General features: G+C 60.7%; 51 protein-coding genes and 1 pseudogene. 22 read left to right on the top strand and 30 right to left on the bottom strand.

The window, feature by feature from the left end; translation table 11 throughout:
- Positions 1-3: 3 nt before the first annotated feature.
- The 4 genes from SPHV1_RS19175 to SPHV1_RS19160 form a co-directional block, all read right to left on the bottom strand.
- Positions 4-507 (bottom strand): DUF736 domain-containing protein, encoded by a 504-nt coding sequence (locus SPHV1_RS19175; RefSeq protein WP_054947607.1) that lies wholly within the window; start codon positions 505-507, stop codon positions 4-6.
- A 213-nt stretch (positions 508-720) separates the two neighbouring features.
- The gene (locus tag SPHV1_RS19170; protein ID WP_054947606.1) at positions 721-1041 is read right to left on the bottom strand and encodes a hypothetical protein; all 321 of its coding nucleotides are present in this window, start codon (positions 1039-1041) and stop codon (positions 721-723) included.
- On the bottom strand, positions 1038-1238 hold the full coding sequence (locus SPHV1_RS19165) for a hypothetical protein (protein WP_054947605.1): 201 nt from the start codon (positions 1236-1238) through the stop codon (positions 1038-1040). Before SPHV1_RS19165 ends, SPHV1_RS19170 begins: the two co-directional genes overlap by 4 nt.
- Positions 1238-1594 (bottom strand): DUF3768 domain-containing protein, encoded by a 357-nt coding sequence (locus SPHV1_RS19160; protein WP_054947604.1) that lies wholly within the window; start codon positions 1592-1594, stop codon positions 1238-1240. Before SPHV1_RS19160 ends, SPHV1_RS19165 begins: the two co-directional genes overlap by 1 nt.
- Positions 1595-1895: 301 nt before the next feature.
- On the opposite strand from SPHV1_RS19160, the gene SPHV1_RS25110 reads away from it, so the two are divergent.
- Positions 1896-2099, top strand: coding sequence for a hypothetical protein (locus SPHV1_RS25110; RefSeq protein ID WP_139384082.1), 204 nt, complete (start codon positions 1896-1898; stop codon positions 2097-2099).
- Between the two features lie 230 nt (positions 2100-2329).
- Here the strand turns inward: SPHV1_RS25110 and SPHV1_RS19155 are convergent, their stop codons facing one another.
- From SPHV1_RS19155 to SPHV1_RS19145, 3 genes and pseudogenes are all read right to left on the bottom strand, one after another.
- The gene (locus tag SPHV1_RS19155; protein ID WP_054947603.1) at positions 2330-2629 is read right to left on the bottom strand and encodes a type II toxin-antitoxin system RelE/ParE family toxin; all 300 of its coding nucleotides are present in this window, start codon (positions 2627-2629) and stop codon (positions 2330-2332) included.
- Positions 2626-2886 (bottom strand): CopG family ribbon-helix-helix protein, encoded by a 261-nt coding sequence (locus tag SPHV1_RS19150; protein ID WP_054947602.1) that lies wholly within the window; start codon positions 2884-2886, stop codon positions 2626-2628. The genes SPHV1_RS19155 and SPHV1_RS19150 overlap by 4 nt, the downstream gene beginning before the upstream one ends.
- A 211-nt stretch (positions 2887-3097) precedes the next feature.
- Positions 3098-3463, bottom strand: a pseudogene (locus SPHV1_RS19145) (integrase core domain-containing protein); the annotation flags it as partial.
- A gap of 39 nt (positions 3464-3502) precedes the next feature.
- Between SPHV1_RS19145 and SPHV1_RS24570 the strand changes: the two are divergent.
- Positions 3503-3733: a TolC family protein gene (locus SPHV1_RS24570; protein WP_231634755.1), complete on the top strand. Its 231-nt coding sequence runs from the start codon at positions 3503-3505 to the stop codon at positions 3731-3733.
- 255 nt (positions 3734-3988) lie between these two features.
- On the opposite strand, the gene SPHV1_RS19140 is transcribed toward SPHV1_RS24570, so the two are convergent.
- From SPHV1_RS19140 to SPHV1_RS19120, 5 genes are all read right to left on the bottom strand, one after another.
- Positions 3989-5323: a family 1 glycosylhydrolase gene (locus SPHV1_RS19140; protein ID WP_054947601.1), complete on the bottom strand. Its 1335-nt coding sequence runs from the start codon at positions 5321-5323 to the stop codon at positions 3989-3991.
- Between the two features lie 2 nt (positions 5324-5325).
- Positions 5326-6261, bottom strand: coding sequence for an alpha/beta hydrolase (locus SPHV1_RS19135; protein ID WP_054947600.1), 936 nt, complete (start codon positions 6259-6261; stop codon positions 5326-5328).
- Between the two features lie 91 nt (positions 6262-6352).
- Positions 6353-8719: a TonB-dependent receptor gene (locus tag SPHV1_RS19130; RefSeq protein ID WP_054947599.1), complete on the bottom strand. Its 2367-nt coding sequence runs from the start codon at positions 8717-8719 to the stop codon at positions 6353-6355.
- A gap of 78 nt (positions 8720-8797) precedes the next feature.
- Positions 8798-9202 carry a DUF6379 domain-containing protein gene (locus SPHV1_RS19125; RefSeq protein ID WP_054947598.1) on the bottom strand — a complete coding sequence of 135 codons (405 nt, stop codon included), beginning with the start codon at positions 9200-9202 and terminating at the stop codon, positions 8798-8800.
- Positions 9195-10112, bottom strand: a complete 918-nt coding sequence (locus SPHV1_RS19120; RefSeq protein ID WP_054947597.1) for a sugar phosphate isomerase/epimerase — start codon at positions 10110-10112, stop codon at positions 9195-9197. Before SPHV1_RS19120 ends, SPHV1_RS19125 begins: the two co-directional genes overlap by 8 nt.
- Before the next feature lie 121 nt (positions 10113-10233).
- Here SPHV1_RS19120 and SPHV1_RS19115 point away from each other — a divergent pair, with 121 nt between their 5' ends.
- Positions 10234-10899 carry a TetR/AcrR family transcriptional regulator gene (locus tag SPHV1_RS19115; RefSeq protein WP_231634754.1) on the top strand — a complete coding sequence of 222 codons (666 nt, stop codon included), beginning with the start codon at positions 10234-10236 and terminating at the stop codon, positions 10897-10899.
- A 170-nt stretch (positions 10900-11069) separates the two neighbouring features.
- Here the strand turns inward: SPHV1_RS19115 and SPHV1_RS19110 are convergent, their stop codons facing one another.
- From SPHV1_RS19110 to SPHV1_RS19080, 5 genes are all read right to left on the bottom strand, one after another.
- Positions 11070-11867 carry an exonuclease domain-containing protein gene (locus SPHV1_RS19110; RefSeq protein WP_197277752.1) on the bottom strand — a complete coding sequence of 266 codons (798 nt, stop codon included), beginning with the start codon at positions 11865-11867 and terminating at the stop codon, positions 11070-11072.
- Between the two features lie 1572 nt (positions 11868-13439).
- Positions 13440-14567 carry an MFS transporter gene (locus tag SPHV1_RS19095; RefSeq protein ID WP_197277751.1) on the bottom strand — a complete coding sequence of 376 codons (1128 nt, stop codon included), beginning with the start codon at positions 14565-14567 and terminating at the stop codon, positions 13440-13442.
- Between the two features lie 103 nt (positions 14568-14670).
- A complete protein-coding gene (locus SPHV1_RS19090; protein WP_054947593.1) occupies positions 14671-15072 on the bottom strand; it encodes a DUF6379 domain-containing protein in 402 nt (133 codons plus the stop codon).
- The gene (locus tag SPHV1_RS19085; RefSeq protein ID WP_054947592.1) at positions 15065-15976 is read right to left on the bottom strand and encodes a sugar phosphate isomerase/epimerase; all 912 of its coding nucleotides are present in this window, start codon (positions 15974-15976) and stop codon (positions 15065-15067) included. Before SPHV1_RS19085 ends, SPHV1_RS19090 begins: the two co-directional genes overlap by 8 nt.
- Positions 15973-17208 carry an NAD(P)/FAD-dependent oxidoreductase gene (locus SPHV1_RS19080; RefSeq protein WP_054947591.1) on the bottom strand — a complete coding sequence of 412 codons (1236 nt, stop codon included), beginning with the start codon at positions 17206-17208 and terminating at the stop codon, positions 15973-15975. Before SPHV1_RS19080 ends, SPHV1_RS19085 begins: the two co-directional genes overlap by 4 nt.
- Before the next feature lie 149 nt (positions 17209-17357).
- On the opposite strand from SPHV1_RS19080, the gene SPHV1_RS19075 reads away from it, so the two are divergent.
- Positions 17358-17963, top strand: coding sequence for a TetR/AcrR family transcriptional regulator (locus tag SPHV1_RS19075; RefSeq protein ID WP_054947590.1), 606 nt, complete (start codon positions 17358-17360; stop codon positions 17961-17963).
- 261 nt (positions 17964-18224) lie between these two features.
- Here the strand turns inward: SPHV1_RS19075 and SPHV1_RS19065 are convergent, their stop codons facing one another.
- Complete coding sequence (locus SPHV1_RS19065; protein WP_054947588.1) at positions 18225-18707, bottom strand: MarR family winged helix-turn-helix transcriptional regulator; 483 nt, start codon at positions 18705-18707, stop codon at positions 18225-18227.
- 157 nt (positions 18708-18864) lie between these two features.
- Between SPHV1_RS19065 and SPHV1_RS19060 the strand changes: the two genes are divergently transcribed.
- On the top strand, positions 18865-20256 hold the full coding sequence (locus SPHV1_RS19060) for an NAD(P)/FAD-dependent oxidoreductase (RefSeq protein ID WP_082431071.1): 1392 nt from the start codon (positions 18865-18867) through the stop codon (positions 20254-20256).
- A 185-nt stretch (positions 20257-20441) separates the two neighbouring features.
- Here the strand turns inward: SPHV1_RS19060 and SPHV1_RS19055 are convergent, their stop codons facing one another.
- The 3 genes from SPHV1_RS19055 to SPHV1_RS19045 are packed head-to-tail and all read right to left on the bottom strand — an operon-like array spanning position 20442 to position 23559.
- Positions 20442-20762 (bottom strand): Zn-ribbon domain-containing OB-fold protein, encoded by a 321-nt coding sequence (locus SPHV1_RS19055; protein WP_082431070.1) that lies wholly within the window; start codon positions 20760-20762, stop codon positions 20442-20444.
- Positions 20759-21934: a thiolase family protein gene (locus tag SPHV1_RS19050; RefSeq protein ID WP_054947585.1), complete on the bottom strand. Its 1176-nt coding sequence runs from the start codon at positions 21932-21934 to the stop codon at positions 20759-20761. The genes SPHV1_RS19055 and SPHV1_RS19050 overlap by 4 nt, the downstream gene beginning before the upstream one ends.
- Positions 21931-23559, bottom strand: a complete 1629-nt coding sequence (locus SPHV1_RS19045; RefSeq protein ID WP_054947584.1) for an ATP-dependent acyl-CoA ligase — start codon at positions 23557-23559, stop codon at positions 21931-21933. The genes SPHV1_RS19050 and SPHV1_RS19045 overlap by 4 nt, the downstream gene beginning before the upstream one ends.
- A 419-nt stretch (positions 23560-23978) precedes the next feature.
- Here SPHV1_RS19045 and SPHV1_RS19040 point away from each other — a divergent pair, with 419 nt between their 5' ends.
- From SPHV1_RS19040 to SPHV1_RS19000, 9 genes are all read left to right on the top strand, one after another.
- Positions 23979-25079: an NAD(P)/FAD-dependent oxidoreductase gene (locus SPHV1_RS19040; RefSeq protein WP_054947583.1), complete on the top strand. Its 1101-nt coding sequence runs from the start codon at positions 23979-23981 to the stop codon at positions 25077-25079.
- Between the two features lie 241 nt (positions 25080-25320).
- The gene (locus tag SPHV1_RS19035; RefSeq protein WP_054947582.1) at positions 25321-25566 is read left to right on the top strand and encodes a hypothetical protein; all 246 of its coding nucleotides are present in this window, start codon (positions 25321-25323) and stop codon (positions 25564-25566) included.
- 95 nt (positions 25567-25661) lie between these two features.
- Positions 25662-26108: a thioredoxin TrxC gene (gene trxC, locus SPHV1_RS19030; protein WP_054947581.1), complete on the top strand. Its 447-nt coding sequence runs from the start codon at positions 25662-25664 to the stop codon at positions 26106-26108.
- Positions 26109-26240: 132 nt separating this feature from the next.
- A complete protein-coding gene (locus tag SPHV1_RS19025; protein WP_054947580.1) occupies positions 26241-27542 on the top strand; it encodes a sugar MFS transporter in 1302 nt (433 codons plus the stop codon).
- A 115-nt stretch (positions 27543-27657) separates the two neighbouring features.
- The gene (locus tag SPHV1_RS19020) at positions 27658-28398 is read left to right on the top strand and encodes a DUF2334 domain-containing protein (protein ID WP_054947579.1); all 741 of its coding nucleotides are present in this window, start codon (positions 27658-27660) and stop codon (positions 28396-28398) included.
- 181 nt (positions 28399-28579) lie between these two features.
- A complete protein-coding gene (locus SPHV1_RS19015; RefSeq protein ID WP_054947578.1) occupies positions 28580-29770 on the top strand; it encodes a glycosyltransferase in 1191 nt (396 codons plus the stop codon).
- 23 nt (positions 29771-29793) lie between these two features.
- Positions 29794-30720 (top strand): hypothetical protein, encoded by a 927-nt coding sequence (locus SPHV1_RS19010; RefSeq protein WP_054947577.1) that lies wholly within the window; start codon positions 29794-29796, stop codon positions 30718-30720.
- A gap of 23 nt (positions 30721-30743) precedes the next feature.
- On the top strand, positions 30744-31235 hold the full coding sequence (locus tag SPHV1_RS19005) for a DUF2141 domain-containing protein (RefSeq protein ID WP_156367395.1): 492 nt from the start codon (positions 30744-30746) through the stop codon (positions 31233-31235).
- A gap of 16 nt (positions 31236-31251) precedes the next feature.
- Positions 31252-32403 carry a glycosyltransferase gene (locus tag SPHV1_RS19000; protein WP_054947614.1) on the top strand — a complete coding sequence of 384 codons (1152 nt, stop codon included), beginning with the start codon at positions 31252-31254 and terminating at the stop codon, positions 32401-32403.
- A 7-nt stretch (positions 32404-32410) separates the two neighbouring features.
- On the opposite strand, the gene SPHV1_RS18995 is transcribed toward SPHV1_RS19000, so the two are convergent.
- Positions 32411-32872 carry an Lrp/AsnC family transcriptional regulator gene (locus tag SPHV1_RS18995; RefSeq protein ID WP_054947575.1) on the bottom strand — a complete coding sequence of 154 codons (462 nt, stop codon included), beginning with the start codon at positions 32870-32872 and terminating at the stop codon, positions 32411-32413.
- A 128-nt stretch (positions 32873-33000) separates the two neighbouring features.
- Between SPHV1_RS18995 and SPHV1_RS18990 the strand changes: the two genes are divergently transcribed.
- The 3 genes from SPHV1_RS18990 (at position 33001) to SPHV1_RS18980 (ending at position 37381) form a co-directional block, all read left to right on the top strand.
- Positions 33001-34053, top strand: coding sequence for a Glu/Leu/Phe/Val dehydrogenase dimerization domain-containing protein (locus SPHV1_RS18990; RefSeq protein ID WP_054947574.1), 1053 nt, complete (start codon positions 33001-33003; stop codon positions 34051-34053).
- 883 nt (positions 34054-34936) lie between these two features.
- Positions 34937-36979 carry a TonB-dependent receptor gene (locus SPHV1_RS18985; protein ID WP_197277750.1) on the top strand — a complete coding sequence of 681 codons (2043 nt, stop codon included), beginning with the start codon at positions 34937-34939 and terminating at the stop codon, positions 36977-36979.
- A gap of 69 nt (positions 36980-37048) precedes the next feature.
- Positions 37049-37381 (top strand): cupin domain-containing protein, encoded by a 333-nt coding sequence (locus tag SPHV1_RS18980; protein ID WP_054947572.1) that lies wholly within the window; start codon positions 37049-37051, stop codon positions 37379-37381.
- Positions 37382-37749: 368 nt separating this feature from the next.
- Here SPHV1_RS18980 and SPHV1_RS18975 read toward each other — a convergent pair whose 3' ends face one another.
- Together SPHV1_RS18975 and SPHV1_RS18970 are read right to left on the bottom strand one after the other, a co-directional pair.
- On the bottom strand, positions 37750-38313 hold the full coding sequence (locus SPHV1_RS18975; protein WP_054947571.1) for a hypothetical protein: 564 nt from the start codon (positions 38311-38313) through the stop codon (positions 37750-37752).
- A 222-nt stretch (positions 38314-38535) separates the two neighbouring features.
- On the bottom strand, positions 38536-38736 hold the full coding sequence (locus SPHV1_RS18970) for a hypothetical protein (RefSeq protein WP_231634753.1): 201 nt from the start codon (positions 38734-38736) through the stop codon (positions 38536-38538).
- 311 nt (positions 38737-39047) lie between these two features.
- Between SPHV1_RS18970 and SPHV1_RS18965 the strand changes: the two genes are divergently transcribed.
- From SPHV1_RS18965 to SPHV1_RS18955, 3 genes are all read left to right on the top strand, one after another.
- On the top strand, positions 39048-42380 hold the full coding sequence (locus SPHV1_RS18965; RefSeq protein ID WP_231634752.1) for a hypothetical protein: 3333 nt from the start codon (positions 39048-39050) through the stop codon (positions 42378-42380).
- 2 nt (positions 42381-42382) lie between these two features.
- Positions 42383-43309 (top strand): mechanosensitive ion channel family protein, encoded by a 927-nt coding sequence (locus tag SPHV1_RS18960; protein WP_054947570.1) that lies wholly within the window; start codon positions 42383-42385, stop codon positions 43307-43309.
- A gap of 308 nt (positions 43310-43617) precedes the next feature.
- Positions 43618-43887, top strand: coding sequence for a hypothetical protein (locus tag SPHV1_RS18955; RefSeq protein ID WP_231634751.1), 270 nt, complete (start codon positions 43618-43620; stop codon positions 43885-43887).
- A gap of 169 nt (positions 43888-44056) precedes the next feature.
- Here SPHV1_RS18955 and SPHV1_RS18950 read toward each other — a convergent pair whose 3' ends face one another.
- The 6 genes from SPHV1_RS18950 to istA form a co-directional block, all read right to left on the bottom strand.
- Positions 44057-46543, bottom strand: coding sequence for a glycoside hydrolase family 9 protein (locus tag SPHV1_RS18950; RefSeq protein ID WP_054947568.1), 2487 nt, complete (start codon positions 46541-46543; stop codon positions 44057-44059).
- Positions 46544-46653: 110 nt separating this feature from the next.
- Positions 46654-47610: an alpha/beta hydrolase gene (locus SPHV1_RS18945; protein ID WP_139383998.1), complete on the bottom strand. Its 957-nt coding sequence runs from the start codon at positions 47608-47610 to the stop codon at positions 46654-46656.
- 313 nt (positions 47611-47923) lie between these two features.
- Positions 47924-48316, bottom strand: a complete 393-nt coding sequence (locus tag SPHV1_RS18940) for a TraR/DksA family transcriptional regulator (protein WP_082431068.1) — start codon at positions 48314-48316, stop codon at positions 47924-47926.
- Positions 48317-48356: 40 nt separating this feature from the next.
- Positions 48357-49916, bottom strand: a complete 1560-nt coding sequence (locus tag SPHV1_RS18935; RefSeq protein ID WP_231634750.1) for a transposase — start codon at positions 49914-49916, stop codon at positions 48357-48359.
- A gap of 90 nt (positions 49917-50006) precedes the next feature.
- On the bottom strand, positions 50007-50864 hold the full coding sequence (istB, locus tag SPHV1_RS18930; RefSeq protein ID WP_054947566.1) for an IS21-like element helper ATPase IstB: 858 nt from the start codon (positions 50862-50864) through the stop codon (positions 50007-50009).
- Entirely contained in the window at positions 50861-52324 is a 1464-nt protein-coding gene (gene istA, locus SPHV1_RS18925; RefSeq protein ID WP_231634749.1) for an IS21 family transposase, read from the bottom strand. The genes istB and istA overlap by 4 nt, the downstream gene beginning before the upstream one ends.
- Positions 52325-52996: 672 nt before the next feature.
- Here istA and SPHV1_RS18920 point away from each other — a divergent pair.
- Positions 52997-55291 (top strand): TonB-dependent receptor, encoded by a 2295-nt coding sequence (locus SPHV1_RS18920; protein ID WP_197277749.1) that lies wholly within the window; start codon positions 52997-52999, stop codon positions 55289-55291.
- The gene (locus SPHV1_RS18915; RefSeq protein WP_054947563.1) at positions 55291-57009 is read left to right on the top strand and encodes a glycoside hydrolase family 3 protein; all 1719 of its coding nucleotides are present in this window, start codon (positions 55291-55293) and stop codon (positions 57007-57009) included. Before SPHV1_RS18920 ends, SPHV1_RS18915 begins: the two co-directional genes overlap by 1 nt.
- Positions 57010-57078: the final 69 nt, after the last annotated feature.

The raw sequence follows: 57078 nt of genomic DNA, 5'->3' as shown, positions 1-57078 counted from the left end.
TGCTTAGGCCGGGAGGTCCTCCTTCGGAGCGGCGGCCTTGCGGCGCGAGGACGGTGCCGGAGCGGTGCTGTCACCAAGGCCGTCGCCGACCGGTTCACCGGTCCCGTCGACGGGTTCGTCGGCGCCGGCGAGAGGCATCGGCGGCAGGGCCTCGTTGCCCAGAGCCGGCGCAGCCCGGCGCGTCTGCGGTCGGCGCCAGCTGACGTTGTAGGAGCCGTCCTGCTGGCGGAACAGGGCAACGTCCAGGGGACGTTCCATGGTGTGGTCGTCCAGGCGGCCCGAGAGGAACACTTCGCCGCTGCCGGTTGCCGTGTATTCCCACAGGGCGCCGACCTTCACCCAGGTCCGGCGGTCGGGCGAGAGGCCCATGACGTCGAAGCTGGGCGCGCGTTCATTGTTCGAGTTGACTTCGCGAAGGGCGATCAGGGCGCTGAAGCCCAGGGTGGCGATACGCCCGATGTGGATGCCGTCTTCGTTCGCCTTTAGGGCGCCGATGTTCGTGCTCATGCTACTTCTCCAGATGTGTCCGAACCCACTGCCCGGACCACCAGTCCCCTTCCCCCTCCTCCCCCGGGCCGTTTCAGGCCCGGCACCGCGCCCGCGCGCGATCCGCTCGGCCCCGAAGGGGCGAGCGTCAGGGCAGAGACTGGAGGGGTCAGGAAGAGGCGGCACGCAGCCGGATCACGCACATGGCGTAGGTCTGAAGCCGTTTGTTGCGGATCAGCGCCGAGGCGCGCGCGAGATGAAGTTCTTCGCGGCGATCTGAGCAGGACCGTCTCCGTCTGCGAGTGTCTGGAGGCGGTCAATCTCGAGGCGCTTGGCGAGGTCATCGGGTGCATCGCAGTACGGTTCGATCAATCGCAGGGCATCTGCGGGGTTTGGGAGTTCCTGGAAGACGGTGCCTTGCTTGATGAACGCGATTTCCTCGTCGTCTTCCACCCTGTGGACCTGGACAAAGTACGTCTGCAGTGGGCGATCCCATCCGATCGATGCCAAGCTGGCGCCGGATCCGCGTCTCGTTTGCAGTTCGTAGCGGCTCATATCGCGGCTCCTTCGTGGATCGGCCTGCGGTCACAATGACGACGGGCACCTTCGGCGCTGCTGATGGCGGAATTGATCTTCAGGGAGGCCTTGGCGCAGCCGGCCTCCCTGAGCAGTTTGCGGGCCTGCCGCATCAACTGCAAGGCGTTGTCGATGCGGCGCTTGGTCGCAAGGGTTGCGGGCCTGGTCGGTCGCATCACATGTCCTGCGGCGACATGATGGTCATGACGCGGCGGGTGACCGAGGCGTCAGCCGGATCGTCAGATCCATATTCAAGGGCGAGATCGTAGTAGTCGATCTTGAAGCAAGCCCGCTTTCCGTCGACTTCGAAGAAGGCGAGGTCTCGTTCGGGGCTGTCGCTGCTGAACGTGCAGTTCCGGACGGCGCGCAGGACCTTGGCCTGGGCGATGATCTGGCTGCGCGGCGTGCCATCGCTGACCTGCGCCAGGAGGTTGGCGGTGATGACAATCCTGGCCTGGCAGTCGAGGCCTTGCCGTACGCGATCGTTCAGCTTGGCGATGGTTTCGGTGGTGCTGAGGGAAGGTGCGAGCATGTCCGGCTCCTTTTGGTTGCTGCACCTCGCCCCCTCCCCCTTCGCTTTTCCGGCCGTGGACAGGTTCAGTTCGGCGCCAGGTCGACGCTGCATGCTCCCATTATGTTCCCGCCTGCTATACAGGCGGATCGTCTGTTCATTCGAATCCGGTTTGAAGTGCTTTGCTGCGCTGCGCCTTCACGATGTGTCGGTTGAATGTTCGCCTTGCGAACTCATGTCCCTGGCGGTCAGGGTCCCTGCCGGTTTCCCCTCGCCGGCGGGCGACGACATCGAGGAACCGATTGATCTGGGCTAATGGCTCGTGGAAAGTCCCGCTGCCAGATATGTCATGCGTGTCGAGGGCTACTCGATGTCGGGGACAGGCATCGGCGATGGCGACGATGCATTGCCTTCGCACCGCCCGACGCGTCTGGCGGCCTCGATCGCCCAGGCCGACCATATGGCGCACATGGCGGCGGTACTCATCGACCATGACGCCATCGCCCGTAAGTCGGACGATCCCTAAGCCTACTACGATCTCGGAGATTTCTATTGCTCCAATCCATTTTGGAGCGCGTGCCCGCACCAGATGGCGTGTGCTGGATACGATTTCAACGTGCCCAAGGCTAGTGATCTGGCGCAAGCACGGGAAAGCAAGGCCTCGATCCGCCGTTAATTAAAAGAAGGTCCGCTGAGTGCGGCTGAGCGCTTGATCGTAGAAGGCGACGCGAAGAAAATTAACCGGTTCATCTTCCGTCATTCTGGCCAATCGCCAGGAAGCCAGTCGCGTGAGGTATGGATGACATGGAGTATCGTCAGCACCGTATCATCGTCGCTCAGCGCATAGGCGACGATGTAAGGAAGCCGATTGACGGATTTCTCGTAGGTGCCGCGGACACGGCCAGGGTGGCCGGTCGCAAACTCGCCCAACGCATCGCCGGTCTCGCGTATCCGTTTCGCGACCCGTCGCGCGGCAGCCACGTTGTCTCTTGCAATATGGACGACTTGCTTTTCCAGATCATCGAGCGCGTCGTGAGACCACTGCACATACCTCATGCAGCATTGTTGCTTGCGGCCGTGATCGCGGCGTCAATCCGGTCCATCGCTTCCTTGTGCGGCGTCACTCTGGCCGCCTCCATGTCGGCAAGCCCCCGCTGGATGCCCTCGATAATCTGCAATTCGCGATTCACATAAGCCTCGACGGCTTCGGCGGCGAGATAGGACTTCGTGCGGCGCGTATTCTGTGCGAGGCGGCCGAGCTTCTCCTTGAGATCGGAGGTCACCCGGATCGTCATCGTCGTACTGGCACCCATTTCACGCTCCTTTGACTAGTTGTGTACATCGTAACACAACTGCCCGCCTGTGTCTTCTAGTCAGCCTGTGAACCTGGAGTGGTCGAAAAGCAGCGCAGCCATGGGCTCGCGGCAGGGCGGATGACGGTGTTCTTCCGTGTCCGTCGTCGAAACATTTGGCGCAAATTTGGTGGCGCGGTAACGGAGAGCGGGCCTCGTCTTGGGTTGGCTTTTAGGCGGCAAGCTTGCGGTGCTGCAAGCGGCGATGTTCGATGGTCTGTTTCTTGATGGCGGCTCGCTGGGCGAGGATCTGCCGGTCGCGGCTGAAGTAGGCATCAGCAGGCGTCACATTACCCAGGCTCTCGTGGTAGCGCTGGTGGTTATAGTGCTCGATGAACGCCTCGATCTGTGCTTCGAGATCGCCGGGCAGGTAGTAATTTTCCAGCAGGATGCGGTTCTTCAAGGTCTGATGCCAGCGTTCGATTTTACCCTGGGTCTGGGGATGGAAGGGGGCGCCGCGCACATGGCTCATGGACTGCGCCTCGATTTAGGCGGTCAGTTCGCCCGCGACATAGCTGGGCCCATTGTCCGAGAGTATCAATCGCTGCTGGCGCTGGCACAGGAGACCGCTGGCTAGTTGGTCGAAACAATGGAAAGGGAACGCACTCTGGCAGAGCAACTGGCCAGCGCCGAGCGGCGTCGCTTCGACCTTGGCTCCAGCGACTTCTTCCTTGTAAATCAACGCGAGGAAAGCGCGACCAATGCGGAGATAAAGCTGATCGAAGCCCGAGCAAGGATCGCAGCCGACCGGGCAGAGCTCGCCGCGGCAACAGCCGACGCAAGTGCGCTTCGCCTGGACCTGCAGTAGCAGATCCAGTGAAAGGTCGTAGAGCAATGGTGCCCCGTAGAGGGGGTGGACTATACATGAAGCGGGCACCGTGATCTTCCGGCAGGTTCTTGAACGCTGCAGGACTTCTCATACCGACCGATGACAGAACCAGCAGGTGCACGATCATGCCCAAACGGACAGACGCGCCCACGCAGCTTTTCAAGGGTGGCGACAGCCACTGTTCACTTGGCGATGGGTCGCGCTCGCAGTCGGTAGTGCCAATTCAATGCCAGATCACGACAGGCTGTTGCTCTGCGCAATCGCCCCCAGCACAGCTGCGCTAGGCTTTGCAGTGCGCTCAAAGGTTTCACGATCGAAGGAATGCAGACCAAAACGGTGGTGATATCCAAAGCCCCATTCGAAGTTGTCGATCAGAGACCAGTGGAAGTAGCCGCGCACCGGAACACCGGAATCCATGACACGCTTGAGTTCGGTAAGTGCGGCAGGAATCAGCCACTGACGCAGCCCATCGTCGTCTGAGTTGACGCCGTGCTCGGTCACGTAGACCGGCAACTTGGTGGCTTCCCAAGCATAGCTTACCGCACCTGCGAGCGAGCCCGCCCAGACCTCCGCCCCCCCGGCATTAAGGCGGGCATCGGCCGGAGGCGGCAAAGCGCCCTTGTCGTTCCAGACTTTGCGTTCGTAGTTTTGCACGCCGATAAAGTCGCAGGTCCGGGCGGCGAGACGCAGCCATTCACCATAATACCGCTCGCGGATCGTATCGCGCATCGAGTGCTTGCCGATGGCCTGGTCATCAAGGATCGCAAGGCTTACGCCGACATCAAGATCGCTGCGCACCGCCTTGATCGCAGCCGTGCCCCGGCGATGGGCTTCCATCATGTTGGCACGATAGGTCTTGGGGTCCTTCACATAGAGCGTGACTCCCGGCGTATAGAGCGGCACTCCGAGCTGCTTCGCCGCCATCTCCTGCGTAGCGCGATCCCCGGCAAGGAGCTCCGGCGGCAGGATCTCACCAATCACGCCGGCAAGATTGGGCTCGTTCAAAGTTGTCGCCAGGGCAATGCCCTCGGCCAGATGTCGAGCGGCACGTTCGCAGAATCGCGCGAACAGCGCAGGAGATTCAGGATTGTGCCAGCCCCCTTTCGCCGCAAACCAGCGCGGCGTGGTGAAGTGGTTGAAGGTGACAACGGGGTTGAGCCCGCGCGCGCGGCAACCGTCGATCATCGCCTTGTAATGATCGAGCATGGCGTTGGAAAAATACCCCTCATCCGGTTCGATCCGTGCCCATTCAAGACTGAAGCGATAGGAATTCAGGCCCATGCCTTTCACGAGATCGAGATCGACCGGCCACAGTTCGAGGCTGTTGGCGGCATCGCCTGACCGATCGGCAAAGATCGTACCGGGCACATTTTCGATCACCCACAAGTCGGCGTTGAGGTTGTTGCCCTCCACTTGGTGTGCAGCCGTGGCGGCACCCCACAGGAAGCCCTGCGGGAAGTGGGGATCGACCGGTCGCGGCTTTGCGGCACGAGCCAGCGCAGTGCCGTCAATCGCCGCGGTCGCGCCGAGTGCGGCTGCTGATGCGATGAGGCTGCGACGATCGATCATATTCACTTATCCTTGTTCTGCATTGTGAGCAGCCCTTGTGTCCGCATCCAGAGGTACATCAGGTCCAACCAACTTTCTTCAGGTGAGCCCACAGGGCCAGCACCGAATCCATGGCCGCCCGATGAGAACAGATGAAACTCAATCGACTTCCCCTTGGCACGATAGCTTTCCAGCAAGGGCAGACCCGTCTGGCGAGCGAGAAGGAAGTCATCGGCCGCAATGGCAACAAACATCGGTGGGGCATCGGCCGGGACGACCATCGGCCCCATGTTCGGGTAAATAGGTGCAACGAAATCAGGCTTGTCGGCCGCGCCCTTCTCGACGACGCTGCGGGACAGGAAACCACCGGCGGAAAATCCCATAAAACCCACACGACTGGGAACGATGCCGTATTCTGCCGCATGGTGGCGCACGTAGCGCAGCGCGGCCAGTCCATCGGCCAGCGCCTGGGCCGGCGTGTCCGACGGCGGAGAAAGAACGCTCTTCTGTCCGGAAATCATCTTGTCGAGTTCGCTCACGAAGAGCTTCTGATCCGGTGGCGTCGGCAAAGTGCGATATTTCAGGACAAAGGCAGTCACGCCATGATTGGCGAACCAGCGGGCGACCTCCCAGCCCTCCTTGTCCATCTCCAGGCCGAGGAATGCACCGCCGGGCGCGATAATCACGCTTGCAGGAGAAGGCTTGCCAACCGGCCGGAACGCGGTCAGCGTCGGCTGTGTCACGTTGCGAACGGCATAGCGGCCGGTTTCGTTCAGATGCCAGATCTCGCGATCAACTTTCTCGGCCGTTGGCAGGACAACGGTATTGGGCTGCGCAGGAGCCGCAACCGTTTCAGTCGGAATGCCGGACTGCGCCTGGACGCCAGACAAAGGGGCCAGAACGGCCAGGCAAGCGCCAGTCAGTGCCAGCCGGATTTTGCGGTAACGAATCAGACGCATCCTTTTCTTCATCAACAACGGATTGGCGTTGCACAAATCGAGAGCCGCAGGGGCCACCGCAGCTCGGCGGCCCCTGCTCCGTTCACAGGCGTCAGAAATTGACCCCGGCGCGCACTCCGATGGTTCGGACCGAATCAAAGCTGAAGCGCTGATTGAGCGTCAGCACTGGATCGGCAGTTCCAACCGGGTTGGCGTCGCCGCCATCCGAACCGATCGAGATCGGGCGGACCTCATTTGTGCAGTTCTTGCAGAACAGGCTGATGGTCCAGTTGTTGGCCTTCAGGCCCGCGCGCAGGTCAATCGTATCCCAGGTGGGGATAGTAAATGCCGCGCCGATGCCCCCCGACTGCGGCGAACGGTGATAGTAGCCGACCCCGAACTGCGCTTCGAGGGAATCCGAGATCGGAGCGGCATACTCCGCGCCAAGCGCTGCGGTGAAGCGCGATGAAAGCGGCAACCGGTATCCCTTGGCGTTGAACGTACCGACGAAGTCAGGCAGCGACGAATTGATGTCGGCCTTGCAGCCGTCCGTCGTCTGCGTCGGGAAGCACTGGGCGCCCGGATAGTCATTGAACCTGGCATCGACGTAAGCCGCCGAACCGGAGAGGGTCAGTCCGTCGAAAGGATGTGCCTGGAACGAGAAGTCAACGCCCTTGGTCGTGGCAGTGGCCGCGTTGCTCAGCACGAACGTGCGAAGCGACTGGACGAAGGCCTGAACCTGCAGGTCGTAGAATTTGGTGTAGAAGCCCGACAGGCTGAACGTCACGGCGCCATCAAGCGCCTTGCCCTTGACGCCCAGCTCGCCCCCGCGCGAAATCTCCGGCCGCACCGCCAGCTCGGCATTCGGCGCGGGTGACGTATTCGAGAAGCCCGGTCCCTTGAAGCCTTCGCCATAAAATCCATAGACCATGAGGTCAGGCGTCGCTTGCCAGTCAACGCCAACCTTGTAGCTGAGATCGGTGGCGTCTGTGCTTTCGTTAGATACGTTCTGGGGCACGCCCAGAGTCACGAAGTACTGACCGAAGTTCTCCTGCAGCGCGATCCGCGCCTTTTCATAAGTCAGGCGCGCGCCGGCAGTCAGCTTGACCGTATCTGTCACCTGGTAGCTCAGCTGGCCGAAGCCGGCATAGCTGTTCTGCTTCAGTCGGTAGTCATAGTCCTGCCCGAGGAAGGAAGTGTTGCTGACGCCGCACGCCGGCGGCGGACCGGCCGTAACCGTTGCGCCGATACAGAACGGGAAGCCTATCGCCACGAAATCCGGCACGCCGTTGTTACCGCCGCGGAAGCCATCGGCCGTGGAGCTGGAGTGGAAGTAATACAGGCCGAACTGGCCCGAAAGTGGATTGCCGCTGGGCAACGCAAGGCGCAACTCCTGAGAGTACTGATCATACTTCTGGTCGGAACTGTTGTAGCTGAAGAAGTTGAAGGGCGTCTGATCGGAATCGAACTGATAGTTACTCTTCGCCTCCTTCCACGCGCTGATGCTGCTCAGTTCCATGCCATTCGGGAATGTGAGACTAATATTGGCCTGGATTCCACCGGTCCCGCTGTCGCGATAATTGGGTGCTTCTGCTGCGAAGTTAAGGTTATCCTCACCTGCGACAAGACCGCGGGCCGGATATTGGCTGCCGGACCCGAATTCGCGGAAGGTAATGTCGTAGCGGCCAGTAATGCCACGCTGGAGGTTGTAGTCCCCGATGACGTAGATCGAAAGGTTGTCAGTCGGCTCGAACAGCAACTTGGCGCGAAGGCCCACATTTTTCAGACCGAGGTCATTACGCACGGCGGGATTTACGTTCGAGACGGTAATCGGGTCCTGATCGCTGTAGATCGCGTTGAAGCGCAGGGCGGCCCTGTCCCCCATCGGCAAATTCAGTGTCGAGCGCAACTGATAGCCGGTGCCGTTGTCGCCCGGACGTTCGCGTTGCACCAGTTCGCCATCGGCGCTGAACGACATCTCGCCCAGTTTCGGCTTGTTGGTGGTTATGTTGACGAGACCGGCCGAGGCGTTCTTGCCGAAAAGCAGCCCCTGCGGCCCATTCAGCACTTCTACGCGTGCAACGTCATAGAACGCGTTCGACGCAAACTCGCGATTACCCAGCACCACGTCGTCGACCACTTGCGAGACGCTTGCTTCGACCGTGTTGGCAAAAGTAGCGGTACCGACGCCGCGTACCGAGAATGTGTTATCCTGCGCGACCTGCAGACTGGGGGCAAGCTTCGTCACGGCGGAGAGATCGTTTGCGCCGCGCTGGATAAGCTGGTCCGAACTCACGACGGTCACGCTGACCGGAACCTTGAGCACGTTCTCACTACGGCGCTGGGCAGTAACGATGATGTCGCCGATCGCACCTTCCTCAGGCCGCTGTTCTTGCGCGAATGCGGGCATGGATGAATACAGCGCAATGGCGGCAATAGACGCCGACTGCACGAGCCGTATCTTCTTGACTGACTTCATAAATCTCTCCTCCTCTGAACATTTCCGCGGATGTCTTCTTCTTGCCTGGCCGGTCCGCGCATCCGGCAGTCCCCTCAATCAGGGCATGATAATCGTTGCATGGCGTTCGTTGCGGACAATCACCGGCTGGAACTCCGGCGGGAAATAAGGGTGTCGATATCGGATGGCACTACCGACCAGATGTACGCCTCGCGCCAGGCCACCGGGCTTTGGCACGACGACAGTAAAGTAGTCGCCCACATAGAGCCGGGTCTCTGTCGCGTCGTCAAGCTCAGCATGCGTGTATTCATGCTCGCCCAGCCGGAATAGATTGTTCTCGGCCGGGTAGAGTATGCCATCGACGGTAATGTCGACACCTTCAATCAGGCTGAGACGCGAGGACCGGTAGTTGGCCTGGCGGATGCGCACCTCGAAGCCGGCCCTTGCATTCTCTGGGCCAAAGTTGCGAAAGCCCGTGCTCTGGATATGGGAGCGTTCAAGCATGTGCCGTCTCCGCGTTGGCAGCGTCATATTCATCTTCCAGCATGCGGATCAGCGCATGCTGACGGCGGACCTGCTCGATCGCGACCCACGGATCGCGCGCGCCCTCGTATTCGCTGGACAGATAACCGGAGTAGCCGAGCTTCTTCAGCATCGGCACTATGCGCTCCCACGGAATCTGGTGGTCGTGCAGGTTCTCGTCAATATCGTGAAACTTCGCCTGGATAAAGGGCACGTACTGAATCACGTCCTCAAGGTGTTCGACCGGCACCTTGATGCCGTTGAGAAAACTCAGGGCGCCCTTCTTGATCTCCTCCGTCTCGCCGCCACCCCATTTGTGGATCGGACGGTCCTGAAAGATGCCAGTGTCGATCATCAAACCGAAGTTCTTCGTGCCGGTACGTTCAATGAAATTCACATAGGCTTCAGTAACCGGATGGCGGATCGGCGTTGGCGAATGAATTTCGGGCAGTATCACCAGATCAAGCTGAGCAGCGAGATCGAGGTTGCGCTCCACCGCGCCCTCCCAGATCGGATCGGGTGTCAGCTCGTGGTCGATCACACCGAATTTCGGGCGGATGAACCTGAAACCCAGTTTGTGTGCCAGCCGCAGGTCTTGCTCAATCTGGGCAGCGCCCTCCTCGACGCTCATGTTGCGGCCGATCTGGATACGCGTATCGACCCAGCAGGCGAAATTGGTCGGCTCAAGCTTGTAACGGTCGAGCTGGGCGAACCAGTGGTCCATCCACGCTGCCGGCGGCTCAGGATATAGCGGCACGGTTGTCTCGCCCAGAATCTCGACACCCGTCGAGCCGGTGTCCGCGACATGCTCAAACGCGTCATCCAGCGTCATCACCGTCCCGAAGTCATCAGTGTAGCTGTAAAGCGAAACACCGTAGCGGAAGCTTGCCACCACTCTCTCCCTCTCGCACAGACTCAATTGATCGATGCTTAATATGACCCCTTATTAAGCGCTGCTCGATTTCGTGGCAAGCAACGAATTAAGTGGCGCTTAATAAGCTGGTGACACACTTGTGGAAGCGGAGAAAAGGTCACATAGGTGTGGCATGGGAACAAAGGCCTTTAACCGTGAAAGGCGCGGAAAACCGTCACATCGTGAAGACCTGCGGGCGGAGCTTCTGGCCGCGGCAGTATCTTATGTGATCCGCGAAGGACATGAAGGCCTGTCCATGCGCAGACTGGCCGAAGAGGTCGGAGTCTCCTCTGCGGCACCCTATCATCACTTCCCGGATCGCCGAGCTCTGCTCACCGCTGTTGCACTGGAAGGCTACCGGCAGATGTTCGATGAAACCGCTGTCGGCGATTCCGATCTCAAGCCAACCGATAAGGGCGAGGACACCACCCTGTTCAAGACTTTCATGGGGTTCATCAGATTTGCGCGCGGGAACCCCAACCTCTTCACGCTAATGTACGAGAGCGAGCTTGTACGGCCGACGCTTTCACCCGAACTGGCCCAAGCGCAGGACTTAGGCTTCCAGTCACTTCGCCGCGAAGTCGCCCGCCGTGCACTGCATCTTTCCGAAGAGGAACGCGCCGTTCGCATTGCCACGATTTGGAGCGCGATCTTCGGCTTCGCACTTCAATCGAATCGCGCGATGCTCCGTGCGCATCCGTTGGAGCCGGCGCCGGATGACCTGGCACCGCAAGTTGTCCGACAGGCGCTACGCCTGCTTGCCTGATTTGCGGTTATATATTTGTAACGATGTGAATTAAGCAGCCATCCATTCGAGTTGCCCTCCACGGCCATCGAAGGCCCCTTTGCAGCAACTCAAGGTCCGTGTGACGGTCAAGCATGGCAAACGGAACCGGTCACCGGATCAGGATATGCGGAGCATCCTATACTGCACGCTCAAAGCCGGGCGCGCAATTCCGCTTCGGTGACGATCTCGATTTCGCCGCCAGCGTCGCGCAGTTTTTCAGCCTTGCGTTGCTCTGCCTGCGCCGCCTCCCAGCAACCGAAAGGCTGGTGGGTGCTTACGACAAGCATCGTCGTGGTCGAGCTGACCCTTGAAACCACGCGTGCGCCGTGTGCCGCCAAAAGCTCGGCCAAGGCCCCATCCCGCCGTTCGCCCAGGATTGCGATGCGATGGCCTTTCAGGGGGCCAGTGTCGGCGGCGCGCGGAGCTTTACCGGGTTTTGCGGGCTTCGCCAGCCAGCCTTGCAAGTCGATACCAGTATCCTCGATCGCTCTGACGATCACTTCGCCCGCAGCCCGCGCATCGCTGAGCGCATCGTGATGGCGGTGGTGGATTTTCAGATGTTGGGCGAGCGTGTTGAGGCGGTGATTGGGAAGCTGCGGCCACGCCCGCTTGGCCACGCGAACACTGTCCAGCCAGGTCGTTTCGATATAGGGTAGGTTGCCGATCTGGCAGGCTGCAGCAAGGGCGCCCTTGTCGAACCCTGAATGTGCAACCGTGACCCGACCGGTCAGATGCTCAACAACGATGCCATGAATACCGCTGAAGGTTGGCTTGCCTGCAACATGCACCGGCGAAATGCCATGTATGCCAATGTTGAATGGGGAGAATTCATCTTGCGGATCGATAAGCGTTTCGTAAGCGAAAACCTCTTGTCCGTCCCGAAAGCCGACAATGCCGATCTGGCAGATGCTGCCGACCCGCGCACAGGATGTCTCGACGTCGACCACGACGAAGTCCGGATTTTCGCCGATCGACGCATCGTCCGAAGCAAAGGGATCGTTTGGTTCAGAAAGCTTCATGGCGATCCCATAGCAGCTCGGCCTTCACGGCGCGATGGTGCCCGATGCAATGGACGAGACATGCAAAACCTCACACGGCCCCCCACCGAAGCGAGAGAATCTGCAAAGCCCTCGATATGGCCGGAATGATGACAGCGTGCCAACATTGCCTCAATCGCAAGACAAGTTATGATGCCCGATATGCAAGATCGACAGGATCACTTCGCCTACTGTGTCCAGCTTCTTGGTGGGACAACAGCTTTTTGCAGACGCCTCAGGATAGATGAGCGCGCCGTCCGGCGGTTCGTCAATGGCGAGCGGCCAATCAGCGACGGTCTTCTGCGAGACACCGCGAAGGCATTAAGCGAGCTTGCCACACAAGCCAACGCGGCTGCAGAAACGATCTGTGCCAATTTGCCTTCTGAACCCGGCAGTGCCTGATCGGCGCAACCTGAATTGATCATTGCGCCAAGGGGATAAGCGCGATCCGAGCCTGAAACCCTACTCTCTGGCCGCGCTGTTTTTCATTTCCAGGTAGACTCTCTCTCGCTCGTCAGGCGCCAAAGACAAAAGATGGCGGCTTGCCTCCTTGTAGCTCAGAAACGGCTGACCATCGACGATGATGGGAACTGTGCGGCCATTGTAGATCCTGCGCAGCAACCGCCGCTGCGATCTACCGAGCATATGGTCACATTCTTCGGTAATGGTGATGTCCTATCCTGGAAAACGTTTGCCGGCTGTTACCATCGCCAATCCAAGTAGGCGAGCCCACTTGCGCGGACAGATTGCTCCTTCCCTTTAGCGAAGGACAGAGCTGGCCTGAAGATCTGGAAACTAGGAGAGCTCACATGTGTTCACGCCATTGCTAGACAGAGTCTTACCGGGCCAAGGCCAAGCCAAGGATGGCACGGACGTTAGGGCCAAGAAACACGCCAACCATGCGAATTTGGTCGTAGGTTCAACGCTGAGAGTGAGTCAGATGGCCTGCATTGATACCGGCACCACTTTCCCATTCGATCGATACCCGTCGAAGGAAATTGAAGCCATTCTTAAGAAACAGGCACGCATTCCAGTTTTCGGCCTTCGACACAATCAAGGCACCACGTGCATTCCTTGTTGGAATCGTTGCACGAGAAGCACGGCCAGCACCCGGCACAGCAGTGGCGACGTATGGAGGGGCCTCAGATCGCTACCGAGCTATTGTGGCCGGCCAGGAGACGCCGCGCGCGCCAGGGCACCGAGCGCAGGTCTTTCATTTGGCTGCATTTGAAAGCATCAAAGTCGATGGTGGTCTCACAGCCGAACACCTGTCAGACGCTTTACGCCCAACGTTGCCTTATAGACGATGAACTTGCCTGAGTGGCAACCGCTGGATTCCTATGCAGCGGCCTAAACCTGAGCAACGGCACTGACAAAGAATCCTCTCATCGCCAGCGCCGTCGTCACAGCAAACTATCTCTGAATTCCGGAAGCAGCCATCGTCTCTCTCTCGTCACAATGGTTCTGCTGTTCGGTTATTGATCAGGCATCGATCGGTCGGGCGAAAACCCGCGCGGCGAGTGCGCCGAGCAGTGCGGCAACGCCAAGTGCCAAGAACGCTCCGCCAATTCCGCTTGTAAATGCACCAACGCCGGTAACCAGTAGCGGGCTGGTGAACTGTCCGAGGAAGAAGCACGCGCTCCAGATCCCCATTCCGCGGCCACGGTGCTGCGCCGGAAGCCCGTTCATCGCCCACAGCACCAGAGCAGGGATCAGGATCCCGGCGCCAAGTTGTTGCAGACAAGCAGCCAGCGTCATGACCTGCTCGCTGCGGGCCAGGCCGATTCCGGCCATTCCTGCTCCCATGAGCGAAAGGAAAATGGCAATCTGCCATGAGGAGGGCAACTTTGCGGAGATGGGCTTGAAAAGCAGGCCGCCGAGGAACACGCCGATGTTGGCGATGCCGATCAGCATCCCGACAGTTTCTGGCGACGTCACACCAATTCCGCCGAACGCCAATCCAACCTGTACGATATAGACATAATACAGGCTTGCCGACACGAGGGTCACAGCACCGGAAAGCACGACGTGGCGAACGGGAAACGCAGCGCCATTGTCATGCGAACCGCGTGCATGCTCGACGTCCGGCTCATAGATGAATGCCAGCATCGCTAAAAAGATCGGCAGTGCGACGGCGTAGATCAGGAAGGGCACGTGCCAGTTGATCGCCGCCAGATATCCGGAAAATGTCAGGACCGAAACGCCGAACACGGGGCCGACCGCGGCCTGGAACATCAACCATGTCCGGCGCTGATCCTGCGCATAATAGTCACCGATCAGAGTATTGGTGACAGTCAGGATCGCCGCTTCACAGAGCCCCAGAGCCAATCGGGATGCAAAGATTGCGGTGAGGTCAGACAGAAAATACGGCGCAACACCGACAATACCGTAGATGAAGGTCGACACCAGCAACAGCCGGCGCCGGCCATACCGGTCCGCGAGCCACCCCATGAGCGGAGAAAACAGCGCAATCATCAGGCCCGGCGCGGTGACGGCCAATGGCACGAGCGTCGTGGCGCCGGGCACCGATGCAAACTGCTCGATCATCCGCGGTACGACCGGCGCCAGGGCAACAATCGCAAGGATAGGCAGGAATCCTGCCAGCACCACGACGATGCCCTGGCCTGCTCCTGCGCGTTTCTGCGTCGGCGGCGCAAATTGCGGCTGCCTAATGGCTGTCACGTCCCGCTCTCCCCTATACTCTTTCTGAAGGTCAGATAATTATCGTGATCTTGCGGTTGTCCCGCACGAACGTCGGTTGAAACTGCGGCGGAAAGTAGGGATGCCGAAAGGCAATCTCGCTCGACACATCGTGCACGCCCGCCTGCAATCCCTCCGGTCGCTTGATCAGCACGGTCATGTAGGTGCCAACTTCCCAGCGATCTTCGGTGGCAGCAAGCAGTTCAGCATGCGTGTATTCGCGGCCCCCAACGACGAACCGGTTATCGACCGATCGGTAAGTCTCTCCATCGACCGTGATGTCGATGCCTGCCAGCAGACTGAGACGCGTCCCACGATAGTTTGGCTGGCGCAGACGGACCTGAAAACCGTCATAGGCACCGGGCTCCCCAGTATTGCGAAAGCCGCTGCTCTGGATGTGGGTGCGTTCAAGCATCGAGCTTCTCCTGCGCGGCTTCTGCTTCGCGTTCGAGTTTACGGATGAGACAGTGCTGGCGGCGCACCTGTTCAATTGCGACCCAGGGATCGCGCACGCCTTCATATTCGCTGGAAAGATAGCCCGTATAACCGAGCTTCTTCAGCATCGGGATCACCTTCTCCCAAGGAATGTGGTGGTCGTGCAGGTTCTCGTCGATATGATGGAACTTGGCCTGAATGAAGGGCACGTACTGGATCACGTCGGCAAGGTGCTCCACCGGCACCTTGATGCCGTCCAGGAAGCTCAGAGCGGCAGCGCGGATTTCCGGAGTCTCGCCGGGCCAATAGGGCAACGGCCGGTCCTGGAAGATCCCAGTGTCGATCATGATGCCGAAATTCTTGGTCCCGGTACGCTCGATGAACTCGATGTAGGCATCCGTGACCGGGTGCTTGATCGGGGTCGGAGAGTGGATTTCCGGGACGATCACGATACCCAGCTTGTTCGCGAGATCGAGATTGCGTTCGATCGTCGCTTCCCAGATGGGATGGGGCGTCAACTCTTCGTCGATCACGCCGAACTTGGGTCGAATGAACTTGAACCCGAGGCGATCTGCAAGCCGTAGATCCTGCGCGACCTGCGCAGCCCCCTCCTCGACGCTCATCGTATGATCAAGCGTCAGGCAGGTGTCGAGCCACGAAGCCATGTTGGTTGGCTCGAGCTTGTACTGGTCGATCAGGGCGAACCACTTGTCGAGCCAGGCGCTGGACGGTTCGGGGTATCCGGCAATGTTGGCTTCGCCGAGGATCTCGATGCCGGTGGATCCTGTCTCAGCGACATGATCGAAGGCATCTTCCAGGGTCATGACCGTACCGAGGTCATCGGTGTAGCTGTATAGCGACACGCCGTATTTGAAACCGCTCATAGCGCGGGCTCCTTCACTCGCTTGTGGACCGGGACATAAGGCTCGCAATCTTCGATCTCGGCCAGCTGCGATAGGATATGTGCCGGCATTTCATCGCCGACCATCTTCTGGAGAAATGGCGTGTTGTCGAACACCCAGTCTCGAAGCGGCCGCAGGAACGCCGGGCAATGATGGAAGATCTTGCCGGTGAAATAGGCACCTTGGGTAATCTGTACGGTGTGGGGAATTCGCCGTGTTTCGAACGCGACGAGTGCCGATCGAACTGCAGCCGTATCGGACAAGGATACCGCGTCCAGTTCACGCGCCACGAAGTAGCCGTCTTCGATAGACATGCCTGCGCCGTAGGCCGCATAAGGCGATGTCGGGTGGGCTGCGTCACCGACCAACGTGATACGACCTTTGCTCCAGGCCTTGAGAGGCGGCCTGTCGCGGATTTCCCACCGCTGCATGTGCTCGAGCGGAGTGGCCTCGATCAGATCGCGCACGGTCTTCGAAAAGCCCTTTGCGCGGGTCCGACAGAAGCCGATAAGGTCCTCCGGCGGGGGCGCGTCAGGGTCGCATGCTTCCAGCACCCACCATTCGTACCCCCATTTCCCCTCATGGCGGATCGGCGTGTAGCTGACCTGCGTGGTTCGATTGTGCGCGAGAATGCCAACTCCCTGCGGCTCTTCGTCGAGGAAGAGGTAGCCGCCGACGAGGTGCAAACGCTGATGGCGAATGGGCTTGTCACCCCACAGGTGCTTGCGCACGAACGAGTTGATGCCATCGGCGCCGATGAGCACGTCCGCGTCGTGGCTGAGACCATTGGCGAACTTGAGCCGAACGGAATTACCCTTGTCTTCGATGTGAGTGAGCTGATGATCCAGCTTCACCACGCCCGGCGGAATCGCGTCGATCATGCGCTGGTAAAGACCCCAGCGCAGCAGGCCGATAAATCCGCCTCCGTACTCCGCCTCGACTTCAGCCGGCAGCTGGACGTCAGCGCGACGCTTGCCCCTGGAGTTCTCGAAGTACGTGTGACACGGCGCACCGAGATCCTCGGTATCGACGCCGATGAGCTTCAGCACCTTCTGTGGCGGCGGCCACAGGTTGAGGATGTTGCCAGCCGCCCGAATTTCCTTCGCGCGTTCGAACAACGTGACATCGAAACCGAGCCTGATCGCAGCAAGAGCAGCGGCCATACCGGCGGGCCCTGCGCCAACGATAGCAATGCGGCCTTTGGAGCCGTTCATCCTTCTTCCCTTCCGAATCACTTGCAATTTCAGCGGTGCTTAGATTCATCTAAGCGACGCTCAAATTGGTGACAAGCCTCAATTTGAAAGCTTGCCGGTCAAAGGAAGGTTGCTAGGGGTTTGAGGCATGGGAAAAGTGAGGAAACGCAATGGCGCGCGCTAAGAGCTACCACAAGGAAGACCTGAGGCGCGACCTCCTGAAGGCTGGCCGCGAATTCGTCTCACGGAACGGACATTTGTCGCTTTCTCTTCGATCGCTCGCGCAACAGGTCGGCGTTACTACCGCCGCACCCTATCACCACTTTTCGGATCGTCGGGCCCTTCTCCTTGCGCTCGCGATGGAAGGCTTTGAGGATCTGATTGGGCGAGCGCAAGCGATCGACGCCAAGGCCCTCTCGCCCCTCGATCAATTGATAATGATGGGGCATTCGTTCCTCGATTTCGCTGCCGAGCAGCCCCGCATGCTTGAACTGATGTATGAGAGCGAATTGACCATCCCGACGCTTGATCCGGCTTTGCTCGAGTATCAGCAAAGAGGGTATCAAGCGTTGCTGGGAGCAATCACGAAAGCGATGCCCGACGCCCCATTCGACGATAGATCCATGCGCGTGATGGGGTTCTGGTCCACGATCTACGGGCTTGCACTTCTGCGCAACAAGCAACTGATCCAGCCCTATGAGCCTGAAAGCAGGGAATCAGCAGACATCGATCGAACCGTGGTAGCGCGTAGCGCAAGGGCTGCACTCGGAGAGTGACAAGATGCAAACCGCTCTCACAGGGTTCAAGCCATGGACGTCCACTTCTTGCGGCAGAAACTCCGGCCATTGCTCCTTCCGTTCAAGAGACTCCTTTTCTGTAAGCCGGCAGCGGCCGACGTGGTCATAAAAAGGCGCGAGAACTTGCAGCCTCTCAACACATTCGAAGAATGCCGGTATTCACAAAAGCACGCAGCCTTGGTTGGCATACTGTGAGCACGGACCAATACGATACAACGCACGCATGAAATGGCATTCGGATCAGGGAGCCAGGTTCGAATACATCCGTTCGCAAAGACGATTGAGGTCGTCGATTTCCTGATCGGCTACATCGTGAAAAGCCTGCCGCCCGATCCGACTGACCTTCTCCTGCACGATTTCCAGCAATTGGCTGCCCCGCTCCGACAGCATGACTTCAGTCGAACGGGCGTCCTCCGCCGAGGGCTGGGTGGTGATCAACCCTTCGGCGGTCATGCGCTGGATGATCTTGGCCATGGTGGAGACCTTGGTGACAGCTTCCATCGACAGTTGCGTGATGGTGCACTTGTCATGCTTTTGAAGCAGGGCAAGCACGCGCCAGCGGGGTACGTCCACACCCAGCGGCTTCAGTGAGGCGTCCATCCGCTGCTGATAAATGGCGGTGAGGCGGGCAAGATGATAGAAAGGCCAGCTGTGGATCTCGAACTCAGTTTCCACGGGATCCATTGCGGCCGGCAGCCGCTCGCCATCATCAACCATCGACATCCCAGACAGCCTGAGCTTCCTTCCTGCACCTGCCTGCCGCGATGGCAGGCCTTTCCATTGCCTACAAAAGCGCGCCAGCCACAGCAATAGGACATCGCCCTCACGGCGAACCAGTCGGACTGTTGCCGTTAAAGCAACACCTGACAGCGGAACCGGTATGGAGCTGGCACCGATCCACGCCTTAGATAGCTGCCGTGTGATGGTCATGGGCCGTCGACATGCGCTGGGTCTTGGAGGGCAAGGGATGACTGAACGGAAGCTCTACGACGTCATCGTCATCGGAGGCGGGTTTGCAGGGCTGATCGCCACACGTGACCTCAAGGAGAAAGGCAAGAGCGTGCTCTTGCTCGAGGCGCGCGACCGACTGGGCGGACGCGCATACTTCCAGACTTTTCCGGGCACCGACAAGCAAGTCGAGCTTGGCGGAACCTGGGTCATGCCGCAATATATGAAAGAAGTGGGGCGCGAGATCGAACGTTACGGCTGGCAACTGGCAGGCAGCGAAGTCGGGCCGCTAAAGTTCCTCTGGCATTTTGGTGGCGAGGACGAAGATGCCTTTCCGATATCGCCCGACGAACGCTACGCCTTCGAGCGTGCGCTTTTCCAGATCGGCCTCGATGCGCGCCGGATCGACACGAGCCGTCCGCGCGACAAGCAAAACCTCGCTGACCTCGACATATCCGTCGCCGATTACCTGAAACGAATGGATCTGCCCCAGCGGGTTTATGATCTCATTTCCGCCTATGCCCGGATCGGCTCAGGCGCTGCGGTCGAAGACTGGTCAGCGCTGATGGCCCTTTCGCTCGTGGCCGCTTACGACAACAGTCCATACGCATGGTTCGCATCGGTGACGACCCGTTTCCGCGACGGCACTGCCGAACCGGTCGCGACCCTGGCTGCAGGCGCCGAAACCGTCCGGCTCAACTCGGTCGTCACGTCGATCGAACAGACTGCCCATGATATTGCCGTCACACTCGCAAGCGGTGAGCGGTATGCGGCCGGCGCGGCGGTGCTGGCCGTGCCGGTAACACTGTGGTCAACGATCACCTTCTCTCCCCCTCTCAATGTTGCCAAGCGCGATGCCGCTGAACGGGGCCATGCCGGTCGCATGGGCAAGGTCTGGATCATGGTAGATAACCTGGAGGAGGACATCTCCTCTTTCGGCGGCGATACAGACCTGTTGTTTCTGCAGACCGAATACCGCCTGCCTGGCCGGAGCATACTCGTGGGCTTCACATCACCACCAAACCTGATCGACGTAGCAGACCACCAGGCGGTCGTGCGAGCGGTTCATCAACATGTTCCCTCGGCAAATGTCATCGCCACCTTTGCACACGACTGGAGCGCCGACCCCTTTGCGCGCGGAGCCTGGGTGGCGAGCCCGGTCGGCCAACTCTCGCGCCATGCAACGGGGTTACGCAGTCCGGAAGGACGGCTCAGCTTCGCGGGCTCTGACCTGGCGATGCGGTGGATAGGTTGGATCGACGGCGCCATCGAAACAGGTCACCAGGCTGCTGACGAAGCAGCGACTCATTGTAAACAGCAATAATCGGAAATCGAACGAGTTACGCACCGGTCTCGTGCGGTAACGAGGCTCATACAAGCAGCTCGGCGAAACCGGCTATCCGTAAGCCCACATGCGTCCGCGGAGCCAGAGCGATGGCATTTGAGCCGGGACAGGCTGGTCACACACCCGATGGCAAATGAGCCGCGCCCAAGACTGAGCCTCACAGCCTAAAGGCTGTGGGCAATCCAGATCTTCTGTCCGGTCTCATCAAGATTGCCCGAGACACGAACCTTGTCGCCCGCCTTCATATCCGCTGCGGCAAAGCAGATGACATGAATGCCGCAGTCCAGATCGGCCTTGGCGATATACAGCGGCAGCTTGCTCGCGAAACGCGGTTCATTACTGCGCCACAAGGTCGTCACGGCAAGAATGGTGCCGGTGTCGACCACAGCACTGTCCACCAGATCATCCGACAGGCAATTACGGCATACATCGCGTCGCGGGTATTGAAGTTGGCCGCAGGTCTGGCAGGATTGCACGTCGATCATCGGCCTGCCCCTTCCAGGATAACCGCTCCAGTCGCAAGGCAGCGGTCGTGAACCACCATGCCGTAGCCGCTCGCGAGCGCAATGTGCGCATCGGCGACGCGATGGCCCAAGGTCTGCCCGGTTATTTGCCGCAGCGCCTCGACCACTGGCAGGAAGCCACCTGCCGCACCAGCCTGCCCGCATGATAGCTGCCCACCGCAGGTATTGACCGGCAGGTCGCCATCGACCCGCAGTGAACGAGACCGAAGCAATTGCGGAGCTTCACCCTTATCGCAGAATCCCAGATCCTCCAGTTGCATGGCGACGATCACAGGATAATCGTCATAGACCTGCACGCAGTCCACCTCGTTCGGGCCAAGACCGGCCTGCGCATAAAGCTGGTCACGATCCTGCAACCAGCCCCCCCGCGTAGCCACTGGATCGGAGAAAAAGGCATTATGACGCTCGATCGCCCCTTTAATGATCGCATGGGGCAGACCCAGGCTTGCCGCTTTCTCCTGCGACATGACCAGAAAGGCTTCTGCCCCAGCGCAAGGCATCACGCAGTCGAACAGGTGCAGCGGTTCAGCAATGGGCGGCGCTGCAAGATAACCGTCAAGATCCAGAGGCTTGGATCCCAGCAGCGCATTGGCATTGCCTTGCGCATTGGCACGCTGGGCTACGGCGATCGCACCGAAATCTGCGCGGGTCGCACCGAATCTCTGCATGTAGTTGGCAGTAATTAGGGCAAATACCCCGTTAGGCCCTGGCGCGCCGTACGGTCGGGCCGACTCATCGGAGAACCGACTGAAATTGGCGACCAGTTTCGAAAAACTCTCGGGGTTGGCCGTGTCGCCCGCGATGCAGGCGACCACGTTGGCATCGCCCGATTGAATGGCACGGGCTGCGCGGCGCAGGGCCATCACCCCACTCGCACCACCGGTAGGCAGCCACTCGATCCAGCGCGGAGACATGTCGAAATGCTCGGTCAGCGCAACGGTAGTATCGTTCCCCATCGTGAAGGAAGTCGCGGCAAGGCCGTCGATCTCCTCCTTGCGCAGCCCGCTCTGCTTGAGCAGCTCGCGAAGGGCGCTGCCGATCCACCACGGCGCGGCCCTGTCGCTGAACCGGCTGTACGGGACCGTTACAGGCACCGCTACGGCAACGCCGGCGAAATCCTGCACGCTCGTCATGCCTTATGCCGCCTGGCGTCGCGAATGAGCTTGTAGCCTGCTGCTTCGCGGTCCCAGGCATCGACCGTAATGCCTTCTTCACGCAATTTGTACTTCTGCACCTTGCCATTCTCCGTCCGGGGCAGTTCGTTCACGAACCGCACGAAACGCGGAACCGCATAATAGGCCATTCGCGGCTGGCAGAAATCCAACAATTGCTCATGTGAAAGGTCGGCACCTTCGGTCAGCACCACAGATGCCATCACTTCGTCCTCACCGTGTTCGGAGTCGACCGAATAGACTGCTGCAATCGCCACCGCAGGATGGCTCAACAGAACCTGCTCGACCTCGTAGGCGGAGATATTCTCACCCCGGCGTCGAATGGCGTCCTTGATCCGGTCCATGAAGTAGAAGTAACCTGCCTCATCGCGATAGACACGATCGCCGGTATGGAACCAGAGGTTGCGCCAGGCTGCAACGGTCTGTTCGTGCAGATGGAAATAGCCGCTTGATGTCGAGAACGGCTGCTCCGGCCGAATGAGCAATTCACCGGGTGTGCCGTCGGCAACCTCGTTGTCCCATTCGTCCACGACCTTCGCCTGGAACCCATCGCGCACGCGCCCCATGCTGCCGGGTTTGCCCTCGGCCACCTTGTCCCCGATCACGAAGCAGGTTTCCGTCGATCCGTAGCCATCAACCAGGCCGATCCCGAATCTGTCGGTGAAGTCCTGGTGAAAATGCCGCGGGACGCCGGGCGCCAGCGCACGCCGCACGCGATGGCGGTTATCCTCCGGGTGCCCGGGGGTCGCCAGCAGGATGGATACCATTGCGCCGAGCAGATAGGTCACCGTCGCCTTGTGCTCGACCAGCGACTTGCTGAAGCCGCTTGCCGAAAAGCGCTCCAGAGCCACGACCGACGCGCCCGACAACATGGCCGAGAACACCGTCGCTAGCGCGTTCACATGAAAGAGCGGCAGACTGGTGAGAAGAACATCGTCGGCCGTCAGCTCGAGAATCTCGACGGAATGATGGCCCCACCAGTAGAATTGGGCGTGGGGGCAGCAAACGCCCTTGGATGGCCCGGTCGTCCCTGACGTGTAGATGATCATGGCCGTGTCCGAAGGCTGGCACGGCACAGGCTCGCGAGGTGTCGTGAGCGGCGGCAGCGGTTCGACGTCCCAGTCTGCCGATATAGCGGGAACCTCGCCCTGCTCCGGCAGAACCCACAGCGTCTCCAGTGCCAAACCCTCGCGTGCAATATGGTCCAGCGCGGGGAGGACATCGGCCTCGGCCGCCAGCAGTCGCGCGCCACTATTGGCAAGGATGTGGTGGAGCTGCGGCCCGCGTGACGCCTTGTTGATCGGGACCGCAACCGCGTTCAGCCACGCGCAGCCCAGCAGCAGGTCGAACAGCTCTACGCGATTGCCGCAAAGAATGGCGACACGATCACCCGGCCCCACGCCTGCCGCTTCAAGGACAGTCGCCATTCGGGCAGCCCTGTCTTCAAGCTGCGCAGCGGTGAGCTGGAGTCCGCTTATGCTCAGGAACGTCTTGTCGCCGCCGTCTACAGCGCACCGACGGAGCATGGCAGGGATGGTGCGCAAGGTGTTCTCAGAAACCTGTTGAATGCGCTGACTGTCTTTCATGGCCCCCCGCCTACATGTTGCTAGCGGGGCTCTGCACTGCCCCGGCAACGAAATGACTGAACGATTCTTGTTGCATATGCAAGTAAATTTCCGAAGGTGGCCTTGCTGTATCGTAACAGACTGACGAGCTTCCTTGGATCCGGTCCAGACGCCTGTGGCGCAACGCCATGTATGCGAAGGACGAACGGGCTTGTAAGGGAATGGGGAAGTTCGAAACTGCGGCCGATTTGATGGTTCAGAAGCAAGAAGTCCTGAAATCGGCCGAGAGGGCCAAAGCCGGGTGGATTCGTCGAAGCCCCATAGAGGTGAGACCAACTGCCGTTGTTTCACGGCTTGGAGCTTACCCGAGAGGATAATCTGGCCAAGCCAGCTATGAGCCTTATTATCGGCGGCGACTTGGAAGCAACTGGCGGACCCGAATGGATAGAGCTGACGCCGTCATTGTCGGGGCCGGAGTTGTTGGCCTTGCCATTGCCGAAACTCTGGCAAGACGCGGCATACCGGCGCTGATCCTGGACGGGGAACCGCATTTCGGTTCATGGACGAGCAGTCGCAACAGCGAAGTCATTCACGCGGGAATCTATTATTCTCCAGGCTCGCTCAAGGCGCGTCTTTGTGTCGAGGGGCGCGACAAGATCTATGCCTTTTGTGAAAGCTCGGGCGTACCGCACAAGCGCCTCGGCAAGATCATATTCGCGCATTCGCCCGACCAATCCGGCGAACTCGACGCAATAGAACACGCCGCAGATACTGCAGGCGCGGGAAAGCTGGAGCGTCTGACCAGCGGCCAGGCAAAGCGCCTGGAGCCCGAACTGGATGTGGCCGATGCCCTGCTTTCTCCCATGACCGGCATAATCGATGCCCATAACTATATGCTGGCACTGATCGGTTCGGCACAGGCCAGGGGCGCAAACCTCGTGTGCTCGACGAAGGTCATCCGGGCCACCCGCTCATGGGATCTGTGGCACATCTGGATCGAGGGAATGGACGCCCCGGTGCTCGAAACGCCGATCCTGGTCAATTCCGCCGGGCTGGCTGCGCAGACACTGGCGCGATCCATCGAAGGCCTGCCTGCAGACCGGGTGCCGCCGCTTCGCCTGGCGCGCGGGGTCTACTTCGCACACAGTGGCAGGCTCCCGTTCAATCACCTGATCTATCCAGTTCCCGAACCCGGGGGGCTCGGCACGCACCTCACGCTGGATCTTGCCGGACAGGCCCGTTTCGGCCCCGACGTAGAGTGGATCGACGATATCGACTACACTGTCGATCCGGCCCGAAAAGAGCGCTTCGTAAATGCAGCCCGGCGGATCTGGCCGAAGATCGATCCGGATCGTCTGCAACCTGGCTATGCCGGCATCCGGCCAAAATTGTCGGGACCGGACCAACCTTCAGCAGATTTCCTTATTGAAGGGCCAGGAGAGCACGGGCTGCCCGGTCTCGTGAATCTGTTCGGCATCGAATCTCCCGGATTGACAGCCTCCCTGGCCATTGGTGATCTTGTTGCCCAAAAACTGTCTTAAGCATCTGTAAAATAGTCAGAACTGCAAGTTCCACTTCAATGCTGCGGGACACGATCCCAGGGCGACACCGCCTTTCGTCGAACCGAACTGCAGACACTCTCATACCTACAGAAACGGTGCATCCGCTACCTGGCGCCAAGCCGTTGAAGTCACGTGATCTACCCCTGACTCCGGCGATCCCTGCAACTTGCCGCCTTCTCCGGCGTTCTAATTTGAGTACGCTAAACAAGGAGCATGGGGCATGGCCTTAGAATGTGTCGCCTATCGCGATTCCAAGGGAGGACTGCACGCCAGCCTCGAAAAAGCCACTCTCGAAGACCTTGCGGCCGTACTGGGCCGCGTCGGGGACGAGGGCGGCATGACGGCTGGCGTGGCAAAACTCATTTTCGACAAGCGCGCGGACATCGAACGCGTGTTTGCAGAGCACGATCAGCTGAACTTGCACAGTGAGCACGCGGCAACGGTGGAACGACTTCACGCCGTCTGAAAGCTTTCGAGAAAGATCCCAGAGACCCACGAAAGGCTTGTCACGGAGCGTTCGATCCTGCCTTGTACCGTCAAGGACAGGCACAGAGAGACTCGATGACTCAGAACGACGCACGGATCGTCATCTGCCCGGCATGCGCAACGGCCAACCGGGTTCCGGCCGCAAAACTGGGTGCCGGGGGCAAATGCGGCAAATGCGCTTCTCCGCTGTTCACTGGAGCGCCCCTTACGCTCACATCCGCCAACTTTGACGCCCATGCGTCGCGAAGCGACATTCCCCTGCTTATCGATTTCTGGGCTTCCTGGTGCGGCCCCTGCCGACAGATGGCCCCCGCGTTCGCCGCCGCTGCGCCGCAACTCGAACCTCACATGCGCCTCGGCAAACTGGACACGGAAGCGGAGCGCGCCATTGCCGCCCGCTACGCGATTCAGTCCATTCCGACCCTTGCCGTAGTTTCCAAAGGACGCGAAGTCGCGCGGCAGGCTGGCGCCATGCCAACGAGTGCCATCGTCGCCTGGGCAAAGAGCGCCATCGGCCGATAATTCGAATTCTCGTGGTCAAATTCCCCGCAGTTGCTTGCCTGTCCCCTTGCACCGCGACTAGATGCGCGCTCGCCTCAAGCTGCCTAAGTGCAGCGGGGCATTGTATTTTGATGTTTCGGAGAAGGATCGCCAATGGCCCTCGCACCGGGTGCGACAAGCAGCACTGACCCCCAAGTCGGCGACGAAGGCCCCAGCCCGCACATCGATGCGCCAGAACTGCGCCTCTTCGTGATGGCCCTGTTCTTCATCTTCGGCGGCATCACATCGCTCAACGACGTGCTGATCCCGAAGCTGAAGGAGCTTTTCACGCTCAACTACATGCAGGCGATGCTCGTCCAGACGGCATTCTTCGCCGCCTATGCCATCATCTCGATCCCGGGTGCGGCGCTCGTCAAGCGTGTGGGCTACATGCGCGGCGCGGCCATCGGCCTGCTGACCATGATGGCCGGCTGCCTGCTGTTCATCCCGGCCTCCGCCAGCGCCACCTTCGGCGTATTCCTTTTCGCCCTATTCATTCTCGCGGCAGGCGTCACAATCGTTCAGGTCGTCGCCAACCCACTCATCTCGCTACTGGGCCCGGTCAAGACCACCCACTCGCGCCTGACTTTCGCGCAGGCGTTCAACTCGCTGGGCACGACGATCTTCCCCTATGTCGGCACGATCATCATGCTGGGCGGCCTCGCCGCAGTCAGCGCCGCAGACCTGTCGGGCGCGGAACTCGCGGCCTATCGGGTCGCGGAAACGGCCGCGATCGAACGCGCCTACCTTGGACTTGCCGTAGCGCTGGCCGTCATTGCCGGCGTCGTGTGGTTCAACCGCAACCGCCTCAAGGGCGAGAAGCATGAAGGCGGGTCGATCCTCAGGAGCTTCGACCTCATGCGCCGCCTGCGCTTCGGCTTCGGCGCCAGCTGCATCTTCCTCTACGTCGGCGCGGAAGTCGCGATCGGCTCGTTCATCGTCAACTACATGATGCAGGAAAACGTGCTCGGCCTCACCGAACAGGCCGCCGGCAAGCTGATCCCGCTCTACTGGGGCGGTGCGCTGATCGGTCGGTTCATCGGCTCGGCCCTGCTGCGCATGGTCAGCCCGGGCAAGATCCTCAGCTTCAATGCCGCCTGCGCGATTGGCCTGATCCTGCTTTCGACGCACACCACCGGCGTGGTCTCGGGTTACACCTATCTCGCCATCGGCCTGATGAACTCGATCATGTTCCCGACGATCTTCAGCCTCGCCTGCGAAGGCCTGGGCAAGCGCGCCGCGGACGGTTCGGGCGTGATCTGCGTGATGATCGTAGGCGGCGCGGTGATCCCGCCACTGACCGGTCATCTTGCCGACGTGACCGGAAGCCTCGAGATCGCGCTCGCACTGCCGGCCCTGTGTTATGCCATCATCGCCCTGTTCGGCTGGTACGCGAGAAAACCCGTCACGGCCTGACGGACAGGATTGCCGGGCAATATCCCGTCCTTGCTGAGGCGGGATATTGTGATGGCGACGCCCAAGCCCTATCTCCGCCCGCGAAAAGCAGCCACGCGGGGATCGCCGGTACGTCATGAGCAGCACCAAGCGCCTGCTGGCATCGATTCACGATGTCGGCCCCCGGTTCGAGGCTGAGGTCGATCAGCTCGCCGAACTGCTGGAGAACCGACTGGGCCAAGGCCGCTTCGCCATGCTGGTCGTTCCCGACCACTGGGGCGCGGCCCCTCTTCGCGAAGACAAGGCATTCCAGTCCCGGCTACGCGCGTGGTCCGATAGCGGGATCGAGATGTTCGTCCATGGCTGGTTCCACCGCGACACGGCCCGGCACGTCGGCGCGGCGAGCTTCAAGGCGCGGCACATGACGGCCGGAGAAGGCGAATTCCTCGGCCTCGACGAAGCCACCGCGCTGCGCCTGATGCGAGAGGGAAAGGCCCTGATCGAAGATGCCATCGGCCGCGAAGTGGCTGGCTTCATCGCTCCGGCCTGGCTCTACGGGGAAGGGTCGCTGGCCGCACTCCGGCAGGCCGGCTTCGCCCTCGCCGAGGATCACTGGAAAGTCTGGAACGCAACTAGCGACAGGGTACTCGCCAAGGGGCCCGTCATCACCTGGGCGAGCAGAAGCACAGCGCGCACGGCCTCTTCGCTGGCATTTGCCGCTCTTGCCCGCACGGTCCTGCCCCATGCACTCGACACCGTGCGCATCGCCGTCCATCCGGGCGACGTGACCAAGCCATCTCTGCTTTCCAGCATCGACGCCACGTTGAGCCGTTTTGCCCGCAGTCACCACCCGGCGCGTTACGCCGATCTGTCCTGAGCGAGCCCGTTCCCGGCAGCAATGCCCGGATGACACTTCGGCGTCGAATTTCGATCTCTCAGATGACAGCCTGAGCTGCCGTCACAAACCGGAAATCTGGCGCCCATAGGAGCACGCCCGCAAAAGAAAAAACCTTGTCCCGCAACTGTGGACGAGGTCATTTGGCGGCGTCAGGGTGGACATGCACGGCTCTCTCAGGATCGCAGTTCCGATTCACAGTCTCGAACCTGGCGGCGTGGAGCGCGTCGCGCTGGGTCTGGCCAGTGAATGGGATCGCGCCGGCCACAGGGTCACGATCGTGCTCGGACGCTCAGGCTGCGCAAATCTGTGCAGTGCACCTGCGCTCGACTACTGGCAGATCCCGACCAGACTGCCGACGGCTTCCTGGGAAACGCCCTGGATGGTGCACAGCCTGTACAGCTTCCTGATTGAGAACCGGGTCGACGTCCTGTTTTGCCCGGGCAACACCTATGCCGTCGTTGCCGCGGCGGTGAAGCTGCTGCTGGGCGATTGCGCGCCACCGATGATCCTGAAGGTAAGCAATGCGCTCAATCGCCCGGACATGCCGCCTCTGATGCGCCGCGGTTACGACTCCTGGCTTCGCTTGCACGGGACCGTATTTGATCGCCTCGTCGCGCTGTCCGAGCCTATGCATCGCGAAATCCGTGAGCGCACTCTCGCCCTCCCCGAGCAACTGGCGACGATCGCCAACCCCCTGTTGCCGCGCAAACGTCTCAACCTGTTGAGCCGGATCGAGCGCCGCCATACCAAGGTCTGGAGCACCCGGTACCTGACGGCTGGCCGTCTCGTCCCGCAGAAAAACTTCCCCTTGCTGCTGCGTGCCTTCGCCCGGGCGGCCCGCCCCGACGACACCCTGACCATCGCCGGCGAGGGCCCGGAGCATGATGCGCTGGTGCTGCTTGCCACGGAACTGGGGATCGCCGGTCGGGTGCGTTTCACCGGATACCTGGCGAGCATCGACCCGCTGTTGGCAGAGGCCGATGCCTTCGTCCTCAGTTCGGACTACGAAGGGCTACCCGGCGTCATCGTCGAGGCTTTGGCAGCCGGATTGCCGGTTCTTGCCACCGATTGCTGCGTGAGCATGTCCTACCTGCTCGACAATGGCCGGACCGGGGTTCTCGTCCCGGCCCGCTGCGAGGAGAGCTTAGCCAGGGGGCTTGTCGCGATCCGGCAGTTCCGCACCGATCCTGCAAGAGCGCGACAAATAGCCTCCGGCTTTGAACTGGAAGGCGCGGCCCGGCGCTACATCGAGCTGATGAACGACGTCGTGCGACAGAACGAACGCAATCGCCAGCGCAAGCTCACGATGAGCTGCCTATCATCCCAAACCCACGGCCCGCGCCTGAGCTGACCAGCCCCTAATCGGAGAACTTCGTGTCCGAACCCGCCGCCATCCTGGCAAATGACGCAGCTGCCATCGAGCTGACGCCGTTGGACCGCAAGTCCACCCGCGGCCGCAATGCCGTGTTCTCGATCGTGCTCTCGCTGGCCGTCATTGCCACCGTCTTCCACGAGATGAGCCGGCTCGACATCCACCACGTCCTCGGCATGATCCCGGTATCGCCGGGCTTCTGGGTCGTCTTTGCCGCTGCCTATTTCGTTGCACCGGCAAGCGAATGGGTGATCTTCCGCCGTCTGTGGACCATCCCGCCTGCCGGTTTTCTCGCCCTGCTGCGCAAGAAAGTCTACAACGAGCTGTTGCTGGGCTACCTCGGCGAGGCCTACTTCTACACCTGGGCGCGGCGCCGCGTTTCGCTCGATGCAGCACCATTCGGCGCGGTAAAGGATGTCGCGATCCTCTCGGCCATGGCCGGCAATGGCGTCACCGTCCTGCTTCTCGTCGTGATGCTCCCGATGATCGGATCGACCCAGCTCGGGCTCGATGCACACATGCTCACCCTTTCGCTGGGTGTAATCCTCGCGATTTCCGTGGCAGCGACGATCTGGCGGCGACGCGTCTTCACCCTCCCACGCGCCGAACTGTCGATGATCATGCAGGTCCACCTTGCCCGCATCGGCCTTTCTACCCTGCTTTCGGCGCTACTCTGGCACATCGTTTTACCCGACGTCCCGCTCTCCTGGTGGCTCTATCTCGCCACGCTGCGCCAGCTCGTATCGCGCCTGCCTCTGGTGCCCAACAAGGACCTGCTCTTCGCCGGCGTTGCTGTCGTAGCGCTGGGCCATGAACGCGATATCGGCGCGCTTATGGCGCTGATGGCCGGCCTGATTCTCGCTGCCCATCTCGTACTAGGCAGCCTTCTTGCGATCAACGATCTGGCCAATCCGGAGAAGCCGGCGTGACTGCCCTGCCCCTCGCCCTGCCAATGCTTGCCGCAGCCGTGATCCCCTCGACGCCGGAGTTGGGGCAGGCCGAAGGGCGTTGCCGCCCGGGCGAGCGCGGCCCCTCGTTCCTGGTCAGGGTCGACGGTCTCAAGGACCGCAAGGGCACTCTCAAGCTCGAGGTCTACCCGGACAACAACAAGGACTTCCTCGAGGACGACAACATCCTCATCAGCGAGGGCAAGACCTTCCGCCGCGTAGTGGCGCCGGTGCCGACGACGGGCACCCCGGTCATGTGTATCCGCCTGCCCGGTCCCGGAACCTACGCGGTGAGCCTGCTTCACGACCGCGACGAGAACAGAAAGTTCGGATGGCGCACGGACGGCATCGGCTTTGCCGGAAATCCGCGTCTGGGCTGGGGCAAGCCCAAGGCGGCCAAGGCCAGCGCCGAGGCCGGCAACGGTCCCACGTCCATCACCATCGTCCTCAATTACCAGCATGGCCTGGGCGTCGCGCCGCTCGATCGCGCTCGCTAGAAAGGATCACCGCCCGATGAAGATCGTCGATGTCTGCGCCTTCTATTCGCCCATGGGCGGCGGCGTACGCACCTATGTCGAGCAGAAGCTGCAGATCGGCCCGCGGTTGGGCCACGAGATCGTGATTATCGCCCCGGGCGACGAAGACGCAGTGATCGAGCGCGGACCCGGAGCGCGCATCGTGACCGTAAAGAGCCCACGCTTTCCGCTCGACCGCAAGTACTGGTACTTTCCGGCGGCCGAACCGCTATATGCCGCGCTCGATGCCGAAGCACCGGACTTCGTCGAAGCGACTTCGCCCTGGCGCAGTGCCGGCCTTGTCGCCGAATGGCCGGGGCCAGCACCGCGCAGCCTGATCATGCATGCCGATCCCCTGTCGGCCTATGCCTACCGCTGGTTCGGTCAGGTCTTTTCGCGCAAGACGATCGACTGGCAGTTCTCGGTCTTCTGGGAGCACTTGCGCAAGCACAGCCGCAAGTTCGATCATGTCATCAGCGCCAACAGCGATCTCACCCGGCGCCTGCGCGAAGGCGGCGTCGCCAATACCACGACGATCGCCATGGGCGTGGAACCGGGATGCTTCTCTCCCGATCACCGCGATCCCGCGCTGCGCGCGCGGCTTCTGGCCGATTGCGACCTGCCCGAAAGCGCCACCCTGCTTCTCGGCGTTGGTCGGCTTGCCCCGGAGAAACGCTGGCCCATGGTCATCGACGCAGTCAATGCCGCAAGCCAATGGGCACCGATCGGCCTCGTCATGCTGGGCGAAGGGCGCGAAGAGCGCACGATCCTCAAGCACAACTCGGGCAACCCGCATATCCGACTGTTCCGGCCCGAACGTAACCGGCAGACCTTCGCTCGGCTCATGGCGAGCGCCGACGCACTCGTCCACGGCTGCGAAGCGGAGACCTTCTGCATGGCGGCGGCCGAGGCCCGCGCCAGCGGCACGCCGGTTATCGTTCCGGATGGCGGCGGCGCGGCCGATCACGCAGCCGGCGGTGCAGGCCGGACTTACGTCTCGGGCAATGCCGCCAGCTGCGCCCTTGCCATCCGCGACATCGCTGTCAGCCGCCCACGCCCGGCCCTGCGCGCCCGATCCATGGAAGAGCACTTCGCCGATCTGTTCAGCACTTACGAGGCGACTACGGCAGACACCCGCAGCGCCGCCTGAACTGCGGTCAGATGGGCAGTTCGGTCGTCGACTTGATCTGCGAGAGGGCCACCGTGGAGATCACTTCCTGGACCCCGGGAAGCTGCGAGAGTTCCTCGAAGAAGAACCGCTCGTAGGCGTTGATGTCCTTTGCCACGACGCGGATCATGAAATCGACCGCGCCCATCAGCACGTAACAGTCCAGCACCTCGGGAAACTCGCGGATCTTGCTGGCGAACTCGTCGAGGTTGGCCCGGCCATGCGCTGTCAGCTTCACCTGTACGAAAACGTGAGCGTTGAGCCCCACCTTTTCGCGGTCGACAAGAGCCACACGCCGCTTGATCACGCCTTCGCGTTCGAGCCGGTCGATCCGCCGCCAGCACGGGGATGCGGACAGCCCCACCCGTTCGGCGATCTGGGCTGTCGTTTGATTCGCGTCGCGCTGGAGTTCACGGAGAATCTTTTTCTCATAGGCATCAAGTTCGATCATTATGACCTGATATCCTCAAAATTCAGGTCTGTCCTTCCCATATTGAAAGCAGACGAGCTCCAATGAGGTGAGAATTCCCTCCTCACCTCCGCGATAATCGCGACGACACCAACCGGAGCCTTGAAAAGATGACTGCCGCTGCCAACCACGAATTGCCGCGCGTGGAATATGTCCGCCTGATCGACGAAGCTGCTCGTCTCGACGGCGTGATTGCCATTCATTCCACCGCGCGCGGCCCCGCGGCAGGCGGCTGCCGCCTCTGGACCTATCCCGATGCGCAGACGATGCTTGCCGATGCGGCCCGCCTTGCAGAGGGCATGAGCTACAAGAACGCCATGGCCGAACTGCCGTTCGGCGGGGGCAAGTCCGTACTGCGGCGCCCGGAAGGGGATTTCGACCGCCGCGCCCTGTTCGAGGCCTTCGGTCGCGAAGTCGAGAAGCTGGGCGGACGCTACGTCACCGCCGAAGATGTCGGCACCGGCGTGGAAGACATGGAATTCGCAGCGCTTCACACCAGCCACGTCGCCGGTCGCAGCGCAAGGCCGGGCTTCGCCGGCGGCGACCCTTCCCCCTGGACCGCCCTGGGCGTGTTCGAAGGCATGAAGGCGGCCGCCATGTTCGCTTATGGTTCGTCGCTGTCGGGCATGACGGTTGCCGTTCAGGGTCTGGGAAGCGTCGGCGCCGAACTGTGTCACATGCTCGCCAGGGCAGGGGCGCAGCTAGTCGTGGCCGATATCGTCGATGAACGCGCCGCCGGACTTGCCGACAAGCTCGGGGCCAGGGTGGCATCGGTCGGGGACATCGCCGGGGTGGATGCGCAAGTCTTCGCGCCCTGCGCCCTTGGCGGTGCGCTGAACGATGCCGCGCTCGACGTACTCAGGGCCAAGGTGGTCTGCGGCGCTGCGAACAACCAGCTCGCCGCCCCGCATATCGCTGGCCGCCTGCTGGACATGGACGTCACTTACGCGCCCGACTACGTCGTCAATGCCGGGGGAATCATCAATGTATCGGCGGAATACCTGCACGAGGACGAGAACCAGGTCCGCGCCCGCGTCATGCGCATCGGGCCGCGTACGGCCGACATTCTCGAGCAGGCCGGCGAACTGCACCTGCCCACTTCACAGGTGGCCAACCGCATTGCCGAACAGCTGATGGCGCAGCCCGCCCAAGCCAACACCTGATCCGCTAGGGTATGGACCCATCGATCTAATGTAATGGGGAAATTCAGGTTCGCGGTGCGGAGCCTGAAGCACGAGCGATTTCCTTTGGCTGACGGACGAGCGGATGGCGCGCCGTCAGCCCTTTTTTCGATGAGCCATCGTCGCGAGCGGGTTGATGACCCGCGTGATCCGCGCGGGATTATCCTTGTCAATCGTGTTGGGCTGAGACAGCGGGATACACCGCGTGACCACGCCCTGGAAATGTCGCTCTACAATCAATGGGAACGGTGGAGCGACAGGGGCTCCTTCAATCGCCTGACAGAGTGCCTGGCACATCTCAGCCCCCCCCCCTTATCGCAAGACGAATATGCTCGGCGCCGTCCATCTCAAAGCGCGCCGTACAACATCCAGCCTTGGGGTGAAAAAGGGGGGCGGGATGCCTGATCGGACGAAACAAGGGTGGCATGCTGCATAACAGGTGAGTTATGCGAACGCTCGTCCGATCTGCTTCTTCACGACCGCTGGGCAGGTCCGCACCTATACTGGCGGCGCATCGCGACGTGCCACTGTCGATGCCTGAAAGCCTCCTCCTTTTCTGGCGCAGGCGTCACTGCGACCGCCAACTTCTGGCTCCGATCAATAACTTCTGAGCCTGCCCAGAAAATTGATCTTGACAGCTCTGGACGCATTGCAGATGTTGGCCAAAGAATTTTAAACATAAAGTATTTGTGCGCTTGGCGCTTCCATGGGGGGTTTTCTTTTGACTCAACAATCGACTACGTTCGGGTATGTAACGCGTTCGCTGCTTGCAGCGGCGCTTTGTGGCTGCTCTTCTGTCGCGCTTGCACAAGAAAGGCCTGAACCCCAGTCTGCAGGCAACGCCCCCGGGGAAGGCGAAATCATCGTGACGGCACAGCGCCGGGCGGAGCCACTGCAAAAAGTGCCGATCTCGATCGCCGCATTTGACGGCGCTGCACTCGCCCAATCGCATATCAACGATCCGCGTAGCCTTGCGGTCGCCACACCCGGCCTCCAGATCGCCGGTTCTTTCCAGTTCTCCAAGCCTGTGTTCGCGATCCGCGGCATCAGCTTCAAGAGCTTCAATGCCACCGACCAGCAGGCAGTCGGCGTGTATCAGGACGAAGTCTTCATTGCTGCGCGCTCAGGCCAGCTGGCGCAGATGTACGACCTGGCAAGTGTTGAGGTGCTGCGCGGCCCGCAGGGCATTCTTTATGGCAAGAACACCACCGCTGGCGCGATCAACTTCAATTCCAAGCAACCGGGCGACGATTTCGAAGGCTATATCACTGCCAGCGCTGGTGAATTCTTTCAGCGAGGCATTGAAGGCGGCGTGACGATCCCGCTTAACGAGCAGCTTTCAGTGCGCTTCGCCGGCACTTATGACCGCCGTCAGGGCGTAGAGTTCAATGATTTCACCAGCCACCGTACCTATGGCTATCGCACCTATGCGGGTCGCGCTATCGCCCGCTACAAGGCGAGCGAAGACGTCACGATCACGGCGAACGTGCATGCCGCCAATACCAAGGCGAACCCGAACTACTATTACAGCCGTGGCCTGGTCCCGACCGGTACCGGCGAGCTTGGCGACATCAACGGTTTCGTCGCCAGCAAGGATTTCTACACGATCTCCAGCCCCTACCAGAACGAACGCGAACGCATCCGTCAGAAAGGCGCGATCCTCCGTATGGAAGCCGATCTGGGCGGCGCGAATCTCGTATCGGTGACGTCCTATGACCGCACGCGTTATTCGACATGGGAAGACACCGACGCTTCCCCCGCGGAAGTCGCGACGGTCGACTATCATGACCTCAGCCGTCAGGTCTCGCAGGAAATCCATCTGGCATCGGACAATGACAGCCCCCTGTCATGGCTCGGTGGGCTGTATTATTTCCGCGAGCGCCTGACCGCAAGCAACATCACGACCTTCTTTGGCGGCACAAGCGATCAGAGCTACAACCAGAAGACCGCCGATTATGCGGCCTTTGGTCAGGTTACCTATCAGGTCACGGACAAGCTGAACCTGATTGCGGGCGCGCGCTATACTTACGAAAAGAAGAGCATCAGCTTCCTGACCATCGACGACGGCGTATATGATTTCTCCGGCGTACCGGTCACATTGGTGGATGCGTACACCAAGCGCACGTTCAAGGCGCCGACATATAAGGTCGGCGTGAACTATCAGGTCGATCCCACCAAGCTGCTTTACGCCAGCTTTAACCGGGGTTTCAAAACAGGAGGCTTTAACGGCACCGTGTTCGTGCCTGGCGAGTTCACGACCGTCAAACCGGAATATGTGAACGCCTATGAAATCGGCCTGAAATCGAGCTGGCTCAATCGTGCCGTCACGTTGAACCTCGCCGGATTCTACAATGACTTCAGCGATATGCAGGTATTCAACTTCGTTGACGGCGTGGTGCCCGTTACGCAAGTTGTCAATGCGGCAAGTGCACGCACTTATGGCTTGGAATTCGACCTGATCCTGCGTCCGGTTTCCGCATTCAAACTCCAGTTCGCCGGTACCCTGCTCGATGCGAAGATCAAGAAGGTCACCATAGCCAACCTCTCTTCACTGTCTGGCAATCGTCTGCCGCTGGCGCCGCGCCTCAATCTGACGGCCTCGGCACAATATGCCTTCACACTGGGCGAAGGCGTAACGCTGACGCCTCGGGCCGAAGCGACATATAACAGCCGTCAGTATTTCGATAACAATCAGGACCCGTTCGCCAGTCAGAAGAGCTACACGATCACCAACGCGTTTCTCAGCCTTGAGAACGAGAATGCGGGGCTGACGATCGGGGCCTTTGTGAAGAATGTCTTCGAAACGCACTACCTCAACGAGTCCGTGCCTTTCTCTCCGATGAGCATCTACTTCACGAAGCACGGCGATCCGCGCACTTTCGGCCTGTCGGTCACCAAGACCTTCTGAGAAAAGCAATAACAAGGGCCGCTCCTATGCCGGGGGGCGGCCTTCATCACCCCATAGAAGAGTATCAATATGATCGCCTTTCCCGACATAATCTCCAGTTCCATCGCTGCGGAAGATTGGGAGCCGTTCGAAGTCGGTGAAGTTCACATGCTGCGAGACGATGGCGATGGCAAGCTCTCCGCAGGTTTCTGGCGCGCCACTCCGGAACAGGCACAGGGAAGCACGAAAGTACCCTGCCATCAGAACGAGATTGTCTATATCATCCATGGCCATCTTACTGTGGAGACCTCCGGTGGAGAGATTCATGAACTGAAGGCCGGAAGCTGCGCATCGTTTCTCAAGGGCAGTGTCAATACATGGACGGTAAACGAGCCCACACTGGAGTTCTTCGTGTATTCATAAGGCCACTGTCGGCTTATGGTTGGCATGGCTTCCATTTGCGATGATGAACGCCAAAGGTCGGAAAAAGACGTTCCTATCCGACCGTCACCCTCTCCAAATGGCCGCCATTCGCCCGTATCGGGTCGGCCCGAGTGGCTGGGCATCTGCGTTTCAATCCAAATTCCCAATAGCGAGATCGAACGGCTCTTGTGCATGACCGAAGATCGAAAACCTTCGTTCAATCTAGATAGCTGTCATGTTCGGCGAGCCATATAGCTCGCCTTTCATGTCGATGACAAAGCTTCGCAACGCTTGAATTACATGGTTTGTCCGACGCGCATCTTTGTCATATTTCGCGAACAGAACGGACAGGATCTTCGCGCTGCGCCTTATCCCGTCAGCGCGAAGACCGCCGCAAAGGCGATGGCCATGAAGACGAGCAGGCCAAGCAGGACGCCCAGCCATTTACGATAGGGCAATTCGTCGACAACGATCAGATGGTCGGGCAAATCCGGCAGCCGTTCGCCAGGATCCGGCAGATCGGGGAAGTCTTCCGAAGTTTCCCGGCCGCCATTCCACGCAGGGTGGCGCGATACGAGGTTGGGCCCGCTTACCGCGCTGACCAGTGCGAGCTTCTCGAAGGCGATCGCCATGTTCTGCTCGTCGACGTGGCGCGCCAGCGCCTGCATTTCCGGATCGTCATTGGCATGGCCCGGCACCTGCCGCACGAGCCTGCCCATCTGCGTATCGAGCGCGTGGAGCCGATCGATCGCTTCAAGCGTACTGCGCCTGTCACCGCTCTTGAGCGCAAGCTGCAGACGGGTGAGCGATAGCGTATTGGCGCGGCACAGTTGCAGGCCGAGACGCAGGTCCTTGCGCAAGGCCTCCGTTTTCAGGTCTGCTTGGGCGTCGGCCAGCTCACTCTCGCCGCTTCGTGTCGGGCAGGTACTCACGATCTTGTCTCCACTTCGTCCATGCCCCGGACAAGGCGCATAGTCGCTTGGCGCTTCGTTGAGGAAGCCCGATTGAGATTGGACGAGAACCGCGCGGGACGTGCCGACATCGGTCCATCGCGGCGCGAACAGGACGCCCCTCGTGAAACCAAGACACGCGTACGCATGCCGTACCCGCACGTGGCGGGCCCGTAGTCGCTTCTCAGAAAATGTGGCGCGCCGTCAGGCGCCGATGCGCCAGACCTGCGCCGTGTCACGGCGGATCGTGCAGAGCTTTCGCGCCCCTTCCCACAACTCGGCATTGCGATGGGGCGCTTCCGAATAGGCCACGATCAACGCGCCGCTGGCATCTTCGGCCTGAAACTCGATCTTCTTGTCCAGCCCTCGACCGTCATCCGAAAATCTCAGCGTATAGGTTGCCATGGTCTCTCCTCCATGCTGCGGGACTCGCGGGCGGATACATAGCATAAGATATCGGCCCGGAAGCAGCGTTGGTATGTGCTGTGTACGACGAGCGGCAAAATGATTGGGCCGCGATAGCAGCCAACTGACTTTGTCGTCGCGCAGGCCCGAGGAACGCCCGATAAACTCCGCCCCGGCTCGAATTTTGCTATTTTCCGGAGCTTTGCTAAGCACTGATCGCTGAATTCCTCACCTGCTGCGAGACATGCACTTTCGCGGGGGATCGGATAGACTATTGCGCTCAGCAAGGGGGATGCGGGGCCGGGGCTGACATGGTGCTGCGACTTATCAAGCTATGCCTGATCGGCCTTATGGCCTGCCTCCTCCTGCTTCCCGAATTGGCCGCGGGACAGCAGCAGGCTGCAAGCATTGCCGGGCGGCAAAAAACGTCGGATGCAGCTGGCAAGGCACAACAGATCCAAGACCTGATGGCCGGGCGACTCGATCCCGATGTCGATGTCGCCAACCTCTTCTCCTTCTCGCTCACGAGCAGCGATGCAGCCAGTGCCCATGCCGTTGCGCAGCTGGTGACGGATGGCTCCTTCTATGCGCAGGCGAAAGCCGATCCTTCGCACCTCAAGACCCTTGCCGCCGATCAGGCAAAGCTTGCGCTGGCACAAGCCGCCTTCCTGCGCCTGCCGCAAACGGAGCGTGAACGGCTGCTGGAGGCCCAACGCAAGCGCTATGACAGCTATCGCGCAAAGCAGAAGACCAATGAGGCGGCAGCGCAGGAACTGGCACGGCTGCAGCGCGAGCTGCAGGGCCTGCAGGACTTCCTGGCGGGCAAGCCTGCCCCCTCTGCCGTCCTCAAGCTGGGCCTGATCAGTAACGGTAGCGCAGGGATCGACAGCAAGCGGCTCGAGACATTGACCGGCCAGGCGCCCTCCCCCGGCCCCGAACCTGCCGCTGATGCCCCGATCGATGAGAGGGTCGCCTGGCTGCGCAAGCAGATCGCCGCGGCAAAATCCGAAGTGCTGCAATTGCAGCCCGCAACGTTGGCCCAGCTGGAGGCCGCATCGGGAGTCAGTTCGGGCACGGCCGACGAAATCGCCAGCGCGGATGCCCTGCTCGATGTGGCCAAGTCGCAGCTCAGCGACGCCGCCCGGGCGGCCCACAATGCCGCGAGCGAGCAGGAGCGCCTCATCGCCAACGAACAGGCGCGGCTGCTGCGGACGAAGAGCGTTCAGGCCGCATTCCGTGCCCAGCTGGCCAGAGCCAAGGCCGAACCGGACAGCATTCTCGAATCCGCCCTGAGCTGGCGCCGCCGCATCCAGGAACTGGGAGAGAAGGGTCAGGGCCGCGAGCTTCAGGCAGATTCGATCTATGCCGAACTCGTGCCGGAATTGACCCGCATCCGACAGGAACTGCGCCGGGCGCTCGACACCAGCGAGAACGGGCGGGACCGCGCATTGGAGCCCGGATCGCTCGACCCCGCGCTCCCTCAGGATCTTCCGGCAACCCGGCAGTTGCACACACAGAAGGCCGAATTGGCGCGCTCCGCAGTGCTGCTTCGTGCCTCCTACGGCGAAGAGCTTTGGGCGAAGCGCCGTGCGCTGAACGATGCGATGGTCCTGCTCAATGGCGAACGCCTCGCGCTCCTGTCGTCCCTAAGCGCTTCCAAGCGCGCGCAAGTGACCGGTTTCGGCGCGGAGGGCGTGGCTCAGGTCCGCCGGGAAATCTCGGAGATCGTGCTCGAACTGCGCTTCAACCTGCAGTCCTGGCGCCAGACGCTGGGGCAGGTCTCCCAACCGTTCCAGCGGCCCACCCCCGAATTCGTGCTGGCATTGCTGCGCCTCTTCGCCATCGCTCTCGTCTTCAGCTGGTGGCGTCGCAACGGCGACCCGATGCTGCGGCGCGCTCAGGCCGAGGCGCAAGCGAAGCGCCCCCGCACGCTTGCGAGCAGCCTGCAAGCCGGGTTCTTCGAATACTGGCGCCGCGTTCGCAAGCCGCTCGACTGGTTGGTGCTGACCATCCTCTTCCGGTGGCTCCTGCCCGATGATCTCGTGATACCGGGACTCTCCTTTATCTGGATCGTCCTGTTCTGGTCGCTGACGACCGTCCTCGTCGTCAATCTCGTCGACCAACTCGCGCGCGGTCGCGGGCGGGACGATCCACGCGCTACGCTTCGGTGGAATTCGCTGAGGCTGATCGCCGGCAGCCTGCTCGCCGTGGGCCTGCTGCTCAACCTCACCAGCGCCAGCGTCGGCAAGGGCGCAATGTACAACTGGGTCTTCACCCTTGCCCTGCTTCTGGCGCCTGCAATCGTTGTCCTGCTGACGAACTGGTGGCGAGCCCGGATCGTCGCTCTTGCGCAAGCCGAAGCGCGGGACAGTTCCCTGCTGGACTGGGTCTCGCACGACCCGGGCGGCTTTACCGGTCTGCTCGGGCGCATCGCCGCTGGCGCCCTGCTCCTGCTGCGTGGCCTGCGCTCCATCATCGCGCGCCGCATGCGCGACCTGGCACTGGTTCGCGAACTTTTCGAACAACGTGCCCGGATCCAGGCCGCCCGGCAGGTGGCAGAAGACAAGGCCAGCGGGCGCTTCCACCGCCCCTCGCCCGAAGTTCTCGAGTGCCTTGATCCCCATCGCCTGCCGATCGAATTCCGCACCGGCAAGGATCGACCGGGCGGGCTCGCCTTGCCCGAGCTGCAGCCCGGCACGGTCACCCTCGTCGTCGGGGAGCGCGGGCTGGGCAAGTCATCGTTTCTGCGAGACCTTTCCGGGCAATACGAAGATTGCGGCAAGGTCGTTCGCCTGTCGGTTGGCTCGCCCGACTTGGGGGCGCTTCTGCGCGACCTTCACGCAGCGCTCGGCACCGGAGTGAAATCTTCCGATCCCGCCGAACTGTCCGGCTGGCTGGCGCGCGCAGACGCTCCTTGCCTGATTACCGTAGATGACCTGCAGCGGCTGGTGATTCCCGCGATCGGCGGGCTTGCCGCCATCGACACGCTGATCGCCATGGCCCGGTCGAGCGGGATCAACTGCCGCTGGGCCTTCACCATCGGCGAGGATGCCTGGAGCTTCCTGCAGCGCGCCCGGATCGATCGCGTCCTTTTCGATGCCGTGATCCGGTTGCCGCACTGGTCGTCCGCGGACCTGCGCGCCCTGATCGAGCGACGGACCGCGCAGGTCGGCCTGCAGCCGGACTTTTCCGCCATGATCGACGACGGTGTCTTCGAACTCGGCGAGGACCTGACCGTCGAGGAGCGCAAGAAGCGCGGCTACTTCGATCGGCTGGCCGAATATGTGAACGGGAATCCGGCCATCGCCCTCGACTACTGGCGACAGTCGCTGTTCGTCGACGGCCTTGACCAGAGGGTCGTCGTGCGCACGTTCGATGCTCCGGCGGTGGACAGGTTGGCGGCCCTGCCGCTGCCCTCGCTGTTCGTGCTGCGCGCAATCATGCGCATGGACATGGCCGATGTCCCGTCGATCCAGGCCAGCACGGACCTTTCCACATCGATCGTTACCGATGCCCTGAGGAGCCTGCAACTCCTCGGAGTCATCGCGCCCGTTGCAAGTTATTACCAGATCACCCTGCACTGGTGGATGGAAGCAACGCGGCTGCTCCTGCGGCAGAACCTGACGGTGCGAGGGATCAAATGAAGATGTCTGGACGCCTCGGACGGCTCCTCTATCTGGTCGGCGGCATGATCATGCCGGCCAGCGCGGCCCATGCGCAGGCAGAGATCGACGCCGATACGATCAGCAAGCTGGCGGATATCGTGCGCTGGAGCGGTGCCATCACCTCGCTCTTCGTGATCGGTGGTGCCTGGGCTCTGCTGCGCCTGCTTTCGCGCTTCGTCTCTGCTTTCAGCAACGAATTTTCCTCGCGCCGCCTGACCCTGCAGAAGATCAACACGCTGGGCCAGTTCGTCATTTACGTGGCGACGACGGTTCTCGTCCTCCTGCTCTCGTTCCGCTTCGACGAGACGACGCTTGCCGTCATCGGCGGCACGATCGCGGTCGCCGTGGGCTTTGCAATGAAGGACCTCGTCGCCTCTTTCATTGCCGGCGTGATCGTCATGCTCGACCGCCCGTTCCAGGTGGGCGATCGCGTGTCCTTCGGTGGCGAGTACGGCGACATCACCGCAATCGGCCTGCGCTCCGTGCGGATGCAGACACTCGACGACAACACCATCACGATCCCCAACAGCAAATTCCTGAGCGAGATCACGTCCTCTGGCAATTATGGCGCGCTCGACATGCAGGTGGTGATGGATTTTTACATCGCCCCCGGCCAGGACATCGATCGCGCATACGAAATCGTCAACGAAGCCGCGCTGTCGAGCCGCTTCGTCTTTCTCGCCAAACCGGTAACGGTGCTCGTGAAGCAGTGGGTATCGGACTATCTGGTGGGCGTGCGCTTGCGCCTCAAGGCCTATGTTCTCGATACCCGCTTCGAGAAGGCGTTTGAATCCGACGTCAATCTGCGGGTTCTGCGCGCTTTTGAAGCTGAGGGGATCGTGGTTCCCGGCGCTGTGCCCCTACCGGATCATGGAGCGAAGCATTCGACCAAAGCAGAGACAATATAGACGCCGCCGTCACGACGATGCGGCCTTTATACAGGTTGAGCCGAAGTTTCCGGATTGACAATCCACCACTCCGCAGCCCGAAATTCGGCCTTTTATTTCGCTATGTTCAAAAGTGTTCATAAATTCGTCGAAATGCAGGAACGGAACTTTTCCGAATATCGCCTGTTGTGTCTTCAGGTCGTCGTCACCTCCCCTTGCAAGACGCGAAGAGTGGCGACGACTTCGGTCATGCGGGCCCTGAGCTGACGGCTCATCCTGCTGCAAACAACAATGTCGAGCACGTAAGACTGATCGTCGGGAGACTTATGATGAAGAAGTTTATCTATCTGGCAGGACCGGCCGCATTGCTGGCTCTGGCTGCTTGCCAGAGCGAGAAGGCCGACAACGTCGAGGATGCGGCGGAAAACCGCGCGGATCAGCTGGACGAAATGGCCGATAACGCCACCACCGAAGCGCAGGAAGAGGCTCTTGAGAACAAGGCCGACAGGGTCGAGGAACAGGGCGAAGAAGCCGCCAACAAGATCGACGACAACGGCGAGATCGCACCGAGCGAAACGAAGATCGGCGATACCCAGTAAGGTCCGCAAGGATGTTTTCGGATCCCGAATTGCGGCAGCGCCGACAAATCGGGGTTGTCCTGCCCGGATTGCGCAGCGCAACGCGGCGCATGTCAGTCCGGGCAGGCACGCCATATTTAATTGCCACCTTCTATTATCGGTCAGCTGAAGATTCTGCCTTCCGACGTGGTCACTTGGCCTCCGCGGCCGCAGCCATGGCGGCCCGCGCGGCTAGAATATAGGCGGAAGTTGTGCTGACCGTGTATTCGTTTTCGAACCAGAGGAACGGCCAATCGGTCTTCGCTTCCGGAAAGTCAGGTTTTACAACGAGCACGCCGGGTACGAGTCCGCCGGGGATAAAGCTGTAGTCCGCGCGATTATGCCCGTAGCCGATCAGCTTTGACGCGGTGCCGACAGTTGAGACGAGCGACAGATTATTGGCAGGGTGCCGACCCAGTACATAGTCGATTGCAGCAAGCGTATAGTCGGTTCCGACAATCTCTGGGAACTGCTCATGCAGCAGATACATCGTTGTACCGAAGCTGACGACCTGATTGGAACCGGCCCACGACCCTTCGCTGATCGGCACACCGAAGGGATTTTTCGCCAGATCGGCATCGACCTTGGCTTTCATCTTGCGCACTGACGGCACCAATTGCTTGCGGTAGCCGGCATCCATGAAGGGAATCGCGCGAACGGCTGCGTCACCGATCCAATCGAAGCTCTGCTGAATAACGGGCAGCAGCTGCCGAAGCCGGTCTGCATAGAGCTTTTCTCCCTTGGTCGTGATCAGTAGCTCTACCGTGGCCGCGACATTGGCGACTTGCGCCGATCGAGGCGAGGATGAATCGTCGCGCCCATCACCCGGCTTGATATCTCCGGTTTGCTGCTTGGCCCACAGGGCCTTGGCTGCCGCGAGTGCCTCGCCCGCCATTGCCGGATCGCTGTCGGATAGCGCCCGACTGGAGCCGGCCAAGGCAGCGGCGACAATCAGGTTGTTGGCCGGCAAGTCGGTCGTGAAAGCCCAGCGATCGTCCTGTGCCCCAGATGCGGCACCCTTTCTCTCGGTCGGTTGCAGACTTGCATCGTAGACAAGGCCGTCAGTTTGCGATCCGGCATCGCCGAGATGCGCATATTGCCGCAGCGTCGGATCGATGATGCCTACGATGGCGTGTCCGAACACCTTGTACTGCGCGAGCAACTGCAAGGTTCCATGACGGATCTGCTGGATGGAATCCTCAATGCCATCCGGCTTGCGGATCTCAACCGCACGCGCCTTTTCGTCGACGCTCGTCTCGTCCCAGTCGAGTCCGAAAAGTTCGCGTGCCCAGACCAGATCGCGAACCACAGATGCGTTCTGGGGTGTCTGGATGTCGTAGTCACCGGCATCCTGCCATCCGCCCACCGCAAGGCCGGGAATATGTTCTCCTGCCTTGAACGGGGAATCCAGATCGGCTCCCATCTTGTAGCCATCGAAATGCACGATGTTCGGCGGGGCCTGCCGTGCATCGTCAAGATGCGAGGGGGATGACCACACGCGATACTGCTCTCGAATACCGACATGATCCATCTGCTCGGCAAGGAATGTATCGAGTGACGTCTGCCAGATGCGATCGTAAGCATCGGCGGAAATGCGGAATGGATTTGTCGTCTGACCGGCATAGGAGATCGCGTAGATCCCCGGCTCACGAACGCTGGAAAAATCGAAGGATGCGTAGTTATAGCGCATCCAGCGACCGCGCGATTGCGTTCTGGCACGCAGCACCGGCACTTGGCTGCCATCGGGTGACAGCTTGACCAGTTCGGCCTCTGCCGGAGCCTTGAAATTGGGATCGAGCTCGATCAACGCGACCTTGGGCCGACCGGGGGTATAGCCAGCCTGGTTGAAGGAGACGACCGGCTGGCGCACCCAGCCCTTCACAACATTCGGCCGGACATGCCAGACAATCGCATTCTCCTTGGCCCCCGCCGGTATCAGCGAACGCACCACGAACCAGCCGTTCTGGGCTCGGTTGCGGGCATCGTAGAGCTTCAGCGGTGCCGTATCCGAAGTGATCGACACCCGCGTCATCGGGTCTTCCGGTGACAGCGTGATCGCGTTGGCACCTTCTGCAAGCGGCAGAGGATCGCCTGACCCATCCTTGGCCATCGGACCGGTCGGATGGCGCGGGAAAAGACCCGGCGCTTGCCCCATCATGAAGGTCTTGCCGAAATAGGCGGTGGGCAGGAAATCCAGATTGAAGCCAGCCTTGCCCGCCAGGCCTGGCGGCAGGGGTTTGTCGAGATCGACGGCAATCCGAAAGCCGTCGCCTTCGGCCGTAACCTTGACGCTGTAACTGAGGTTCACGTCCTTGTATTCCGAGCGCACGAGAACCTGGTTGGGCGATGTGCCCATAGTCCTGCCGAGGAAGGCAGGCACCGGGGCCCATTGCTCCGGGGTTGCATCAAGCCGCACCGCGCCGTCCGTAGCGATCCGCTCGCCATGCAGGACGATCTGGATGCCCGCATTCTTTTCATCGAAGAAGATCGGACTGAACTGGTTCTGATCGACGATGACCGTTATTCCTTGCGCCTCGAGAGTTTGGGCAGGCGTAACCGTCAGCGCCTGACCATGGGTCGCGATCGGACTGACCATAATCGTCGCGGAGGCCAACAACGCACTTACAATCCTCTTCATCCCAATCTCCTCTGGAAAATCTCAGGCACAATTAATCAAGCCGAGAGTCGCCAAGCGACTCTCGATCGGCACGGCACCGCCGCGCATTGGCAACAGAAAGTCAGGCTGGCTTAGTGGCTCGGCTTCAGAAGGCCGTGCATTCCCATCCAGCGAGCGAATTCATCGAACCAGCCAGTGCTGGTCGTCGGCTTCTGGTACATGCCGAAGCCGTGCCCGCCCTGTTCGAAAAGGTGGAACTCGACCGGACGCCTGGCTGCCCGCCAGCTTTCGATCAGTCCGAAACCGCTATTCCCGAACAGCGGATCATCGGCGGCAAGGGCCACGAACAATGGGGGTGCATCGGCCGGGACTGTTGCAGGAGCAAGCGGCCCATAGATGTTTCCGATAAAGGCCGGCTTCGCATCCTGCCCGGCCAGGGTCGTGGCCATGGTCAACATGGCGCCGGCGGAAAAGCCGACCATGCCGATACGATCGGGATCTACATGCCATTCTTCGGAGCGCTTGCGCACAAGGGCAAAGGCGGCGCGTGCATCTGCTATCTGCGTTCCGAGGTTGGCCATCATGGCTTCCAGGTCTGGCCGAGGCGCCGGACCCCGCGGGGCGGTCATGTCAGCAGACGAACGTTCGAAATCAGCGAGTCTGGGCGGCGTCTGGTTTAGCCGATATTTCAGGACGAATGCCGCAACGCCTTTCGCCGCAAGAGCGCGAGCCACGTCCCAGCCTTCATTCTCCATCGACAGCGTGCGAAACCCCCCTCCTGGGGCAACGATGACCGCCGTGCCGGTCGCCTTGGCAGGATCGGGCAGGAAAGGTGTGAGCGTAGCTTCGGTGACGTTGCGCGCAAAGACGCTGTTGTACTGGCTGTGCCACGATTCCCGCGCCGTTGCCCCGGGCAGTTCGCCAGTACCAAGCTTTATGGCGTCGCCTTGTGCGGGCGTCGCGATGGAAACCATCTTGTCGGATTGTGCCAGTGCCGGTGCTGCAACGGCAAAGCCGGCAGCAAGCCCGCAAGCCGCAAGCGGTGCCAGGATTGGCCGCGTCAAAGTCAGGTTCGATGTCATGCGCATCAGGCGAATCATTAGCGCTCTCCCACGTGTCATTTTTTGCCACGCTAAAGGTAGCGCTACCAGAAGGCAATGCACTAACGTCAAACGAGCGAAATGGGGCTGAAGAGGGATCAGCCGGACTGAACTGGAGGCACTATGAGTTACGTCATAGGCCGATATTGGCCAGGATCATCTCGAGTTTAGCCAAAATCGACAATCAGCCCTCGCGCTTTCCTGCACGCAGAAGCGAAGGATCAGGACAATACGCCGGGGCCTAAAAAGGATCGCATGTGAATAACGCTATCATGGCTTGCGAACGTTCTGCCAGATGGGCCTAGCTCGCCTGCTTCGCACAATCGATGCAAAGGGCAGCTTCGGGCCTTGCCATCAAACGGTCGGATGAGATTTCCCCGCCGCACTTCACGCACAGACCGTAAGTGCCATCCGCAATACGATCGAGTGCTCGGTTCACCGAACCCAGTTCCCTGCTGACCAATGAAGCCTGACCTTCAAGCGAGGCATCGTCTTCCCGTTCAACAGCAGCCTCAGCGAAGTCGGGATCGAGCGGTTCGGACAGATCGTCCTGCAGATGCTTCATCCTGGCGTTCAGCTCGACAAGTCGCGCCTCAAGCTTCCGTTTCGCCGTATCGTGTAGCGCGACAAACTGGATGAGGATTCGTGTTGCCTCACCGAGAGATGTTCCCGACCGATGGTCCAGTTGCCTCATCGGAATGTTCCCTTAGCGGATTTGTATTCCACAAGCTAGATCAAGGACATGTGGGGGGAGAGCCGGCGAAGCGTAGCGCAGCCGGCTCTCCCCCCACATTTGCAAAAATTTCGCCGGCCTCGCTCCGGGGACCGAAGACCAGGCGTTGTGCTTCTTCGGCTCGCCATATCTTGAGACGGCGCTGAATGGTCCGCAAAAGCTTGTCTGGATATTGGCCAGGGTACTCCTGCTGCAAGCGTTCCATAAGTTCGCGCCCTGTCCGCCATGGCTCGGCCCGATACCAGGCCTGGAGCTGATCTGTGACCGCCACCACCGGGTCCGGTCGGCGCCGGGTGCGCTTGGGTTGCGGTTTTGCGCGAGCCGTTGGTCTTGCTTCCCCGACTTGCCAAGCAGTCCGCAAGCCCGCAAAGAACTGATCGAGCGTTGTGTCATTCGCCACTACGGCCTCGCCGGGCTTGTCGGCCAGAACGACAAGCCGCTCCTGACAGTCGCGGATTTGGCGCAGCAACTTCACGGGATCGAGGCGTTCCAGTGTCTCGACGAGCTGGGAACGAACCGCATCGGTCGTCCTGGGATCATCGATCAGGCGTTGGGCCGGCGTCGCCGGTTTGTGATATCGTTTCGTCACCTTCGCGCCGTCGCGGTGCTTTTCCGCCAACTTGAAGGATGGCTGGAAGAAGTTCCCGTAAAACCGTTGCAAAGCATAGAGTTCGGCCAGCACGCTGGTCGCCGCGATGCCCTCGAAGCGGCGATAACCGACTATGCGGCGCACAATGGCCCCATTTTTCTGTTCGACCCAAGCCTGATCGTTCTTACGGTAGGGTCGGCAACGGGTGAAGGTGATCGAATTCGCCGCGCACCAGTCGCGCACCGTCGGGTTGAGAAAGACGCTGTCATTGTCGGTGTCGAAGCCAAGTACCGCCATTGGCAGCTGTCCGCGCAATTCGTTGAGCACCGCCACCAGTAAATTCTGCTCGCGGAACAACAGTGGCGCGCATTCGGTCCAGCCCGTCGCGATATCCGTCAAAACCAGCGTTTGTGCAAAGCTCCCTTTCGCCACTGGCCCGCTGTGCGAGACCAGATCTGCCTCAAAATGGCCGGGCGCCGGATCGTCCCAGTCATCGAATGTCCGGATCGGGATACTACGCCGTAGGGCGGATTGCCCGGCAATCCGGCGCCGCGGGGCGCCTGTCGCCGTCGCGCGGATTTCCTTCAAGGCGCGGTCGATCGTCGCCGGGCTCATCTGCAGCAGTCGCTCTTTCACTTCACTGTCGAGCTCAAGATGGCCGCTGCGTTCCATCGCGCGCACCAAAATCGGTATCATCACCTTCAATCGTTTCGAACAGATCCGGTCGGAGGCCTCCCACAGCACCGTCAGCGCCTCGCGGACCGCATCATTGTAAAGGCGTCGACCAAGACGAGAGCTTTGGCGCGTGGCCCGTTCTGATCGCATCAGGCGCATCCCATGCTTGCGGCAATAGCCTGTGATCCGGACAAATTCATCGAGTATGCGGCTCTTTTCCCTGCGCCCTGCTGACCGATATCGATCTCGGACCGCCGAGATCAACTCCTCCCGTGTTGCCATGCTCACCTTCCTCATTTTGATTCTCCCGACGCCGCTGGCTCGGGAACATTTCTGATGAGGCAACACTCAATTCAAAGGAGCATTTCTGGCGAGGCAATGCGGCTTTTAATTGTCGCTGGCAAGAGCCTCGTTCTCATCCTGATTGTCGCGGATGGTCTCGAGGACTTTGGGAGTGGTGTAGGCAGCCGGCCTTCCGGCGCCCGTGCGTCGGGCCTGTGCGGTTCGCCGGCGGTAACTTTCGACGTTCATCTCGAAGATGGTAGCGTGGTGGACGAGCCTATCGACCGCTGCGAGCGTCATTGCAGGGTCCGGGAAGACACGGTTCCATTCCCCAAATGGCTGGTTTGCGGTGATGAGCAGCGATTTGCGTTCGTAGCGTGCGCTGATCAGTTCGAAGAGTACCGAGGTTTCTGCCTGGTCTCGCGAGACGTACGCAAAATCATCGAGGATGAGCAAGTGATACTTGTCGAGCTTGGAGATGGCGGATTCGAGCGTGAGTTCGCGCCGAGCGACCTGCAGGCGTTGGACGAGGTCGGAGGTTCGGGCGAACAGGGCTCGCCAACCATTCTCCACCAATGCGAGGCCGATCGCTGCCGCCAGATGGCTTTTGCCTCCGCCCGGTGGGCCGAACAGGATGAGATTGGCCCCCTGTTCGAGCCAGCCATCGCCGGCACACAGCGCCATGACCTGGGCCTTGGAGATCATCGGCACGGCCTCAAAGGCGAAGCAGTCGAGGGTCTTGCCCGCCGGCAGATGGGCCTCGGCGAGATGGCGCTCGATCCGACGCCGGTCACGTTCGGCAAGCTCGTGCTCGGCCAGTGCCGCAAGGAACCTGCTGGCAGGCCAGCCTTCCTTGTCTGCCTGGGCGGCAAAGTCCCCCCATATGTGCTTGATCGTAGGCAGGCGCAGTTCATTGAGCATCAGGCTGAGGCGCTGAGCGTCGATCATGGGACCCGCGTTCATGCGGCTTCTCCCTGTTCGATCAGCCCATCGTAGATCGAGAGCGGCACCAGCTCGACCACGACTTCCGGCAGATTGGCAGGGTCCGGGCAGAACCGTGCCCGCAATGAGGTCAGACATGGTATCCGACGTGCGGCGAGATCCTCTGCGAGGATCTGTGCGAGTTCAGCCTCGCACGCCCGTTCGTGAGCCATGGCCAGAAGCTCGACGGAGATGCGGCAGGCTTCCCTCTCACCCACAGCCTCCAGCAGGTACTCGAACATGAGGCGATAGGGCTCGCGCGGGAACAGGCTGTCACGATAGACCAACCCCAGCAGTGCCATCGGCTTGCGACGCAAGGAATGGATGACGTGCCGGTAATCGACGATATGCCCATGCTTGCCGTTCGCACCGGGGCGGCCGCGCTGCAGGGTCATGAGCCTTGTGCCGCCGATGAAGACATCGAGGCGATCGTCGTAAAGGCGTACCCGCAGACGATGCCCGATCAGACGCGAGGGGACCGTGTAGAACACCTTGCGCAGCGTGAAGCCGCCCGAGGACGTCACCGTCACCAGGATCTCCTCGTAATCGGTAGTTCGCGCGTTCGGCAGCGATTGCAGCGACTTGCGCTCGGCATCGATGCCAGGGCCATGTCGTCGATTCCGCGCGGTTACGACCTCGTCGATGAAGCGGCGATAATCGGCAAGATCGGCAAAGTCTGCGGTTCCGCGCAGTAGCAGCGCATCCTTCACCACGGCCTTGAGGTGGCCATGGGCGCTCTCGATCGCGCCGTTCTCGTGAGCAACGCCTTTGTTGTTGCGCGTCGGCTCCATTCCGTAATGGGCGCACAGAGCATCGTAGCGCCTGGTCAAGTCGGCCTTCGTATCGGCGTCGAGATTGCGGAAAGCAGCCGACAGACTGTCGGTACGGTGAAGCTTCGGCGCTCCTCCCGCCGACCAGAGCGCGTTCTGCAGCCCTTCGGCCAAGGCGACGAAACTCTCCCCACCAAGGATGACATGCGCATGCTCGAAGCCACCGCAGGGCAGGCGAAAGTGATAGAGCATGTGGTCCAGCGACACCCCGGCGATAGAAACCTCCAGGTCGTTCATGCACGTAAAATCGGACATGCCGAGCCGGCCCGGCTCGTGGACTTGTCTGAAGATGATCTCCCGATCCTGACCGTTCAGGGCGCGCCAGTCGCGGATACGCCTCTCCAGGGTTCGCCGGGAGCCGAACTCGGTCTCAGGATATCGGCGGCGCAGTTCCTCGAAAATGGCGATAGGGCGAAGACCGGGAGCGGCCTCCAGCATAGGCACGACGACTTCCTCGAAAATACCGGCCAACGGATCAGGGCGGCGCCGGCTACGCGGGGCCGCCCGCTGTGACGGCAGTCGCGTATCCTGAAGTACCCGATAGCCTGTCGCCGGGCTGAACCCGGCCTTGGCCGACGCCAAGGCGACGGTATCGTTACGTCTGTGGGTCATGAAAAGTCTCACTTGATGATCGTTGATGTGTCGGCCGGCCACACGCCAGGTCCTCCTCGCCGGAAAACCCGATGCATAGCGGCCACCACGACCATCACAGGCACTCCGCAAAGAGCGCCTCCGGTGTGTCGGGACCGGCTACGGGCTACGCCCTCCGCCGGTCCCGACACACCGGATTCTCATCTTGATTGTCGCGCTTTCTCATCCTGATCGTCGCGCGACAGTATCGATGTCAGCCATACCTTTTCTCCCTCTCGACCGTCTAATTGAACCCCCGATACCAGCCCGAGAGTTCTCAGGCCTTGCGATCGGCTGTTTGGGCTCCTGAACCCGAACGATACTTCGCAATTTGCGAAATCTGGCACCAGAAGCATCGAGTGACATTGCGCCACGTCAAACGTGTCACCAGACTCATCGCCAATGAAGCTGCCTCACAGGATGATAGTTCTAAAACGGCACAAGAGCGGACGTCAGCCAGCGGATCTCCGCTGCCGAGCATGGCTCCATGTGCCATCGACGCCCCGTCGTCGAAGTTCCTATTGACATTTAGCGCTACATTTAGCAATCGCTGCCACAGAGATTCGCATCGCAGGCATCAATCGCCCGATTTGATGTAGCGCTACATTATTAATGGCAGCTTCAGATAGAGGCTGTTCGAGCAGGGAGAGTTGTATGACAAGGGCTTACTCGCCAGCCAATCGCATTGCCGTTTCCATGGGCGCACTAGTTATCGCGCTATCGTTTGGTAGTGCTGCAGCCGCACAGGATGTCTCCGCAACCGCAAGCGATATCGACGGGCAGGCCGCGCCTGCGGAAATTATCGTCACTGCAGGCCTTCGCGAACAGACCCTGCAGGATGTTCCGATTGCAGTCTCGGTCGTCTCCGGCAGCCAGCTCGACGCAGTCGGTGCAGGTGGCGTCGAATCCATCACCAACGTCGCTCCTTCGCTGACCTTCACGAAGGGAAGCAACGCGTCGAACAGCTCGCTTTCGATCCGCGGCATCGGCACCACCGTCTTCTCGGCTGCGACCGAGCCCGCCGTTTCCGTCGTCATCGACGATGTGCCGCTCGCACGTTCAGGCCAGGGTTTTCAGGATCTTGTCGATGTGCAGCGTGTGGAAGTCCTGCGCGGGCCGCAGTCGACGCTTTTCGGGAAGAACTCCTCTGCCGGTCTGATTTCCGTCACGACTGAAGCTCCCAGCAACTCACTGACCGGTCACTTCGATGGAAGCTACGCCGAGGGCGGCGAGTGGCAGGCACGCGGATCGATTTCCGGCCCGATCGGTGAAAACGCAGGTTATCGGATCAGCGGATTCTACAAGGATTACGATGGCTTCATTCGCAATGTCTCGGGCATAGGCGATCGCTGGTTGAGCGGCTATCGCAACTGGGGCGGGCGCGCCAAGCTCAGGTTCGAGCCCAGCTCGGATCTGACGGTCACACTTATCGGCGATTATAGCAACGGTCGTGACGACACAGTACCGACGCTGCGTTCAGTCAACACGCAGGCCTACGCCAATGCACTTGCCCCGCTCGTGCCTTCAGCAGACCTGCGTGAAGTCAATCTCAACGCCGACAATACCAACACGAGCAAGCAATGGGGCGTATCGGGCAAAGTCGAATATCAACTGAATGACGATTTCCAGCTGGTCTCGATCACGGCCTTCCGCAAGTGGAACTTCCGGGGCCGCGGCGATACCGACTACACCCCGCTGACCACGCCGGTCCCGGGCGTCACGCTCTGGGACGTCAACACCGGCAATACCCAGCTCAAGCAATATTCCCAGGAACTGCGCCTCGTCTCGGGCGACCTTGGCGGCTTTGACGTCCTGCTCGGCGCATTTGCATTCAAGCTGGATGCCGACACCGGTTTCATGCGTCGCACGGTAGCCACCGCAGCATCGCGCAGCGGCCAGTTCATGGGCAGCACGACCAATTCGAACATTGCGGCATTTGCCAGCACGAATATCGACCTGACTGACAAGATGCAGCTTTTTGGCGGCGTGCGCCTGCTCCACGAGAAGCTTGACTGGACGGTCTTCCGCGATCCGACCAACGTACTTGTCCCCGGGGACCTCGCACTGGGCGGAGCAGCCGGCACGGCAGCAGATTTCAACGGCTCGACCAATGACACACGCGTTGTCGGCAAGGTTGGCGTACGTCATGACGTCGCGGGCCTGGGCAATGTTTATGCAAGCTATGCTCGTGGCTACAAGGGCAAGGGTTTCAACCTGATCTTCGCATCTCAGGATACCTACAAGCCGGTCGACGCCGAGACGTCCAACGCATTCGAATTGGGCATGAAGATCGAGAGTGCGGATCGCAAAGTCTCGGTGAACGGTGCTCTGTTCTATACCAAGTACCGGAATTTCCAGGCGCAGGCGCAGCTGCCGGGCGACATCTCGTTCTACCTGCTGAATGCCGGATCGATTTCCACCAAGGGCATCGAACTGGAATTCAACCTGCGCCCCACCAGCCTCACCACGATCTCGCTGGGCGGTACGTTCATGGACGCGCGGATCGACAACTACACCGACGGCCCGTGCTACTTCGGTCAGACAGCTGATCAGGGTTGTGTCAACAATGCGCAGGACCTGTCCGGTGGGGACCTTCCCAACGCGCCCGACTTCCGCATGACCGCCTTCGTCAAGCAGTACGTTCCGATGGGCGACAGTTTGCCTTTCGACACTTACGTGCAGTCCAACATGACCTATCAGACCCGGGTGCAGTACCAGCTCGACCAGAATCCCGTGACCATTCAGGACGGGTTCGCCGTGGTGAATGCAGAGCTCGGCCTGGAAGACAAGGACGGCAAGTATTCGCTCGCGTTCTTCGTGCGAAACCTGTTCGACAAGAACTTCACCGGGAACATCTTTTCCTCCAGTTTCAACGGTGGCCGCGTCTATCAGCAGGTATTGCGTGACGCCGATCGTTACTGGGGTGTGCGCGGTTCGTTCAGCTTCTGATGGATCGCGAGACCGTTCACGTGAAAGGTCCCAACTCCGAGCAGGGGGGCAGCGTCGATCCGCTCGCGCTGTCTCCCGCTGATCGGGCCTGGGTCGATGCTCGGCTTGCCGAGCTGTCGACCGAGGACAAAGTGGGCCAACTTTTCGTTCTGAGCTCAACCAACGACGACATTGATGAGATCGATCGCCACTGCGCGCTCGGTGTAGGCGGTATTCACCGCTTCCCCGGCCACGATCTCGAAAGGGCCTGGGCTGCAACGCGCGCGGCGATAGAGCGCTCGGCAATCCCGCCACTGATCAGCGGGGATATCGAAGGTGGATCCCTGAGCCACTTCTATGCATGCCCGGTGCCCAACCAGATGGGCCTCGCGGCGGCGAACGACCTTGAGCAATCACGCAGGATCGCAAGCATAATTGCGCTGGAAAGCCGGGCGATGGGGTTCAACTGGACCTTCTCGCCGGTTGTCGACGTCAATGTCAATTTCCGCAACCCCGTGGTCGGCACCCGCTCCTACGGCTCGCACGTGGACGCAATCATTGGCCAGGCATTGGTCCTGATCGAAGAATTGCAGGCGCAGGGCATCGCAGCAACCGCCAAGCACTGGCCGGGCGACGGTATCGACGATCGCGACCAGCATCTCGTACCGACGGTCAATACCCTCGCCATGGCCGATTGGGATGCCAGTTTCGGGCGCATCTACCGAAACATGATCAACGCTGGCGTTATGGCCGTGATGAGCGCACACATCGCCCTTCCGGAATATATCCGTGCCCGCGACGGCAATGCTGGGCGCGAGGCCTTCAAACCGGCATCCCTATCCCGCACCCTGAACCTCGATTTCCTGCGCGGCGAGCTTGGCTTTCGTGGCCTGATCGTATCCGACGCCACAGCCATGGGCGGACTCAATGCCTGGTGCGAACGTGCTGAAGTCGTGCCTGCCGTCATCGAAAACGGTTGCGATGTCTTCCTGTTCAGCCGCGACGCCGCGGGCGACAAACGGCTGATGCTGGATGGACTGCGGCAAGGACTGCTCAGTGAAGAGCGTCTGGAGGCAGCGGTCGATAAAGTTCTCTCGCTCAAGGCCCGACTTGGCCTGCATCGCCGGGAGCCCTCCGATTTGCTGCCGCCGCTGGATGACGCACGCAAAATTCTGCGCCAGCCTGAAAACATGGCGCAAGTCAACGCGACCAATGCTCAGGCCATTACCCTGGTAAAGGATACGCAAGAGCTGCTTCCAATCGATCCTGCCCGCCACCGGCGCATTGCGGTCGTGGTCGAAGAGGGATGGAACTTCGTCTCCGGCGCACTTCCCCGCAGCAGCGCAGCCTTCATTGAAGGCTTGCGCGAACGCGGCTTCGAAGTGCGGATATTTGACAGCGAGGTGCCTCCGACACGCGATGATACAGATCTTCTGATCTATCTGATCGGGCAGGAGGCGACGCCCGCCATTGCACAGATCCACATCGACTGGATCAAGCTTCATGGCGGCTCGCGTCGCGCGATGCTTCGTTTCAATACCGAGATACCGACACTGATGATATCGCTTGGGCAGCCCTACTATCTGTATGACGCTCCTGAGATCGCGACCTACGTAAACGGCTATAGCAGCCTCGACAGCGTTCAGACGGGCGTAGTTGAGCGCCTTGTCGGCGAGGCTGCGTTTACCGGCGTATCACCGGTCGACCCTTTCTGCGGTCTTGAGCAGACCCGATACTGACCACCCGGAATCCGTGTAGATTTCTCCTCCCGCACGGGTTCTTTCGAGCGGCGACGGCTTCGATCCGTC

This window comes from Novosphingobium sp. KN65.2 (assembly GCF_001368935.1).
Classification (GTDB): domain Bacteria; phylum Pseudomonadota; class Alphaproteobacteria; order Sphingomonadales; family Sphingomonadaceae; genus Novosphingobium; species Novosphingobium mathurense.
This window is presented reverse-complemented; position numbering and strand designations above follow the sequence as displayed.

What these genes read in the sequence shown, in the direction of transcription:
- SPHV1_RS19175 (WP_054947607.1), bottom strand. Translation starts at nt 507, where the DNA reads ATGAGCACGAACATCGGCGCCCTAAAGGCGAACGAAGACGGCATCCAC.
- SPHV1_RS19170 (WP_054947606.1), bottom strand. Translation starts at nt 1,041, where the DNA reads ATGAGCCGCTACGAACTGCAAACGAGACGCGGATCCGGCGCCAGCTTG.
- SPHV1_RS19165 (WP_054947605.1), bottom strand. Translation starts at nt 1,238, where the DNA reads ATGCGACCGACCAGGCCCGCAACCCTTGCGACCAAGCGCCGCATCGAC.
- SPHV1_RS19160 (WP_054947604.1), bottom strand. Translation starts at nt 1,594, where the DNA reads ATGCTCGCACCTTCCCTCAGCACCACCGAAACCATCGCCAAGCTGAAC.
- SPHV1_RS19155 (WP_054947603.1), bottom strand. Translation starts at nt 2,629, where the DNA reads ATGAGGTATGTGCAGTGGTCTCACGACGCGCTCGATGATCTGGAAAAG.
- SPHV1_RS19150 (WP_054947602.1), bottom strand. Translation starts at nt 2,886, where the DNA reads ATGGGTGCCAGTACGACGATGACGATCCGGGTGACCTCCGATCTCAAG.
- SPHV1_RS19140 (WP_054947601.1), bottom strand. Translation starts at nt 5,323, where the DNA reads ATGATCGATCGTCGCAGCCTCATCGCATCAGCAGCCGCACTCGGCGCG.
- SPHV1_RS19135 (WP_054947600.1), bottom strand. Translation starts at nt 6,261, where the DNA reads ATGCGTCTGATTCGTTACCGCAAAATCCGGCTGGCACTGACTGGCGCT.
- SPHV1_RS19130 (WP_054947599.1), bottom strand. Translation starts at nt 8,719, where the DNA reads ATGAAGTCAGTCAAGAAGATACGGCTCGTGCAGTCGGCGTCTATTGCC.
- SPHV1_RS19125 (WP_054947598.1), bottom strand. Translation starts at nt 9,202, where the DNA reads ATGCTTGAACGCTCCCATATCCAGAGCACGGGCTTTCGCAACTTTGGC.
- SPHV1_RS19090 (WP_054947593.1), bottom strand. Translation starts at nt 15,072, where the DNA reads ATGCTTGAACGCACCCACATCCAGAGCAGCGGCTTTCGCAATACTGGG.
- SPHV1_RS19085 (WP_054947592.1), bottom strand. Translation starts at nt 15,976, where the DNA reads ATGAGCGGTTTCAAATACGGCGTGTCGCTATACAGCTACACCGATGAC.
- SPHV1_RS19080 (WP_054947591.1), bottom strand. Translation starts at nt 17,208, where the DNA reads ATGAACGGCTCCAAAGGCCGCATTGCTATCGTTGGCGCAGGGCCCGCC.
- SPHV1_RS19075 (WP_054947590.1), top strand. Translation starts at nt 17,358, where the DNA reads ATGGCGCGCGCTAAGAGCTACCACAAGGAAGACCTGAGGCGCGACCTC.
- SPHV1_RS19065 (WP_054947588.1), bottom strand. Translation starts at nt 18,707, where the DNA reads ATGTCGATGGTTGATGATGGCGAGCGGCTGCCGGCCGCAATGGATCCC.
- SPHV1_RS19060 (WP_082431071.1), top strand. Translation starts at nt 18,865, where the DNA reads ATGGAGCTGGCACCGATCCACGCCTTAGATAGCTGCCGTGTGATGGTC.
- SPHV1_RS19055 (WP_082431070.1), bottom strand. Translation starts at nt 20,762, where the DNA reads ATGATCGACGTGCAATCCTGCCAGACCTGCGGCCAACTTCAATACCCG.
- SPHV1_RS19050 (WP_054947585.1), bottom strand. Translation starts at nt 21,934, where the DNA reads ATGACGAGCGTGCAGGATTTCGCCGGCGTTGCCGTAGCGGTGCCTGTA.
- SPHV1_RS19045 (WP_054947584.1), bottom strand. Translation starts at nt 23,559, where the DNA reads ATGAAAGACAGTCAGCGCATTCAACAGGTTTCTGAGAACACCTTGCGC.
- SPHV1_RS19040 (WP_054947583.1), top strand. Translation starts at nt 23,979, where the DNA reads ATGGATAGAGCTGACGCCGTCATTGTCGGGGCCGGAGTTGTTGGCCTT.
- SPHV1_RS19035 (WP_054947582.1), top strand. Translation starts at nt 25,321, where the DNA reads ATGGCCTTAGAATGTGTCGCCTATCGCGATTCCAAGGGAGGACTGCAC.
- trxC (WP_054947581.1), top strand. Translation starts at nt 25,662, where the DNA reads ATGACTCAGAACGACGCACGGATCGTCATCTGCCCGGCATGCGCAACG.
- SPHV1_RS19025 (WP_054947580.1), top strand. Translation starts at nt 26,241, where the DNA reads ATGGCCCTCGCACCGGGTGCGACAAGCAGCACTGACCCCCAAGTCGGC.
- SPHV1_RS19020 (WP_054947579.1), top strand. Translation starts at nt 27,658, where the DNA reads ATGAGCAGCACCAAGCGCCTGCTGGCATCGATTCACGATGTCGGCCCC.
- SPHV1_RS19015 (WP_054947578.1), top strand. Translation starts at nt 28,580, where the DNA reads ATGCACGGCTCTCTCAGGATCGCAGTTCCGATTCACAGTCTCGAACCT.
- SPHV1_RS19005 (WP_156367395.1), top strand. Translation starts at nt 30,744, where the DNA reads ATGCTTGCCGCAGCCGTGATCCCCTCGACGCCGGAGTTGGGGCAGGCC.
- SPHV1_RS19000 (WP_054947614.1), top strand. Translation starts at nt 31,252, where the DNA reads ATGAAGATCGTCGATGTCTGCGCCTTCTATTCGCCCATGGGCGGCGGC.
- SPHV1_RS18995 (WP_054947575.1), bottom strand. Translation starts at nt 32,872, where the DNA reads ATGATCGAACTTGATGCCTATGAGAAAAAGATTCTCCGTGAACTCCAG.
- SPHV1_RS18990 (WP_054947574.1), top strand. Translation starts at nt 33,001, where the DNA reads ATGACTGCCGCTGCCAACCACGAATTGCCGCGCGTGGAATATGTCCGC.
- SPHV1_RS18980 (WP_054947572.1), top strand. Translation starts at nt 37,049, where the DNA reads ATGATCGCCTTTCCCGACATAATCTCCAGTTCCATCGCTGCGGAAGAT.
- SPHV1_RS18970 (WP_231634753.1), bottom strand. Translation starts at nt 38,736, where the DNA reads ATGGCAACCTATACGCTGAGATTTTCGGATGACGGTCGAGGGCTGGAC.
- SPHV1_RS18965 (WP_231634752.1), top strand. Translation starts at nt 39,048, where the DNA reads ATGGTGCTGCGACTTATCAAGCTATGCCTGATCGGCCTTATGGCCTGC.
- SPHV1_RS18960 (WP_054947570.1), top strand. Translation starts at nt 42,383, where the DNA reads ATGTCTGGACGCCTCGGACGGCTCCTCTATCTGGTCGGCGGCATGATC.
- SPHV1_RS18955 (WP_231634751.1), top strand. Translation starts at nt 43,618, where the DNA reads ATGAAGAAGTTTATCTATCTGGCAGGACCGGCCGCATTGCTGGCTCTG.
- SPHV1_RS18950 (WP_054947568.1), bottom strand. Translation starts at nt 46,543, where the DNA reads ATGAAGAGGATTGTAAGTGCGTTGTTGGCCTCCGCGACGATTATGGTC.
- SPHV1_RS18945 (WP_139383998.1), bottom strand. Translation starts at nt 47,610, where the DNA reads ATGCGCATGACATCGAACCTGACTTTGACGCGGCCAATCCTGGCACCG.
- SPHV1_RS18940 (WP_082431068.1), bottom strand. Translation starts at nt 48,316, where the DNA reads ATGAGGCAACTGGACCATCGGTCGGGAACATCTCTCGGTGAGGCAACA.
- SPHV1_RS18935 (WP_231634750.1), bottom strand. Translation starts at nt 49,916, where the DNA reads ATGAGGAAGGTGAGCATGGCAACACGGGAGGAGTTGATCTCGGCGGTC.
- istB (WP_054947566.1), bottom strand. Translation starts at nt 50,864, where the DNA reads ATGAACGCGGGTCCCATGATCGACGCTCAGCGCCTCAGCCTGATGCTC.
- istA (WP_231634749.1), bottom strand. Translation starts at nt 52,324, where the DNA reads ATGACCCACAGACGTAACGATACCGTCGCCTTGGCGTCGGCCAAGGCC.
- SPHV1_RS18920 (WP_197277749.1), top strand. Translation starts at nt 52,997, where the DNA reads ATGACAAGGGCTTACTCGCCAGCCAATCGCATTGCCGTTTCCATGGGC.
- SPHV1_RS18915 (WP_054947563.1), top strand. Translation starts at nt 55,291, where the DNA reads ATGGATCGCGAGACCGTTCACGTGAAAGGTCCCAACTCCGAGCAGGGG.